This is a genomic window from Kitasatospora sp. NPDC091335 (assembly GCF_044757205.1).
Taxonomy (GTDB): domain Bacteria; phylum Actinomycetota; class Actinomycetes; order Streptomycetales; family Streptomycetaceae; genus Kitasatospora.
Window position 1 is genome coordinate 1 of the sequence record NZ_JBIVUM010000016.1, and the last position, 56,836, is coordinate 56,836.

The 56,836-nt window shown below is 74.0% G+C and carries 48 protein-coding genes and 1 tRNA gene (1 of these 49 cut by a window edge); 20 read left to right on the forward strand and 29 right to left on the reverse strand.

What is annotated here, in order from left to right; all coding sequences use genetic code 11:
- Positions 1–97: 97 nt before the first annotated feature.
- Entirely contained in the window at positions 98–559 is a 462-nt protein-coding gene (locus tag ACIQOW_RS28660; RefSeq protein WP_401089721.1) for a GNAT family N-acetyltransferase, read from the reverse strand.
- 101 nt (positions 560–660) lie between these two features.
- Positions 661–1,452, reverse strand: a complete 792-nt coding sequence (locus ACIQOW_RS28665; protein WP_401089723.1) for a VOC family protein — start codon at positions 1,450–1,452, stop codon at positions 661–663.
- 202 nt (positions 1,453–1,654) lie between these two features.
- Between ACIQOW_RS28665 and ACIQOW_RS28670 the strand changes: the two genes are divergently transcribed.
- From ACIQOW_RS28670 to ACIQOW_RS28680, 3 genes are all read left to right on the forward strand, one after another.
- On the forward strand, positions 1,655–3,892 hold the full coding sequence (locus ACIQOW_RS28670; RefSeq protein ID WP_401089725.1) for an ATP-dependent RecD-like DNA helicase: 2,238 nt from the start codon (positions 1,655–1,657) through the stop codon (positions 3,890–3,892).
- A gap of 225 nt (positions 3,893–4,117) precedes the next feature.
- Positions 4,118–5,407 (forward strand): citrate synthase, encoded by a 1,290-nt coding sequence (locus tag ACIQOW_RS28675; protein WP_401089727.1) that lies wholly within the window; start codon positions 4,118–4,120, stop codon positions 5,405–5,407.
- 558 nt (positions 5,408–5,965) lie between these two features.
- A complete protein-coding gene (locus ACIQOW_RS28680) occupies positions 5,966–6,685 on the forward strand; it encodes an SDR family NAD(P)-dependent oxidoreductase (protein ID WP_188300406.1) in 720 nt (239 codons plus the stop codon).
- A gap of 68 nt (positions 6,686–6,753) precedes the next feature.
- Here ACIQOW_RS28680 and ACIQOW_RS28685 read toward each other — a convergent pair whose 3' ends face one another.
- Together ACIQOW_RS28685 and ACIQOW_RS28690 are read right to left on the reverse strand one after the other, a co-directional pair.
- Positions 6,754–9,081: a heavy metal translocating P-type ATPase gene (locus ACIQOW_RS28685; protein ID WP_401089728.1), complete on the reverse strand. Its 2,328-nt coding sequence runs from the start codon at positions 9,079–9,081 to the stop codon at positions 6,754–6,756.
- Positions 9,082–9,149: 68 nt separating this feature from the next.
- Positions 9,150–9,368, reverse strand: a complete 219-nt coding sequence (locus ACIQOW_RS28690; protein WP_188295516.1) for a heavy-metal-associated domain-containing protein — start codon at positions 9,366–9,368, stop codon at positions 9,150–9,152.
- 178 nt (positions 9,369–9,546) lie between these two features.
- On the opposite strand from ACIQOW_RS28690, the gene ACIQOW_RS28695 reads away from it, so the two are divergent.
- Complete coding sequence (locus ACIQOW_RS28695) at positions 9,547–10,719, forward strand: PP2C family protein-serine/threonine phosphatase (protein WP_401089731.1); 1,173 nt, start codon at positions 9,547–9,549, stop codon at positions 10,717–10,719.
- Positions 10,720–10,803: 84 nt separating this feature from the next.
- On the opposite strand, the gene dhaL is transcribed toward ACIQOW_RS28695, so the two are convergent.
- Positions 10,804–11,454: a dihydroxyacetone kinase subunit DhaL gene (gene dhaL, locus ACIQOW_RS28700; RefSeq protein ID WP_401089733.1), complete on the reverse strand. Its 651-nt coding sequence runs from the start codon at positions 11,452–11,454 to the stop codon at positions 10,804–10,806.
- 15 nt (positions 11,455–11,469) lie between these two features.
- Complete coding sequence (gene dhaK / locus ACIQOW_RS28705; protein WP_401089735.1) at positions 11,470–12,462, reverse strand: dihydroxyacetone kinase subunit DhaK; 993 nt, start codon at positions 12,460–12,462, stop codon at positions 11,470–11,472.
- A 137-nt stretch (positions 12,463–12,599) separates the two neighbouring features.
- Here dhaK and dhaM point away from each other — a divergent pair, with 137 nt between their 5' ends.
- Entirely contained in the window at positions 12,600–12,992 is a 393-nt protein-coding gene (gene dhaM / locus ACIQOW_RS28710; RefSeq protein WP_401089737.1) for a dihydroxyacetone kinase phosphoryl donor subunit DhaM, read from the forward strand.
- A 71-nt stretch (positions 12,993–13,063) separates the two neighbouring features.
- On the opposite strand, the gene ACIQOW_RS28715 is transcribed toward dhaM, so the two are convergent.
- Positions 13,064–14,776, reverse strand: coding sequence for a bifunctional 3'-5' exonuclease/DNA polymerase (locus ACIQOW_RS28715; RefSeq protein ID WP_401089739.1), 1,713 nt, complete (start codon positions 14,774–14,776; stop codon positions 13,064–13,066).
- Positions 14,777–14,984: 208 nt separating this feature from the next.
- Between ACIQOW_RS28715 and ACIQOW_RS28720 the strand changes: the two genes are divergently transcribed.
- Positions 14,985–17,009: a M3 family metallopeptidase gene (locus ACIQOW_RS28720; RefSeq protein ID WP_401089741.1), complete on the forward strand. Its 2,025-nt coding sequence runs from the start codon at positions 14,985–14,987 to the stop codon at positions 17,007–17,009.
- Between the two features lie 6 nt (positions 17,010–17,015).
- On the opposite strand, the gene ACIQOW_RS28725 is transcribed toward ACIQOW_RS28720, so the two are convergent.
- Together ACIQOW_RS28725 and ACIQOW_RS28730 are read right to left on the reverse strand one after the other, a co-directional pair.
- A complete protein-coding gene (locus tag ACIQOW_RS28725; protein WP_401089743.1) occupies positions 17,016–18,491 on the reverse strand; it encodes a cellulase family glycosylhydrolase in 1,476 nt (491 codons plus the stop codon).
- A gap of 154 nt (positions 18,492–18,645) precedes the next feature.
- On the reverse strand, positions 18,646–19,269 hold the full coding sequence (locus tag ACIQOW_RS28730) for a TetR family transcriptional regulator (protein ID WP_401089745.1): 624 nt from the start codon (positions 19,267–19,269) through the stop codon (positions 18,646–18,648).
- A gap of 134 nt (positions 19,270–19,403) precedes the next feature.
- On the opposite strand from ACIQOW_RS28730, the gene ACIQOW_RS28735 reads away from it, so the two are divergent.
- Positions 19,404–20,630, forward strand: coding sequence for an acyl-CoA dehydrogenase family protein (locus ACIQOW_RS28735; protein WP_401089747.1), 1,227 nt, complete (start codon positions 19,404–19,406; stop codon positions 20,628–20,630).
- A 97-nt stretch (positions 20,631–20,727) separates the two neighbouring features.
- Here ACIQOW_RS28735 and ACIQOW_RS28740 read toward each other — a convergent pair whose 3' ends face one another.
- Positions 20,728–21,537: an enoyl-CoA hydratase/isomerase family protein gene (locus ACIQOW_RS28740; protein WP_401089749.1), complete on the reverse strand. Its 810-nt coding sequence runs from the start codon at positions 21,535–21,537 to the stop codon at positions 20,728–20,730.
- Positions 21,538–21,572: 35 nt separating this feature from the next.
- Positions 21,573–22,256, reverse strand: coding sequence for a TetR family transcriptional regulator (locus ACIQOW_RS28745; protein ID WP_401089751.1), 684 nt, complete (start codon positions 22,254–22,256; stop codon positions 21,573–21,575).
- Positions 22,257–22,464: 208 nt separating this feature from the next.
- Here ACIQOW_RS28745 and ACIQOW_RS28750 point away from each other — a divergent pair, with 208 nt between their 5' ends.
- The gene (locus tag ACIQOW_RS28750) at positions 22,465–23,925 is read left to right on the forward strand and encodes an MFS transporter (protein WP_401090012.1); all 1,461 of its coding nucleotides are present in this window, start codon (positions 22,465–22,467) and stop codon (positions 23,923–23,925) included.
- A gap of 109 nt (positions 23,926–24,034) precedes the next feature.
- On the opposite strand, the gene ACIQOW_RS28755 is transcribed toward ACIQOW_RS28750, so the two are convergent.
- Complete coding sequence (locus ACIQOW_RS28755; RefSeq protein ID WP_401089753.1) at positions 24,035–24,583, reverse strand: GNAT family N-acetyltransferase; 549 nt, start codon at positions 24,581–24,583, stop codon at positions 24,035–24,037.
- 75 nt (positions 24,584–24,658) lie between these two features.
- On the opposite strand from ACIQOW_RS28755, the gene ACIQOW_RS28760 reads away from it, so the two are divergent.
- Complete coding sequence (locus ACIQOW_RS28760) at positions 24,659–25,267, forward strand: TetR family transcriptional regulator C-terminal domain-containing protein (protein WP_401089755.1); 609 nt, start codon at positions 24,659–24,661, stop codon at positions 25,265–25,267.
- A gap of 344 nt (positions 25,268–25,611) precedes the next feature.
- On the opposite strand, the gene ACIQOW_RS28765 is transcribed toward ACIQOW_RS28760, so the two are convergent.
- Positions 25,612–25,687 (reverse strand) — tRNA-Arg (locus ACIQOW_RS28765).
- A 668-nt stretch (positions 25,688–26,355) separates the two neighbouring features.
- Here ACIQOW_RS28765 and ACIQOW_RS28770 point away from each other — a divergent pair.
- The 5 genes from ACIQOW_RS28770 (at position 26,356) to ACIQOW_RS28790 (ending at position 32,091) form a co-directional block, all read left to right on the forward strand.
- Positions 26,356–26,985 (forward strand): single-stranded DNA-binding protein, encoded by a 630-nt coding sequence (locus tag ACIQOW_RS28770; RefSeq protein WP_401089756.1) that lies wholly within the window; start codon positions 26,356–26,358, stop codon positions 26,983–26,985.
- A 355-nt stretch (positions 26,986–27,340) separates the two neighbouring features.
- Positions 27,341–28,804 carry a Cys-Gln thioester bond-forming surface protein gene (locus ACIQOW_RS28775; protein WP_401089758.1) on the forward strand — a complete coding sequence of 488 codons (1,464 nt, stop codon included), beginning with the start codon at positions 27,341–27,343 and terminating at the stop codon, positions 28,802–28,804.
- 287 nt (positions 28,805–29,091) lie between these two features.
- Positions 29,092–30,756 (forward strand): energy-dependent translational throttle protein EttA, encoded by a 1,665-nt coding sequence (ettA, locus tag ACIQOW_RS28780; RefSeq protein WP_188297656.1) that lies wholly within the window; start codon positions 29,092–29,094, stop codon positions 30,754–30,756.
- 127 nt (positions 30,757–30,883) lie between these two features.
- Positions 30,884–31,366, forward strand: coding sequence for an acyl-CoA thioesterase (locus ACIQOW_RS28785; protein WP_401089760.1), 483 nt, complete (start codon positions 30,884–30,886; stop codon positions 31,364–31,366).
- A gap of 29 nt (positions 31,367–31,395) precedes the next feature.
- Positions 31,396–32,091: a hypothetical protein gene (locus ACIQOW_RS28790; RefSeq protein WP_401089762.1), complete on the forward strand. Its 696-nt coding sequence runs from the start codon at positions 31,396–31,398 to the stop codon at positions 32,089–32,091.
- A gap of 48 nt (positions 32,092–32,139) precedes the next feature.
- Here the strand turns inward: ACIQOW_RS28790 and ACIQOW_RS28795 are convergent, their stop codons facing one another.
- The 10 genes from ACIQOW_RS28795 to ACIQOW_RS28840 all read right to left on the reverse strand — a co-directional run bounded on the left by ACIQOW_RS28795 (position 32,140) and on the right by ACIQOW_RS28840 (position 45,820).
- Entirely contained in the window at positions 32,140–32,544 is a 405-nt protein-coding gene (locus tag ACIQOW_RS28795; protein ID WP_401089764.1) for a globin, read from the reverse strand.
- Positions 32,545–32,647: 103 nt separating this feature from the next.
- On the reverse strand, positions 32,648–33,784 hold the full coding sequence (locus tag ACIQOW_RS28800; RefSeq protein WP_401089766.1) for an ABC transporter permease: 1,137 nt from the start codon (positions 33,782–33,784) through the stop codon (positions 32,648–32,650).
- A complete protein-coding gene (locus tag ACIQOW_RS28805; RefSeq protein WP_401089767.1) occupies positions 33,781–34,698 on the reverse strand; it encodes an ABC transporter ATP-binding protein in 918 nt (305 codons plus the stop codon). Before ACIQOW_RS28805 ends, ACIQOW_RS28800 begins: the two co-directional genes overlap by 4 nt.
- Positions 34,699–34,896: 198 nt before the next feature.
- On the reverse strand, positions 34,897–35,973 hold the full coding sequence (locus tag ACIQOW_RS28810; protein ID WP_401089769.1) for an FHA domain-containing protein: 1,077 nt from the start codon (positions 35,971–35,973) through the stop codon (positions 34,897–34,899).
- 328 nt (positions 35,974–36,301) lie between these two features.
- Entirely contained in the window at positions 36,302–37,702 is a 1,401-nt protein-coding gene (locus tag ACIQOW_RS28815; RefSeq protein ID WP_401089770.1) for a VWA domain-containing protein, read from the reverse strand.
- A 108-nt stretch (positions 37,703–37,810) separates the two neighbouring features.
- A complete protein-coding gene (locus ACIQOW_RS28820) occupies positions 37,811–39,154 on the reverse strand; it encodes a PP2C family protein-serine/threonine phosphatase (RefSeq protein ID WP_401089772.1) in 1,344 nt (447 codons plus the stop codon).
- Positions 39,155–39,157: 3 nt separating this feature from the next.
- Positions 39,158–41,734 carry a tetratricopeptide repeat protein gene (locus tag ACIQOW_RS28825; RefSeq protein ID WP_401089773.1) on the reverse strand — a complete coding sequence of 859 codons (2,577 nt, stop codon included), beginning with the start codon at positions 41,732–41,734 and terminating at the stop codon, positions 39,158–39,160.
- Between the two features lie 5 nt (positions 41,735–41,739).
- A complete protein-coding gene (locus tag ACIQOW_RS28830) occupies positions 41,740–43,107 on the reverse strand; it encodes a hypothetical protein (protein ID WP_401089774.1) in 1,368 nt (455 codons plus the stop codon).
- A 261-nt stretch (positions 43,108–43,368) separates the two neighbouring features.
- Positions 43,369–44,328: a glutamate ABC transporter substrate-binding protein gene (locus ACIQOW_RS28835; protein ID WP_401089776.1), complete on the reverse strand. Its 960-nt coding sequence runs from the start codon at positions 44,326–44,328 to the stop codon at positions 43,369–43,371.
- 22 nt (positions 44,329–44,350) lie between these two features.
- On the reverse strand, positions 44,351–45,820 hold the full coding sequence (locus ACIQOW_RS28840; RefSeq protein ID WP_401089777.1) for a hypothetical protein: 1,470 nt from the start codon (positions 45,818–45,820) through the stop codon (positions 44,351–44,353).
- Between the two features lie 326 nt (positions 45,821–46,146).
- On the opposite strand from ACIQOW_RS28840, the gene ACIQOW_RS28845 reads away from it, so the two are divergent.
- Complete coding sequence (locus ACIQOW_RS28845; RefSeq protein WP_401089779.1) at positions 46,147–46,722, forward strand: nucleosidase; 576 nt, start codon at positions 46,147–46,149, stop codon at positions 46,720–46,722.
- A gap of 64 nt (positions 46,723–46,786) precedes the next feature.
- Positions 46,787–47,308 carry a DinB family protein gene (locus tag ACIQOW_RS28850; protein WP_401089780.1) on the forward strand — a complete coding sequence of 174 codons (522 nt, stop codon included), beginning with the start codon at positions 46,787–46,789 and terminating at the stop codon, positions 47,306–47,308.
- Between the two features lie 115 nt (positions 47,309–47,423).
- On the opposite strand, the gene ACIQOW_RS28855 is transcribed toward ACIQOW_RS28850, so the two are convergent.
- A complete protein-coding gene (locus ACIQOW_RS28855; protein WP_401089782.1) occupies positions 47,424–48,344 on the reverse strand; it encodes a sigma-70 family RNA polymerase sigma factor in 921 nt (306 codons plus the stop codon).
- Positions 48,345–48,464: 120 nt separating this feature from the next.
- Here ACIQOW_RS28855 and ACIQOW_RS28860 point away from each other — a divergent pair, with 120 nt between their 5' ends.
- Positions 48,465–49,247, forward strand: coding sequence for an SDR family oxidoreductase (locus tag ACIQOW_RS28860; protein WP_401089784.1), 783 nt, complete (start codon positions 48,465–48,467; stop codon positions 49,245–49,247).
- An 86-nt stretch (positions 49,248–49,333) separates the two neighbouring features.
- Positions 49,334–49,855, forward strand: a complete 522-nt coding sequence (locus ACIQOW_RS28865; RefSeq protein ID WP_401089786.1) for a hypothetical protein — start codon at positions 49,334–49,336, stop codon at positions 49,853–49,855.
- Here the strand turns inward: ACIQOW_RS28865 and ACIQOW_RS28870 are convergent.
- Complete coding sequence (locus ACIQOW_RS28870) at positions 49,845–50,441, reverse strand: cysteine hydrolase family protein (RefSeq protein WP_401089788.1); 597 nt, start codon at positions 50,439–50,441, stop codon at positions 49,845–49,847. The genes ACIQOW_RS28865 and ACIQOW_RS28870 overlap by 11 nt on opposite strands.
- 72 nt (positions 50,442–50,513) lie before the next feature.
- Between ACIQOW_RS28870 and ACIQOW_RS28875 the strand changes: the two genes are divergently transcribed.
- Entirely contained in the window at positions 50,514–51,476 is a 963-nt protein-coding gene (locus ACIQOW_RS28875; RefSeq protein ID WP_401089790.1) for a GlxA family transcriptional regulator, read from the forward strand.
- Between the two features lie 49 nt (positions 51,477–51,525).
- On the opposite strand, the gene ACIQOW_RS28880 is transcribed toward ACIQOW_RS28875, so the two are convergent.
- A complete protein-coding gene (locus ACIQOW_RS28880) occupies positions 51,526–52,464 on the reverse strand; it encodes a hypothetical protein (RefSeq protein ID WP_401089792.1) in 939 nt (312 codons plus the stop codon).
- An 88-nt stretch (positions 52,465–52,552) separates the two neighbouring features.
- Between ACIQOW_RS28880 and ACIQOW_RS28885 the strand changes: the two genes are divergently transcribed.
- Complete coding sequence (locus tag ACIQOW_RS28885; RefSeq protein ID WP_401089793.1) at positions 52,553–52,990, forward strand: hypothetical protein; 438 nt, start codon at positions 52,553–52,555, stop codon at positions 52,988–52,990.
- 115 nt (positions 52,991–53,105) lie between these two features.
- On the opposite strand, the gene ACIQOW_RS28890 is transcribed toward ACIQOW_RS28885, so the two are convergent.
- The 3 genes from ACIQOW_RS28890 to ACIQOW_RS28900 form a co-directional block, all read right to left on the reverse strand.
- The gene (locus ACIQOW_RS28890; protein ID WP_401089795.1) at positions 53,106–54,686 is read right to left on the reverse strand and encodes an AMP-binding protein; all 1,581 of its coding nucleotides are present in this window, start codon (positions 54,684–54,686) and stop codon (positions 53,106–53,108) included.
- A gap of 204 nt (positions 54,687–54,890) precedes the next feature.
- Positions 54,891–55,406, reverse strand: coding sequence for a hypothetical protein (locus tag ACIQOW_RS28895; protein WP_401089796.1), 516 nt, complete (start codon positions 55,404–55,406; stop codon positions 54,891–54,893).
- A 222-nt stretch (positions 55,407–55,628) separates the two neighbouring features.
- On the reverse strand, positions 55,629–56,836 hold the 3' portion of the coding sequence (locus tag ACIQOW_RS28900; RefSeq protein ID WP_401089798.1) for an MFS transporter. It continues 148 nt past the right edge of the window; the window shows 1,208 of its 1,356 coding nt (coding positions 149–1,356); its start codon lies off the right edge, out of view; the stop codon is at positions 55,629–55,631.

The following is a 56,836-nucleotide window of genomic DNA, read 5'->3' on the forward strand; positions in this document are numbered from 1 at the left end:
TGGGAGAGTAGGACGCCGCCGAACAATTCTTCTGAAGAACCCCCATCCGGGAATCCCGGATGGGGGTTCTTCGCGTTTCCGGGGCGTTTTCGGGCGGTCAGAGCTGGAGCTTGAACCCGACGTGCGAGGCGACGAACCCGAGGCGCTCGTAGAAGCGGTGCGCGTCTGCTCGCGTCGCGTCGGAGGTCAGCTGGACGAGGACGGCGCCGATGTCGCGGGAGCGGTCGACGGCCCACCGGATCAGCTCGGTGCCCAGTCCGCTGCCGCGTTCGTCGGCGTGGACGCGGACGCCCTCGATGATCGTGCGGGTGGCACCGGCCCGGGAGAGGCCTGGGACGACGGTGAGTTGCAGAGTGCCGACGGTGCGGCCGGCCCGGTCGGCGACGACCAGGTGCTGGTGCGGGTCGCCGTCGATGCGGGCGAACGCGGCGCGGTAGGGGGTGAGGTCGTCGGGGCTCTCGCGGGTGGCGCCCAGCGGGTCGTCGGCGAGCATGGCCACGATCGCCGGCAGGTCGTCGGCGGTGGCTCGTCGGATCGTCAGAACAGCCGTTTCGGTCATGATCGGAGACTAGGAGTGTGCTGTCTGCCGTGCCAAGCCCTGTCTGCGCCCGTAGCACCCCTTCACGGCCCTTCTGAAGGGCCGTGAGACCCCACCCGGCGTCACTCCCCGGCCTTGGCACTGGTGATGACGGCGAGGACGGCCCCGTGCGGGTCGGCCAGCTGGGCCAGGCGGCCGACGCCGTGCACGTCCATGGGCGGGATCCGCACGGTCGCGCCGAGGGTGCCGGCGATGGCGAGGCCGGCGTCGACGTTGGGGACCTCGAAGTAGGGGAGCCAGTGCGAGGTGGTGCCGCGCGCGGTGTGCTCGGGGCCGAGCTGCATGATGCCGCCGTGGGCGTCGTCGGTGCCGCCGCCGGACGGGGTGAGGACGGTGTACATCGCCTCGCCGAGCGGGACGTCCTGCTCCTGCCAGTCGAAGACGGCGCGGTAGAAGGACTTGGCGCGTTCGGCGTCGACGCTGTAGCACTCGGTCCAGCAGAGGCTGCCCTCCTCGGTGACGAGGTCCAGGCCGCGGTTGGCGTGCGGCTGCCAGACCGCGAAGTCGGCGCCGGTCGGGTCGGTGTAGCCGGCCATCCGGCCCGCGGTGAAGACGTCGAAGGGGGCGAACCGGACGCGTCCGCCGGACTGTTCGACCAGTGCGGTGGTGCGGTCGGCGTCGTCGGTGGCGAAGTAGAGCGCCCAGCCGGGAGGGGGGTCCTCCTCGATGAGCGGGCCGAGGGCGGCGACGGTCCGGCCGTCGAGCTTGAAGAAGCCGTACCCGCCGGCCTCGGGACCGGCCGAGTCGAAGGTCCAGCCGAACAGCGCGGTGTAGAAGTCGACGGACGCCCGGGTGTCGGGGCTGCTCAGGTCGAGCCAGACCGGGGAACCGGGGCGGAAGTCGGTGTTGAGCATGGCGGCACTGCTCCTCGGACGGGGCCCGGGCGGGCGCGGTCGACGGCGGGTCCCCCTCGGTCTCTCCCAGCCTGGCACCTCGGCCGGGGCGGTGCACGGCAGGGGCCGGGGGCGGGGAAGGAGGCGGGCCTGCGGGTCTGTCGGCGCGGGGCGGTACGGTGCGTAGCGGAATGTTCCACCCGTACCGGTCGAAGGGGGTCCGGTGAGCAAGCAGGCGGCGCAGTCCGGGCAGCAGGTGCCGCTCCAGCTCGCACAGGTCGAGGGCGTGCTGGAGCGGATCACGTACGCCAACGAGGAGACCGGCTACACGGTCGCCCGGGTGGACACCGGCCGGGGCGCGAACGACCTGCTGACGGTGGTGGGCGCGCTGCTGGGGGCGCAGGTCGGCGAGTCGCTGCGGCTGCACGGCCGGTGGGGCTCGCACCCGCAGTACGGGCGGCAGTTCACGGTGGAGAACTACACGACGGTGCTGCCCGCGACGGTCCAGGGGATCCAGCGCTACCTGGGGTCGGGGCTGATCAAGGGGATCGGGCCGCGGTTCGCCGAGCGGATCGTGGAGCGCTTCGGGGCGGACACCCTGGAGGTGATCGAGAACGAGCCCGGCCGGCTGATCGAGGTGCCGGGGCTGGGGCCGAAGCGGACGAAGAAGATCGCGGCGGCCTGGGAGGAGCAGAAGGCCATCAAGGAGGTGATGGTCTTCCTGCAGGGGGTCGGGGTGTCCACCTCGCTGGCTGTGCGAATCTACAAGCAGTACGGCGACGCCTCGATCGGCGTGGTGCGGAACGAGCCCTACCGGCTGGCGTCGGACGTGTGGGGCATCGGCTTCCTGACGGCGGACCGGATCGCCCAGGCGGTGGGCATCCCGCACGACAGCCCGGAGCGGGTGAAGGCCGGCCTCCAGTACGCGCTGTCGCAGAGCACCGACCAGGGGCACTGCTTCCTGCCGGAGGAACGGCTGATCGCGGACGGCGTGAAGCTGCTCCAGGTGGACGTCGGGCTGGTGATCGACTGCCTGGCGGAGCTGGTGGCGGCCGAGGGGGTGGTGCGCGAGGCGGTGCCCGGGGAGGGCGGCCAGCCGGTCACGGCGGTGTACCTGGTGCCGTTCCACCGGGCGGAGATCTCGCTGGCCAACCAGTTGGCGCGGCTGCTGCGTGCGGACGAGGACCGGATGCCGTGGTTCGGGAACGTGGACTGGCCGGTGGCGCTGGAGTGGCTGGCCGGGCGGACGGGGGCCGAGCTGGCGCCGGAGCAGGAGCAGTCGGTGCGGCTGGCGCTGACCGAGAAGGTCGCGGTGCTGACGGGCGGCCCGGGCTGCGGCAAGTCGTTCACGGTGAAGTCGATCGTGGCGCTGGCGCTGGCGAAGCGGGCGAAGGTGGTGCTGGCGGCGCCGACCGGCCGGGCGGCGAAGCGGCTGGCGGAGCTGACCGGGGTGGAGGCCTCGACGGTGCACCGGCTGCTGGAGCTGAAGCCGGGCGGGGACGCCGCGTACGACCGGGACCGGCCGCTGGACGCGGACCTGGTGGTGGTCGACGAGGCCTCGATGCTGGACCTGATCCTGGCGAACAAGCTGGTCAAGGCCGTGCCGATGGGTGCTCACCTGCTGTTCGTGGGGGACGTGGACCAGCTTCCCTCGGTGGGTGCGGGGGAGGTGCTGCGGGACCTGCTGGCCGAGGGCGGGCCGGTCCCGTCGGTGCGGCTGACCAGGATCTTCCGGCAGGCGCAGCAGTCGGGCGTGGTGACCAACGCGCACCGGATCAACGAGGGCCGGCCGCCGCTGACGGACGGCCTGGCGGACTTCTTCCTGTTCGCCGAGGACGACGCGGAGCGGGCGGCCGGGCTGACGGTGGACGTGGTGGCGCGCCGGATCCCGCAGAAGTTCGGCTTCGACCCGCGCCGGGACGTGCAGGTGCTGGCGCCGATGCACCGCGGCCCGGCGGGCGCGGGGAACCTGAACACCCTGCTCCAGGCGGCCGTGACGCCGGCCAGGGAGGGGCTGGCCGAACGCCGTTTCGGCGGGCGGACGTTCCGGGTCGGGGACAAGGTCACGCAGATCCGCAACAACTACGACAAGGGGCGCAACGGCGTCTTCAACGGCACAGTGGGAGTGGTGACCGCCCTCGCCGTGGACGACCAGCGGCTGACCGTGCTCACCGACGAGGACGAGGAGGTGGAGTACGACTTCGACGAACTGGACGAGCTGGCCCACGCGTACGCGGTGACGATCCACCGCTCGCAGGGCAGCGAGTACCCGGTGGTGGTGATTCCGGTCACCATGTCCGCTTGGACGATGCTCCAGCGGAACCTGCTCTACACCGCCGTGACCAGGGCCAGGAAACTGGTGGTGCTGGTGGGGTCACGCAAGGCGATCGGGCAGGCCGTCCGGGCCGTCAGCGCAGGTCGGAGGCACACCGCGCTCGATCATCGGCTGGCAACTGGATGATTATCCAACGGGATGGTTGCCTCTAATGTTCTCTTGACGTGAAGAGATTTACGGCAGAGCCTAGGGTGGTGCCGATCTTGTCCGGTTCGTACCGGCTGCGGCGGCAGGTTTTGTAGGGGCGGGCCCTTTCGGGCCACCCCGGGTGCGCGACTGTCCTCCGGATGGGGGATGGTAGAGACAGTCAGGGCACCTTGGAAGAGGATTCATTTCGTCGGTGAGGAAGACGTGAGCGACAACTCGGTAGTACTGCGGTACCAGGACGGCGAGTACGAGTACCCCGTCGTCGAGAGCACTGCGGGCAACGCCGGCTTCGACATCTCGAAGCTGCTCCCGCAGACCGGCCTGGTCACCCTGGACAACGGCTTCGGTAACACCGCCGCGTACAAGTCCGCGATCACCTTCGTGGACGGTGACAACGGCATCCTGCGGTACCGCGGCTACCCGATCGAGCAGCTCGCCTCCGATGGCGGCTTCATCGAGACCGCGTACCTCCTGATCAACGGTGAGCTGCCCAACGCCGACCAGCTGGCGGAGTTCAACCGCGAGATCACCCAGCACACCCTGCTGCACGAGGACGTCAAGCGCTTCTTCCAGGGCTTCCCGCGGGACGCCCACCCGATGGCCATGCTGTCCTCGGTGGTCGGCGCGCTGTCCACGTTCTACCCGGAGAGCCACAACCCGTTCGACGCGGCCCAGCGCCACCTGTCGACCGTCCGCCTGCTCGCCAAGCTGCCGACGATCGCCGCGTACGCGTACAAGAAGGCGATGGGCCAGCCCTTCGTCTACCCGCGCAACGACCTGAGCTACGTCGAGAACTTCCTGCGGATGACCTTCGCCGTCCCCGCCGAGGACTACGAGCTCAACCCGGTCGTCGTCAACGCGCTCGACAAGCTGCTCATCCTGCACGCGGACCACGAGCAGAACTGCTCGACCTCCACGGTGCGCCTGGTCGGCTCCAGCCACGCCAACCTGTTCGCGTCGATCTCGGCCGGCATCTCGGCCCTGTGGGGCCCGCTGCACGGTGGCGCCAACCAGGCCGTGCTGGAGATGCTGGAGGGTATCCGCAAGGACGGCGGCGACGTCGACTCGTTCATCACGAAGGTGAAGAACAAGGAGGCCGGCGTCAAGCTGATGGGCTTCGGCCACCGGGTCTACAAGGCCTTCGACCCGCGCGCCGCCCAGGTCAAGATCCTCGCGCACGAGGTCCTCGGCCAGCTCGGCAAGAGCGACGAGCTGCTGGACATCGCGCTCAAGCTGGAGGAGCACGCCCTCAAGGACGACTTCTTCATCTCGCGCAAGCTGTATCCGAACGTGGACTTCTACACCGGCCTGATCTACCGCGCCATGGGCTTCCCGACCAGCATGTTCACCGTGCTGTTCGCCCTCGGCCGGCTGCCCGGCTGGATCGCCCACTGGCACGAGATGATCAACGACCCGACCAGCCGGATCGGCCGTCCGCGCCAGATCTACACCGGCACCGCGATCCGCGACTACGTCCCGCTGGACGCCCGCTGACCGTAGCGGAGCCGTCCACCGGCCCGCGCGGAAGCTGAGAGGGGCCCGGCCGCCTGAGCGGCCGGGCCCCTTCGCGTCCCGGTGCGCGGCCCCCGAGGGGGCCGCGCGGGAACGGAACCGTACGGCGCACGACTCCGGGGTCGGCCGCAGCCCGGGACGGCCGCTCAAAGCGTCCCTGGCCCGCCGGAACCCCGGCGTCGTGCGCGAAGGCCGTCGAACTCGACGACCGTTCCCGGGGCCCGCCGGAGCCCCGTCGGCGACAGTCGGTGGAAGGGCGGGGACACGTTGCCGTTCAGCGTGTCCCCGCCCACCGGAAAACTGCCGCACTACCAACCTAAGACGTATCGGGGTGTGAGAAGTTACGCCCGGGGGGTGTGAGCTGCCTCTCGCCACGCTCCGTGTGCGCGTCGTACCAGGCCCATATCACACGTTCACACGCGCGGGACGTCACCCTCCCCGCAGTCACGGCAACCGAGCGTGATAGGAATCGTGGCATTCCGGTACGGACCGTCGCGCACATTCGCCTCGCGACGGCGGAACTGGGGAGGGAGTGGGCTGATGGCCAGGAACGTCGTCGTCACCGGTGGTGGCACGGGAATCGGGTACGAAGTCGCGCGGCGGTTCGTCGAGGCCGGTGACCACGTGGTGATCGTGGGCCGCCGCCGGGAGGTCCTGGAGAAGGCCGCGGCCGACCTCGGGCCGAGCGTCACCCCGCTGGTGTGCGACCTCGCCGACCCGGACGCCGTCGAGGCCGCGCTCGCCGGACTGCCCGAGCGGATCGACGTCCTGGTCAACAACGCCGGCAGCCGGGAGACCGTGGTCGGCGGCGGGCCGCACGCCCTGCTGGCGCGCTGGCGCGGCGACTTCGAGCGGAACGTGCTGACCGTGGTGCTGCTCACCGAGTCGGTCCGCGACCGGCTCACCCCGGGCTCCGGCCGGGTGGTCACCGTCAGCTCCATCGCCGCCCTGCGCGGGGCCGGCTCGTACGGCGCGGCGAAGGCCTCGCTGCACGCCTGGAACCACTTCCTGGCCGCCCAGTTGGGCACCTCGGGCATCACCGCCAACATCGTCGCGCCGGGCACGGTCGCGGGCACCGAGTTCTTCGGGCCCAGGCTGGACGAGGCCGAGGTCGCCCGCCGGGCCGCCCGCACGCTGCTCGGGCGGATCGGCGAGGCCGGCGAGGTGGCGGCGGCGGTGTACTTCCTGGCCTCGCCCGAGGCCGGGTTCGTCACCGGCGAGATCCTGCACTGCAACGGCGGCGAGCTGCTGGGGCGTTGAGACACCCGAGCCGGTACGTACGGACGGCCCCGGACCGGCCCCGGTCCGGGGCCGTCGTGCGCGCCGGCTCAGGCGGGCCGGAAGCGGCGCAGCCGCAGGCTGTTGGTCACCACGAAGACCGAGGAGAAGGCCATCGCGGCCCCGGCGATCATCGGGTTGAGCAGGCCGGCCGCGGCCAGCGGGATCGCCGCCACGTTGTAACCGAAGGCCCAGAAGAGGTTGCCCCTGATGGTGCCGAGGGTGCGGCGGGAGAGCCGGATGGCGTCCGCCGCGGCCAACAGGTCGCCGCGGACCAGGGTGAGGTCGCCGGCCTCGATCGCGGCGTCGGTGCCGGTGCCCATCGCCAGACCCAGGTCGGCCTGGGCCAGGGCGGCCGCGTCGTTGACGCCGTCGCCGACCATCGCCACCACCCTGCCCTCGGCCTGGAGCCGCCTGACGGTGGCGACCTTCTCCTCGGGGAGCACCTCGGCGATCACGTCCGGTGCGGCGATGCCGACCTCGGCGGCGACCGCCTCGGCCACCGCCCGGTTGTCGCCGGTGAGCAGCACCGGGGTCAGGCCCAGGGCGCGCAGCCGGCCGACGGCCTCGGCGCTGGTCGGCCTGACCGCGTCGGCGACCTCCAGCAGCGCCCGCGCCTCGCCGTCCCAGCCGACCGCGACGGTGGTGCGGCCGGCCGCCTCGGCGGTGGCCTTGGCGCGGGCCAGGGAGGGCGGCAGGTGCTGCGCGCGGTCGGCGAGCAGGGCCTCGCGCCCGGCGACCACCGTGCGGCCCGCCACGACCCCCTGCACGCCCCGCCCGGGGACGTTGCGGAAGTCCTCGACGGCGGGCAGCCCGCCCGCCCCGGCGGCGGCCTCGGTGGCGGCCTCGGCGATCGCCCGGGCGATCGGGTGCTCGGAGGCGTGTTCGACGGCACCGGCCAGGCGCAGCGCCTCGGCCTCGTCCACGCCCTCGGTGGTGTGCACCGCGAGCAGGGCCATCCGGCCGGTGGTGACGGTGCCGGTCTTGTCCAGCACGACGGTGTCCACCGTGCGGGTCGTCTCCAGCACCTCGGGGCCCTTGATCAGGATGCCGAGCTGGGCGCCGCGGCCGGTGCCGACCATCAGCGCGGTCGAGGTGGCCAGGCCGAGGGCGCACGGGCAGGCGATGATCAGCACGGCGACGGAGGCGGTGAAGGCCTCGGTGGGGCTGTCGGTGGCCAGCAGCCAGACCACCAGGGTGGCCAGGGCGATCAGGATGACGACCGGGACGAAGACGGCGGAGATCCGGTCGGCCAGCCGCTGGGCGGCGGCCTTGCCGTTCTGGGCCTCCTCGACCAGCCGGGCCATCCGGGCCAGCCGGGTGTCCGCGCCGACCCTGGTGGCCTCGACCACCAGGCGCCCGCCCGCGTTGACGGTGGCGCCGGTGACGGCGTCGCCGACGGTGACCTCGACCGGGACGGACTCGCCGGTGAGCATCGAGGCGTCCACGGCGGAGCCGCCCTCGACCACCACGCCGTCGGTGGCGATCGTCTCGCCGGGGCGGACCACGAAGCGGGTGCCGACCGTCAGCCGGTCCACCGGCAGCCGTACCTCCCGCCAGGCCGGTCGCCCACCGCCACCCTTGTCCGAGGGCGCTTCGCGCTCACCCCCCTCGTACTGGAGGACCGCGACGTCCTTGGCGCCGAGGTCGAGCAGGGCGTGCAGCGCGGCGCCGGCCCGGCGCTTGGAGCGGGCCTCCAGGTAGCGGCCGAGCAGGATCAGCACGGTGACGGCGGCGGCGGTCTCCAGGTAGAGCGTCGAGGAGGGGTCGGTGTCGCCGACGGACAGCGAGAAGTCGTGGTGCGTTCCCGGCAGGCCGGCGCGGCCCCCGAAGAGCGCCCAGCAGGACCAGCCGAAGGCGGCCAGGGTGCCGAGCGAGACCAGGGTGTCCATGGTGGCGGCGCCGTGCCGGAGGTTGGTCCAGGCCGCGCGGTGGAAGGGCAGGCCGCCGTAGACCACGACCGGGCCGGTGAGCGCGAAGGCCAGCCACTGCCAGTCGGTGAACTGGAGGGCGGGGACCATCGACAGCAGGACCACGGGGACGGCGAGGACGGTGCTGATCAGCAGCCGGTCGCGGTGGGGGTGCCCCGGGCCGGATTCGGGCGGGGCCGTGGCGGAGGCCGGTTCGGGGGCGGCCGGCGGCGGGGGGAGCTCGGCGGTGTAGCCGGTGCGCTCGACCGTGGCGATCAGGTCCTCCACCGTGGTCCCGTGGCCGAAGTCGACCCTGGCCTTCTCGGTGGCGAAGTTGACGGTCGCCTCGACGCCGTCCATCCGGTTGAGCTTCTTCTCGATCCGGGCCGCGCAGGAGGCGCAGGTCATCCCGCCGATCGACAGCTCGACCCGGTCCCGGGCTCCGACGTCCGGGGCGGACGTGCTCATGCGGATCAGCTCCTTGCTGCGGGTGGACGGCGGGGGACGCTCCGGCGGCCCCCGCCGCACCGGGTGGTTCAGGCGCTGCGGCCGACCAGCTCGTAGCCGGCCTCGTCGATCGCGGCGCGCACCTGCTCGTCGTCCAACGGGGCGGCGGAGGAGATCGTCACGGTACCGGCGCCGGAGTCGGCGGCGACCTCGGTGACCCCGGCCAGGGCGGAGACCTCCTCGCTGATCGCCTTCTCGCAGTGGCCGCAGCTCATGCCGGACACGGTGTAGGTGATGGTGCTGGACATCGGGGCCTCCGGGAGGTCTGGGCGTCCGGGCGGTCGCCCGGGGTGCGGTGTCGGCGCTGTCCCTCTGTTCGACACCATACCCATCGGGGGTATTCCCGGGAGTGGTGGGGGGTGCTTCACATCGTAGGGACCCGGGGCCGGTCGGGCCTCGTCCGTGATCGTCCCTTATGTTCGGTATGTGTTTCCGCCCCACCGCGCCCAGTCACCCTCGGCTCCCAAGGCAGCCGGACTGCCGCCGGACCGGCAGCGCGGCGCCCTGCTCGCCGCCGACCTCCAGGACGTCCCGTTCTGGCGGCGGGCCACGCCCGCGCTGGTCGCCGTCCTGCTGGTCTCGCTGGCGGACTTCCTGTCCGGCCAGGACCGCTACCTGGCCCCGCTGATGACCGTGGTGCCGACGGTCGCGGCGCTCACCCTGAAGCCCCGCGAACTGCTCCTGGTCTGCTCGCTCGGGCTGCTCGCGGTGTTCGGGCTCAGCCACCACGACCAGGTCGACAACATCAACGACGCCCGCTTCCTGTACGGGGCGATGATCAGCTACGTCGTGCTGACGCTGTTCTCGGCCTGGGTCGCCAAGGTCCGGATGCGGCGCGCGGCGGCCTTCGCGGCCGTCAGCTCCGTCGCCGAGGCCGCCCAGCGGGCGCTGCTGCGGCTGCCCGGGCCCGCGGTCGGGCCGCTGCGGCTCGCGGTGCGGTACGTGTCGGCGGCGGACGCCTCGCGGATCGGCGGGGACCTGTACTCGGTGCTGGAGACGCCGCACGGCACCCGGGTCGCGGTCGGGGACGTCCGGGGCAAGGGGCTGGCGGCGGTGCAGACCGCGGCCGTGGTGCTGGGCGCGTTCCGCGAGGCGGCGTACGACGAGGCCGGGCTGCGGGGCGTCGCCGCGCGGATCGAGGCCAGTGTCGAACGGCACGTGCCGGACGGGGAGTTCACCACGGCGCTGTTCGCGGAGTTCCGCACCCCGGGGGCGATGGAGCTGCTCCAGTACGGGCACGTGCCGCCGATCCGGGTGGACGGCGAGGGGCGGGCATACGTGCTGCACGCGCCGGACCCGTGGGTGCCGCTCGGGCTCGGCCGGCTGGCGGCGGGGGAGCCGAGCACCTGGGGGCTGCCGTTCGGGGCGGAGGACGTGCTGGTGCTCTGCACGGACGGGGTGATCGAGGCGCGGCACCGGGTGAGTGGGGAGTTCTATCCGCTGGCGGAGCGGGTCGGACCGCTGGTGCGGGGAGCCTCGCGCTCGGCGGGGGAGCTGGAGGCTGCCGTGGGGCGGGTGTACGCGGACCTGCTGGCGCACACGGGTGGGGAGCTACGGGACGACGCGCTGCTGTTGCTGATCGCGCGGACGGACGGGTGAGGGAGACGCTTCCGGGCGGGCGCGCCCCGAACGGTTCGCCGGGCTGCGGCGGGGCCCGGCGAACCGCGTGAGGAGGGGGAGGGCTCAGCCCGCGGTGACGTCCGCGAGGGCGCGGAAGACGAGGGCGGTGGAGGTGGCGCCCGGGTCCTGGTGGCCGACGCTGCGTTCGCCGAGGTAGGAGGCGCGGCCCTTGCGGGCCTGGAGGGGGACGGTGTCACGGGCGCCCTGTTCGGCGGCGTCGGCGGCCGCCGCGGCGGCTCCCGGGAGGCCCGCCCCGGCCGCCGCCGCGGCACGGAAGGCGGCGACGGCCGGGGTCCAGGCGTCCACGATCGTCTTGTCGCCGGTTTCGGCCTTGCCGAGGAGGCGGACGGCGTCCAGCCCGGCCGACAGGGCCTCGGCGAGCGTGGCCGGGTCCGCCGGTTCCGGCAGGGCGGCGCCGATGGCCCGGAAGGCCTTGCCGTAGAGCGGCCCCGAGGCGCCGCCGACCTTGGAGATGAGGGTGGTGCCGGTCTTGGTGAGGACGGCGCCGGGGCCGGCCGGCCGGAGGCCGTCCAGGGCGGCCAGCGCGGCGGTGAAGCCGCGCTGGAGGTTGCTGCCGTGGTCGCCGTCGCCGATCGCGGAGTCCAGCTCGGTGAGCCGGGACTGCTCCTTCTCGACGGCCGCGGCGATCGTGCGGATCCACGCCTCGGCCGCCGGGGCGTCGAACTCGTCGAACTGCCGGATGTCGGGGTCCATCGGGTCTCCTTCGGCTCAGCGCTTGAGGGCGGGGGTGTCGACGGGCGCGTCCCAGAGTTCCAGCAGCTGGGTGTCGGCCTTGGTGAGGGTGAGCGAGAAACCCGCCATGTCGAGGCTGGTGACGTAGTTGCCGACCAGGCTGCGGGCCACCGTGATGCCGTGTTCGGCGAGCTTGGCGGCGACCTCGCCGTAGACCACGTACAGCTCCAGCAGCGGGGTCGCGCCGAGGCCGTTGAGCAGGGCGATCACCTCGTCGCCCGGGGTCAGGTGGTGGTCGGTCAGGATGGTCTCGACCACCTCGGCGGCCAGTTCGCGGGCCGGGCGGAGCTTCTCGCGGCGGCGCCCGGGCTCGCCGTGGATGCCGACGCCGACCTCGATCTCGTCCTCGGGCAGGTCGAAGCCGGGCTTGCCGGCGGCCGGGACGGTGGCCGCGGTGAGCGCGACGGCGAAGCTGCGGGAGGCGGCGTTGACCCGCTCGCCCAGGGCGGCCACCTCGTCCAGCGGGGCGCCGCGCTCGGCCAGCGCGCCGGCGGTCTTCTCGACCAGGACGGTCGCGCCGGTGCCCCGGCGCCCGGCCGTCCAGGTGGAGTCCTCGACCGCGACGTCGTCGTTGACCAGGACGGTGCGGACCTCCAGGCCCTCCTCGGCGGCGAGTTCGGCGGCGAGCTCGAAGTTCATCACGTCGCCGGTGTAGTTCTTCACCACGAACACCACGCCGGCGCCGGTCTCCACGGCCTTGGCGGCGGCCAGCATCTGGTCGGGGACGGGGGAGGTGAACACCTCGCCCGGGCAGGCGGCGTCGAGCATGCCGGGGCCGACGAAGCCGCCGTGCAGCGGCTCGTGGCCGGAGCCGCCGCCGGAGATCACCGCGACCTTGGGCCCGGCCGGGCGGACGGCCCTGGTGATCACCCGGTTGGGGACGTCCACCGCCAGCTCCGGGTGGGCGGCGGCGATGCCGGCCAGCGCGTCCTCCAGGACGCTCTCCGGGGTGTTGATCAGCTTCTTCAACGTTCTTCGCTCCCTCTACCGCGGCGGACGCTGCTGCCCCGACGCTACGCCAGACGGGGGTGCCGGGCACGGGGTGCGACACGCGGGATTCCGATCACCCTCCCGGAGTACCCGGTTCCGGCCTTAGGGTCGGCCGCATGAGTGACAACGTGGGCATTGTTCTGGTCTCGCACAGCGCCCGGCTCGCCGAGGGGCTGCGCGAGCTGCTCGGCGAACTCGCCTCGGACGGCGTACGGGTGGTCGTCGCGGGCGGCACCGAGGACGGCGGGCTCGGCACCAGCTACGACCTGATCGCCGCGGCGGTCGGGCAGGCCGACGCCGGGGCGGGCGTGGTCGTGCTGCCGGACCTCGGCAGCTCGGTGCTGACCGCCGTCACGGTGCTGGAGGACGAGCCGCGCCCGGGCGTGCGGCTGGTGGACGCGCCGTTCGTGGAGGGCGCGGTGGCCGCCGCCGTCACCGCCTCGACCGGGGCGGCGCTGGCCGAGGTGGTCGCGGCGGCCGAGGACGCCCGCTCCTTCCGGAAGCTGTAGCCGCCGCCCGGCAGCCGTGGCTGCGTGGCGTCCGCGGCTGCTCGGCGGCTGCGGTTACCTGGCGGCTGCGGCTATTTGGCGTCCGCGTAGCAGTCCACCACCGCGGTGCTGAGCGGGAAGCGCACCGGGGTGTCGCCGAACACCAGCCGGCTGGCCTCGTCGGCCGCCCCGGCGACGGTGGCGGCCACCTCGTCGGCGAGGTTGGCCGGCGTGTGCACCATCACCTCGTCGTGCTGGAAGAACACCAGGTGCGGGCGGTCCGCCGGGCCGGCCGCCGGAAGTTCGTTCAGCCGCCGGCGCAGTGCCGCGAGCAGGGCCAGGGCCCAGTCGGCGGCGCTGGCCTGGATGACGAAGTTGCGGGTGAACCGGCCGCGGGCGCGGGCGGTGCGGCCGCCGGCCTCGCCCGCGGTGTCGGCCTCGGTGAGGTCGAGGAAGTCGTCGGAGGCCGGCGGGCAGACCCGGCCGAGCCTGGAGGCGACCACGCCGCCGTCCTCGCCGGTGCGGGCGGCGGCCTCGACGTAGCCCATCGCGGCCGGGTAGTTGCGGCGCAGGGTGTTCAGCAGCGGGCCGATGTCGCCGCTGGTCTGCCCGTACATGGCGCCGAGCAGGCCCAGCTTGGCCTTGTCCCTGTCCCCCTGGAAGGCGCTGGCGGCGAGCGCCTCGTACAGGTCGCCGCCGGCGGCGGTGCGGGCCAGTCCGGCGTCCTGGGAGAGCGCGGCGAGCACCCGGGGCTCCAGCTGGGCGGCGTCGGCGACCACCAGCAGCCAGCCGGGGTCGGCGACCACGGCCCGGCGCAGGATGCGCGGGATCTGGAGGGCGCCGCCGCCGCGGCTGGCCCAGCGGCCGGAGACCACGCCGCCGACCACGTACTCGGGCCGGAACCGGCCGCCGCGCGCCCAGGCGTCCTGCCAGGCCCAGCCGTGCGCGACGTGGATCCTGGACAGCTCCTTGTAGCGGACCAGCAGCCGCGCCGCCGGGTGGTCGATGCCCTTGAGCTCCCAGGAGCGGGTGGAGCCGAGCTGGATGCCCGCCTCGGCGAAGGCCCGCAGCACCTGGGTGTGCGAGTCGGGGTTGAACGGCTTGGCGCCGAGGGCCCGGTGGAGTTCGACGGCGAGTTCGGCGAGGACCCTGGGCTGGGTCCCGGCGACGGCAGGGCGGGGGCCGAGCAGCTCGGTCAGCAGCCCGTCGTGGACGTCGGCGCGCCAGGGCAGGCCGTCGTGGGCGATCTCGGCGGCCACCAGGGCGCCGGCCGACTCGGCGGCGGCCAGCAGCCGGAACCGCTGCCGGGCCGCGGGGTCGGCGATGGCGGCGATCCGGCGCTGCTGCTCGGCGTGCACGGCCACCACGGCGGCCAGCGGGTCGGCGCCGGGCGGCAGTTGCAGCCGGTCGGGGGCGAAGAGGGTGTCCTGCCCGTCGTCCGCGTCGGCGAGCCCGGGCTCGGGCAGGTCCTCGGGGACGGGAAGCCCGCGCAGCCTGCACCAGGCGGCGCCGAGCGAGCGCGGTGCGCCGAACCGGCCCTCGTGGCCCAGCAGCAGCGCCTCGACCAGCCGCAGGTCGTGGCAGCGGGCGAGCCGCTCGGGCAGGCGCGGCAGCAGCGGGGCGTACCCGGAGTCGGCGGCGGCCCAGACCCAGCGGGGGCGGTCGGCGGCCTCCCTGGCGCCGACGGCGGCGGCGAGGTCCCGGACGGCCTCCGGCGGGCCGAGCGGGCCGCCCGCGTCGTCCAGCGGCTGGAGCCGGCCGCCGGGGCCGTGCGGATCGGGCGCGAGGGCGGTCCTGGGTGCCACGGGGGCTGCTCCTCTCCGGCGCGCGGTCGGGCGTGCGGGGACGGGGACGGGGGTGCGGGCCCGCGGGCGGGCCGGCCGCGGCCCCGTGACCGACGGGTCCGCGGCGTCGACGTTAGCCGGTGGGTACGACAACGGGGTGCCGGGAGGCTCCGGCAACGGTGGGTAAAGCCCGTGGGCAGGGCCGGGGACACGGCGTATGGTTCGCGAAATGACCGAGAACCCGTTCTTCCAGGCCAGCTCGCTGGTCTACGAGCTCCCGCCGTTCGCCGAGATCCGCGAGGAGCACTACCTGCCCGCGTACGAGCGGGGGATGGCCGACCAGCTGGCCGAGATCGCGGCGATCACCGCGGACCGGAGCCTGCCGACCTTCGAGAACACCCTGGTGGCCCTGGAGCGCTCCGGGGAGCTGCTGCGCCGGGTCGACGCGGTGTTCCGCAACCAGTCGTCCTCGGACACCACCGACGTGCTGGACGAGGTGGAGGCGAAGGTGAGCCCGCTGCTCGCCGCCCACCACGACGCGATCCACCTGGACCGCGCGCTGTTCGCCCGGATCGAGGCGCTGCACGGGGACCGCGCCGGGCTCGGCCTGGACCCGGAGTCGCTGCGGCTGCTGGAGCGCTGGTACACCGCGTTCGTGCGCTCCGGCGCCCGGCTGGGCGCGGCCGAGCAGGCCAGGCTGCGCGAGCTGAACGCCGAACTCGCCGCGCTCGGCACCACCTTCCAGCAGAACGTGAACGCCGCCACCCGGGCCGCCGCGCTGGTCCTGGACTCCGCCGAGGAGCTGGCCGGGCTGTCCGAGGGCGCGATCGCCGGGGCGGCGGAGAACGCCCGGGTGCTCGGCCGCCCGGGCAGGTACGTGCTGAGCCTGCGGAACACCTCAGGCCAGTCCGAGCTGGCGCAGCTCACCGACCGCTCGGTGCGTGAGCGGCTGCTGGCCGCCTCGCTCGGCCGGGGCGTCGAGGCGAACGGCCCGCTGGCGATCCGCACCGCCGCGCTGCGCGCCGAGCGGGCCGCGCTGCTCGGGTACCCGAGCCACGCCGCGTACGTGGTGGCGGACGAGACGGCCGGCACCGTCGAGGCGGTCTCCGCCCTGCTGTCCAGGCTGGTCGGCCCGGCGGTGGCGATGGCCCGCAGGGAGGCCGGGGAGCTGGCCGCGGCGGCGGCCGCGGACGGGATCGACGAGATCGCCGCGCACGACTGGGCGTACTACTCGGAGAAGGTGCGGCAGAGCTCCTACCAGGTGGACGCGGCGGGGCTGCGCCCGTACTTCGAACTGGAGCGGGTGCTGCGGGACGGCGTGTTCTTCGCCGCGAACCTGGCGTACGGGCTGAGCTTCACCGAGCGGCCGGACCTGACGGCCCACCACCCGGACGCCCGGGTCTTCGAGGTGTCCGAGGAGGACGGCAACGCGCTGGGCCTGTTCATCGGCGACTTCCACGCCAGGGCGTCCAAGCGCGGCGGCGCCTGGATGGACGCGCTGGTGGCCCAGTCCGGGCTGACCGGGCAGCGGTCGGTGGTACTGAACAACCTCAACATCCCGCACCCGGCGCCCGGCGAGCCGGCGCTGATGGACTGGGACGAGGTGCGCACGCTGTTCCACGAGTTCGGGCACGCGCTGCACGGGCTGTTCTCGGACGTCCGCTACCCGCTGTTCTCGGGCACCTCGGTGCCCCGGGACTTCGTCGAGTTCCCCTCGCAGGTCAACGAGATGTGGATGGTCAGGCCCGAGGTGCTGGCGAACTACGCCCGCCACCACGAGACCGGGGAGCCGCTGCCGGCCGAGCTGGTCGAGCGGATGACGGCGGCCGAGGGCTTCGGGCAGGGCTTCCGGACGGTGGAGTACCTGGCGGCCACGCTGCTGGACTGGGCCTGGCACACCGTGCCGGCGGACGAGCTGGGCACGGACGCCGAGGCGTTCGAGGCGCGGGCGCTCGCGGCGGCCGGGATCGCGGTGGACGCGATCCCGCCGCGCTACCGGACGGCGTACTTCCAGCACGTCTTCGCCAGCGGCTACAGCGCCGCGTACTACGCGTACATCTGGTCGGAGGTGCTGGACGCCGACACCGTGCAGTGGTTCGAGGGCAACGGGCGGCCGGTGCGGGAGAGCGGCGAGCTGTTCCGGCGCGAGCTGCTGGCGCGCGGGTTCAGCCGGGACCCGCTGGAGTCCTTCCGCGCGGTGGTCGGCCGGGCTCCGGAGACCGGGCCGCTGCTGGTCCGCCGGGGGCTGGCGTAGGCGGCGTCACCGCGTCGTGAGGGTGACCGTCACGGCCGTGCCCGGGCGGGTGCGCGGGAGCCGGACGCGTACGGTTCCCGCGCGCCCGTCCGCCGGCTGCTCGACCTCGGCCCGGGCGCCGGCGGGGGAGACGGCGACGTCGGCGCCGTGCGGGAACGCGGCCGGGGGGAGCAGGAGTTCGCCGGCGCGTCCGGTGCCGTCGGAGCGCCAGCGCACGGTGGCGCCGTCGGCGCGGACCTCGGTGCGGACGTCCGTTCCCGCGACGGCCACCGGGTACGGGCCGAAGACGGGCCCGTCGCCGGGCGCGGGGTGTCCGGCCGGGTCGAGCGCGCAGTAGCCGCCGTCGCCCCGGCACCAGTACCACATCGTCCAGCCCTCGGCGAAGCCGTCCATCGCGGCGACCTGACGGCGGACCAGCTCGGTGTTGCCGGGCCTGCGGGAGTCCGGCGGGCCCCACTCGCCGACCAGGACGGGCAGCCGGTGGGCGGCGGGGTAGCCGGTGACCGCGGCGGTGTACCGCTCCACGAAGCCGCCGGCCGGGTCCCAGTCGGCGCCGTTCTCGACCGCCGTGTCGTAGAAGTGCGGCGCGTAGCCGAGCCTGGCGGCGCCGGGGCGCGGGTCGGTGAAGCCGGGCAGGTGGGTGGGCACGCCCTGGCCGACCAGGACGGTCGGCTCCACGAACAGCCAGGCGCGGGAGTCGGAGCGGCGCACGGCGTCGATCAGCCGGCGGTACATGCCGGCGAGCCTGCCCTCCTCCAGGGCGGCGGAGGCGGCGGCCAGCACGGCCGGGTCGCCCGGGTCGCCGTCCACCGGTCCGAACGGCTCGTTGAACAGGTCGTAGCCCAGCAGTGAGCGGTGGCCGCGCAGTTCGCGGGCCAGCCGGGTGTAGAAGTCGGCCTGCCAGGCGCGCAGGTCGGGGTCGTCGTAGAGGTGGCGGAAGGCGGCCTGAACGGCGGGCTGGAAGTAGCCGGCGAACCAGTCGTCCGGGTCCGGGGTGAAGGGCAGCCCGTCGTCCCGGGTGGCCCAGGCGGGGATGCCGTTGCTGCCGCCGAGGAACTTCGGCCCGTAGACGTCCTGGTGGAAGTCGATCAGGACCAGCAGGCCCAGGCGGTCGGCCCGGTCGAGGAGCCGCTGGATCCGGCGCAGTTCGGCGGGGTCGAGGCGGCCGCGCCCGGGCTCCAGCCTGGTCCAGGAGACCGGCAGCCGGACCAGGGTGAAGCCCTGGGCGGCGACGGAGTCGAGGTCGGCGGGGGTGGCCTCGGCGTACTTGTCGAGGTTGAAGCCGCGCAGGCCGAGGCGGCGGCCCTGGGCGTCGGTGAGCGCGGTGCGGCCTTCGGCGGCGGTGACCGTGCCGGTGGGGAAGCGGTCCGCCGGCCCGCCGTGGGCGGAGGCCTGGGCCGAGGCCTCGGCGGAGGCGGGGACGGCGGTGAAGACGGCGGTGGCGGCGAGCAGCAGGGCGACGGCGGTGCGGCGCAGGCGCATCGGGGACCTCGCACGGCGGGGGGTGGGGTGGGCCCGATGATGCCCGGACTGCCGCGCACGGCACAAGAGTTCGGTCGGCGCGGGTCGGCGCGGGTCGGCGCGGGTCGGCCTGGTGGCCGGTTCGGTCGGGGGCCGGTTCGGCCTGGCGGCCGGTTCAGTCGGCGGACGGTTCGGGCGCGGGCGGCAGGACGGCGGTCGGCAGTTCGGCGGCGGCGGCCAGCCGGCCCCAGAGCAGGTCGGCCAGCGCCTGCACCATCCGGGTGCGCGAGCAGGGCCTGGCCTCCAGCCACCAGTCCCCGGCGGCCAGCACCATGCCGGTGATGCCCCGGCCCCAGGCCTCGGCGAGCAGGTCGCGGTCGGCGCCGAGGTCGACCTGGCTCTGCACGGCCCGGGTGATCTCCTCGGCGATCTGCCTGAGCGCGGGGGCGAGCGCGTTGCCGGCGCCGCTCGGGTCGCCCGGCTCGGGGTGGGTGAGCAGCCGGTAGACCTGGGGGCGGGCCTCGATCCCGGCGAGATAGGTGTCCAGCACGTGCTCGACCCGGTCGCGGCGCTCCAGCGGCTCGGCGAGGGCGGCCCTGACGGCGGCCAGCAGACCGCCGGTGTGACGTTCGGTCAGGGCTCTGATCAGGCCGTTCCGGTCGCCGAAGTGGCGGTAGAGGATCGGCTTGGTGATGCCGGCCTCGGCGGCGATGGCGTTCATGCTCGCGCCTGGACCCTCCCGCTGGATGACCCGGTCGGCGGCGTTGAGCAGCTGCTCGCGGCGGGGCTCTCGGGACATGCGGTGCTCCTCGGGATCGGGTTCTGCGGGGTCTGCCAGGGCGTTGACACCGGTTACCAATCAGTAGCAGACTCCGACGATGTTACCGGCGGTAACACCACGGTCGGCCGCACACGTCTTCGGAGGCAAGCACCATGAGCAGCACGTTCTCGATGGACCCGGGCGCGGACCAGCTGGCCGTACGCGACTGGCTGCACGGCTTCGCCGCCGACGTGATGCGACCGGCCGCGGCCGAGTGGGACGAGCGCGAGGAGACCCCCTGGCCGGTCATCCAGGAGGCCGCCAAACTGGGCATCTACTCGCTGGACTTCTACGCCCAGCAGTACTTCGACCCCTCCGGTGTCGGCATCCCGATCGCGATGGAGGAGCTGTTCTGGGGCGACGCGGGCATCGGGCTGTCCATCGTCGGCACCACCCTGGCCGCCGTCGCGGTGCTGGCCAACGGCACCGACGAGCAGATCGGCACCTGGACCCCGCAGATGTTCGGCACCCCGGAGGACGTCAGGGTCGCCGCCTTCTGCTCCTCCGAGCCGGACGCCGGCTCCGACGTCTCCGCGCTGCGCACCCGGGCGGTGTACGACGAGGCGAGGGACGAGTGGGTGCTCGACGGCGCCAAGACCTGGGCCACCAACGGCGGGATCGCCGCCGTCCACGTGGTGGTCGCCACCGTCGACCCGGAGCTCGGCGCGAAGGGCCAGGCCTCCTTCGTCGTCCCGCCGGGCACCCCGGGGCTGAGCCAGGGCCAGAAGTTCAAGAAGCACGGCATCCGCGCCTCGCACACCGCCGAGGTGGTGCTGGACGGCGTCCGGGTGCCCGGCGGCTGCCTGCTCGGCGGCAAGGAGAAGCTGGACGAGCGGCTGGCCCGGGCCCGCGAGGGGGTCAGCCGGCAGGGCGGCAGGGGCAACGCGGCGATGGCCACCTTCGAGGCCTCGCGTCCGGCCGTCGGCGCGCAGGCGATCGGCATCGCCAGGGCCGCGTACGAGGTGGCGCTGGACTACGCGAAGACCCGCGAGCAGTTCGGCCGGCCGATCATCGACAACCAGGGCGTGGCCTTCCAGCTCGCCGACATGAGGACCAGGATCGACGCGGCCAGGCTGCTGGTGTGGCGGGCCTCCTGGATGGCGGTCGGCAACCGGCCGTTCACCGCGGCCGAGGGCTCGATGTCCAAGCTCTACGCGGGCGAGACCGCGAAGTACGTGACGGCGCAGGCGATGCAGATCCTCGGCGGCAACGGCTTCACCCGGGAGTACCCGGTGGAGCGGATGCACCGGGACAGCGCGATCTACTCGATCTTCGAGGGGACCAGCGAGATCCAGCGGCTGGTGATCGCCCGGGCGATCTCGGGGATGCCGATCCGCTAGCCGGGGCGGTCGGGCGGTCGGGCGGTCGGGCGGGCGCCGGTTCGGGCCGGTCCGCCGAGCCCGGGCCCCCGCCGTGCCGCCCGGAGCCGGGCCCGGCTCAGAACCGGGCGGGGCGGCCCTCCATGAAGGCGGCCAGGCCCTCGCGGACGTCCGAGCCCTCCCGGGAGCGGAGCAGCCAGGGTGCCAGGGCCTCGGCCGCGTGCTCGGGCGGGGCGTTCAGGACGGCCTTGGCCCCGCCGATGGTGTGGGTCGAACGGCGGGTCAGCAGCCGGGCGAAGTCCAGCGCGGCGGCGTCCAGTTCGGCGTCCGGCAGGACGCGCTCGGCCAGACCCAGCGGCAGCGCCTCCCGGCCGCTCACCAACTCGCCGGAGAACAGCAGGTACTTGGCCCTGGCCGGGCCGACCAGGCGGCCCAGCCGTACGGTCGGCACCTCCCAGTAGACCACCCCGAGCTTGGCCGGGGTGATCCCGATCCGGGCGTCCTCGGCGACGAACCGCAGGTCGCAGGCGACGGCCAGCTGGCAGCCGCCGCCGACGCAGGCGCCGTGCACCACGGCGAGGGTCGGGCGGGGGAAGGCCGCCAGTGCCTCCTCGGCGGCGACGTTGACCGCGTGGTAGGCCTGCGCGCTGTCCGGATCGCCGTAGGCCTCGGCGAGTTCGGCGATGTCCGCGCCCGCGCTGAAGGTGTTGTCCGCGCCGGTGAGCAGCAGGACGCGCACCCCCTCGTGCTCGGCCAGCTGCCGCAGCACCTTGGGCAGTGCCTGCCAGATGGCCAGGGTCACCGCGTTGCGGCGGTGCGGGCGGGCGAACTCCAGCACCGCGACGCCGTCGTCGCCGACGTACGCGTTGAGGCCCTCGGCCTGTGCGGGCAGGGCGGAGCGGTCCCGCGTGAGCAGCGGCTGGTCCATGCGCACCTCCGGTCGGTCGTGGTGCGCCAACTCTCTCAGGCGGTGCGGGTGCAGTAGTCACCGAGGCCCTGTTCGACCAGGGCGAAGGCGCGGTGGGCCTGGTCGAGGGCGACGGGCAGGGCGTCCGCGGCGCGCCCGCCGGCCAGCATCCGGCGCTGGTTGTCGGCGGTCAGGGTCAGCTGGGCGGCGAGCAGTTGGGCGGCGGCGACCCTGGCGGTGAGCTCGTCGTGGGCCGGATCCTGGGCGAGCAGTTCGGTGGCCAGCAGGGTCTGGGTCTGCTGGCCGAAGCCGGCGGTGGCGCGCATGAGCAGGGCCGGGGTCTGGTGGATCACCCGGACCACGTCGAGGACGATCGGGTCGTCGCTGAGCCCGGTGGAGGGGTCGAACCTCCGCAGTGCGGCCAGGTAGTGGGTGCGCAGGGCCGCGACCGCCGAGGTGCCGGGGGCGCGCTCGCGCACCACCCGGGCCGGCTCGTCGAGGTGCTGCTCCATCGGGCCCATGACCAGGTCTTCCTTGCTGGGGAAGTAGTTGAAGACGGTCATCTTGGACACCTCGGCGGCGGCCGCGATCTCGGCCACCGGGACCTGGTCGAAGCCGCGTTCGGCGAACAGCCCGATGGCGGTGCGCCAGAGCCGGAGGCCGGTCTGGATCTTCTTGCGCTCCCGCAGCGGGAGCGCGTCGAGGTCGTGGCCGGCGTCGAATCCAGGGTGGGTCGCCATGGTGGGACTGTATCAGGAACAATGATTGACCAAGCTTAAGGATTGACCAGGTATAAAAATCCTGCCATGGTGGTGCCGGGCCCGCCGGATCCCACCGGTCCGGCCCGAACTCCACGGACCCAGGGGGGACTTGACCATGGCGATCGCCGAACCGAGGACAGCGGACCGGCCACCGTCCGGCACGAAGCCGGCCGGACCGGCGGCGCTGATGACGCCGGCCCAGCGCGGGCTGGGCATGCTGCTCTGCCTGGTCACGATCGTGCTGGCGGTGCTGGACATGAACATCGTGTCGGCGGCCACCGTGCCGATCGTCCGGGACCTCGACCCCGTCCACGGCGTCGACCGACTGCCCTGGCTGGTCAGCGCGTTCGCCCTGGCCGCCACCGCGCTGCTGCCGCTGTACGGCAGGCTCTGCGACGTCTACGGCGCCAAGCGCGTACTGCTGGGGGCGGTCGGCACCTTCCTGCTCGGCTCGGCGCTCTGCGGGGCGGCGCAGTCGATGGACCAGCTGATCGCCTTCCGGGCGGTGCAGGGCGTCGGCGGCGGCGGACTGATGAGCGTCACCATGGTGGTCATCGCCCAGTTCAAGGAGCCGGAGGAGGGCGGCGGAGGCAGGGGCGGCGCGATGGGCGGGATCGTCGCGGGCCTCGGCATGGCGGTCGGGCCGCTGGTCGGCGCGCTGTTCACCGACCACCTCGGCTGGCGCTGGATCTTCTACCTCAACCTGCCGCTCGGGCTGCTGGTCCTGGTCGGCGTCGCCCTGGTGGTCAAGCTGCCCCCGACGACCGACCGCCGGGGCCTGGACTTCGTCGGCGCGGCCCTCGCGGCGGCCTTCGCGACCGGGCTGCTGCTGGTCACCGAGTGGGGCGGCCAGGAGTACGCCTGGACGTCCCCGGTGATCCTCGGCCTGTCCGCCGCCACCCTGGGCGCGTTCGGCCTCTTCCTGTGGCGGCAGGCCACCGCAGCCGAGCCGGTGCTGCCGCTGTCGCTGTTCCGGATCCGCGCGGTGCGGCTGGGCTTCGCGATCCAGGGCCTGGTCGGGATGGGCATGATCGGCTCGATCATGTACGTGATGCTCTACCTACAGATCGCCCGGGGCGTCGCCCCGACCTCGGCCAGCCTCTACCTGATCCCGATGGCGGCCGGGATGACCGGGGCCGGTCTGCTGGCCGGCCGGCTGATCGGGCGCGGCCACCCGGGCCGGACCTTCCTGGCGCTCGGCGCCGGGTGTGCGACGCTCGCCCTCGTGCTGCTCGGCCTCAGCGGGCCGGACACCGGACTGTGGCTGGTGATGGCCGAACTCGCCCTGCTGGGCGGCGGGCTGGGGCAGCTGATCGGCCAGCTGATCACGGTGGTGCAGGAGGCCGCGCCCCGGCACCAGCTGGGGGTGGCGACCGCCGGCATCCGGTTCTTCCAGACCCTCGGCAACGCGCTCGGCGCGGCGCTGTTCGGCAGCGTGCTGGCCCGGGTCTTCGAGGCGGGCGAGCCGGGGCGGCCGCTCGGCGCGGTCCGGGCGCTGACCGGGGCGGCGCACGAGCACGCGGTGCGCAGCTTCACGGACGCGGTGGACGTGGTGTTCCTGTCGGCGGGCGGGGCGCTGGCGCTGGCGCTGGTGTGCGTGCTGCGGCTGGGACCGGCCGGGACTGCTCCGGCGGCTCGGGAGGCCTGACGGGCCTGACGGGCCTGACGGGCCTGACGGGCCTGACGGGCCGGCGGGTACGGGGGAGGGCGCGGGGCCCGGTGGACGGGGAGTCCACCGGGCCCCGCGTCGTCCGGGTTCAGGCCCGGCCGGTCCACTCCGAGGCGAGGACGGCCCAGATCTCCTTGTCGTACCGGACCCCGTTGTACGGGTACCACTCGCGCAGCACGCCGTCGCGGGTCATCCCGAGCCGCTCGGCGACGGCCCGGCTGCGGTCGTTGACGGAGGAGCACCACCACTCGGCGCGGTGCAGGCCGCGGGTGACGAAGGCGTAGTCGAGCAACTGCTTGGCGGCGGCGGTGATCAGCCCGTGGCCCTCGCCGGCCGGCTCGGTCCAGGCGCCGATCTCGCAGACGCCGGACCGGGCGTCGAAGCTCACGAACATCACGCCGCCGACCAGCGTGCCGTCCAGCCAGATGCCGTGGATCCGCTTCTGGTCGGCGGCCTGGCCGTCGGCGTAGCGCTGGAGGGTGGCGCGGGCGGAGTCCAGGTCGACCGAGAAGGTCGCCCAGGGGATCCACGGGTCGGTGTGGGCGCGGGCGCGGTCGATGTGGGTCAGGAACTCAGGGGCCTGCCAGGGCTCCAGCGGGCGCAGTTCGGCGTTCTCGGCGAGCGGTACGGCAAACACGGGCGGCCTTTCACGGGGGTGCTGAGGTTGGCTGAGACCATTCATAACAAACGTTTGGTATGTACGATAGCCCCCATGACGCCCGCCCGTGGAGACCATGACGCCCGCCGCTCGGAAGTCTCCGAGGGGGTGTGGCGGGTGCTCTCCAGCCGGGGCTTCGAAGGGCTGACCCTGCGCGCGGTGGCCGCCGAACTGGGCGCCACCACCGGACTGTTGACGCACTACTTCCCGAACAAGCGGGCGCTGCTGAGCCATGCGCTGGAGGAACTGGACCGGCGCTCGCTGGCCCGGCCCCGGCGCACCGCCCCCGCCGACGGCAGCCCGCCGCCGGCCGGGCTGGCCAGGGTGCGGGCGTCGCTGCTGGACGTGCTGCCGCTGGACGGCGAGTCCGCGGCCGACAACCGGATCTGGGTCGGCTCCTGGGACCACGCGCTGGCCGATCCCGACCTGGCGGCCGCGCACGCGGGCCGCTACGCGCGCTCGCGGACGGCGCTCACGGCGCACGTCGCGGACGCCCAGCGGCTCGGGGAGCTCCCGGCGCGGGCCGACCCGGCCGCGCTCGCGGCGGGGGCGCAGGCCTTCGCGCTGGGTCTGGTGGTGCAGGCGCTGTTCGCCCCCGGGGAGTTTCCGGCGGAGCGGCAGGAGGCGTTGCTGGACGCCTATCTGGCCGGGCTCGCGGAGTAGCCGGGCCGGGCCCCGGGGTTGGCGCGGGACCGGCTTCAGGCCGGAGCGGGTCCGTACGGGGCCCCGGGGCCGGGCGGCTGAGGCCGGCCCGTTCCGGGCGTTTCCGGGGGCTCCCGGGCGTTCCGGGTGATACCGGGTGGGGATTCGCCCGGGATTTGCGCCGCACGAAGACGCGGCGGGAATGCCCGGGGCACAGGCATTGGCCACCGGGTGTTTTCACGGCGGACGCGACACGCATTGTCACGGGTTATGCGCGGTGGGTGTGCGCGGGCTGTCGGGGATTGCCGGGAGGCCCGGCGCGGCCACGCATGGTCGCGACCGTGCGTGGCCCGCGGAATGGCAGGTGGTGCCCCCAGCAGGATTCGAACCTGCGACCTACCGCTTAGAAGGCGGGTGCTCTATCCGCTGAGCTATGGGGGCGGGACGGGCGGCGCCCGGGCGGGCGCGACCGTGGCCGGGATCGGGGCGGCGAGCGCCGGGGCGCGCGCCGTCCGGCCCCGTTCCTGAGTGCAGGGGTGGGGGTGGTGGGCCCTCGCCCTGTCGGGGACAGGATAAGGGTGTCCAGTTCCCAGGCCGGGTGTGACGACACCGTCGTTGGTGTGTCGGTTCGGTGGAGCGGTCCGATAATCGCAGGTGAAGGCCGTGAGTGCAGCGGTCTGGGAGTGTTCCGAGCCGGACGTTGTGCAGTCGTTACGGGGCTGCCTCCTCACCCGTTATGGATTCGGCACGGAGAATGTGCCGCCGCCGGCGCGGGGTGGGGGCCTTATTCGCGGTTGCGCCGGTCGGATGACGTGCGCGGACGGACGACGGGGCGCGTTCCGAGACCCGTTCCGCGGTCCGTTCGCGGCGGGTTCCACGGTGTGCCGGCGGGGCGGCGAGCAGCGGTTTTGTTGTCATGACCGCGAAGAGGCGGAGGCTGTGGTGGTGCCGGAAGGCCGAAATTCACCCCTGCGAGTGACAAACAGTTCCTGAGGCCCGAGTTATCCACAGGATTTCGGAAGTCGGTGGCCGGGATTTCTTTCGGAGTGCACGCTCGGGGCGCACCGGTCGATTCCGTACGGTGCATCGGCGGGAACGGAGGGTGTGCCGTGAGCGAGACGCACGTGACGGTGACCGGCAATGTCGCGACGGAGGTGAGCTACGGGGAAACCACCGGCGGGGTGCCGATGGCCAACTTCCGGCTCGGCTGCACCGAGCGGCGGTACGACCGGCAGCGCGAGTGCTGGGTGGACGGCGAGACGCAGTGGGTGACGGTGACGGCCTGGCGGGCGCTGGCGGTCAACCTGATCGGTTCGCTGGCCAAGGGCGATCCGGTGCTGGTCAGCGGCCGGTTGCGGGTGCGGGAGTGGACGGAGGGGGAGGCGAAGCGGAGCCGGGTCGAGATCGACGCCAGATCGGTCGGGCACGACCTCACTCGCGGCACCACGGCATTCCGGTGGGCGACGGGGGTGCGCGGGCAGTCGCCGGGTGGCGCCGGGCCGGCCGGGGCGGAGCCCGGGGGCGGGGTGGTGCCGCCGTGGATCGCCGGCGCACTGGAGGCGCGCAGGGCCTCCGCGGCGGCGGTCGGGGCCCCGGGTGTGGCGGCCCCGGCCGCCCCGGTGGCCGTCGCGGCGTCCGTCGTGCGGGCGCTGCCGCCGGGTGGGAGGCCGGCCGACGGGGAGCCGGACGAGGCGGCCGGGAGGGAGCGGGGAGGTGACACCGCGGGAGCGCTGACCTGACGGGGCGATGACCTTCCCTGTCGACAAATATGTTGGTCGAGAAGGTCGTTGTACCCGTGCGCGCAATCCGAACGGATAACGGAAAGGCGTCGGCGATTTTCTGGTCCCCCGTCAGTTTGTGTGGGACCTGAGGGGATTGATAACGATACAGATACGGAATCGTCCTGATTTCGCATGGGGGTTTCGGGACCTCCGGGGCTCAATAGGATTCGTCTGGTTCATATCCGCAGCGGAGCCACAGGGGGCACGCGCGGCACGGCAAGTCGGCAGGCCTCCCACTCGGTGCGGCCTCGCCCGGAGGGATCCCAAGATGTTCCAGAGGCAGGGGCGGAGTCTGTCCCGGATAACCACTGTCATGCTCACGACCAGCTTGGCGCTGGGCGGAGGCCTGTTCGCGGCCGGTGCGGCGGTCGCGGCGGACACCCCGGGCGCGGGTGTGACCGCTGTGGTGCAGCCCACCATGCTCGGCGGGAAGCTCGACGTCGAGGGCGAGGGCACCGTCGACGGCGGTCTGTTCACGCTGAAGACCGCCGACGGCGAGCTCCAGACGTACTGCATCGACTTCGGCTTCCCGGTGGACATCAGGAAGAAGATCCAGTACCAGGAGTCCGACTGGGCTTCGAGCTCCCTCGGTGACAAGAACAAGGTCGAGGCCGCGGCCAAGATCCGCTGGATCCTGGAGAACTCCTACCCGCAGGTCAAGGACCTGACGGCGCTGGCCAAGGCGGCCGGCGCGGACAGCCTGACCCCGGAGGCCGCCGCCGCCGGCACCCAGGCCGCGATCTGGAAGTACTCGGACAAGAAGAACGCCGTCCCGCGCGACGCCGGCGCCAAGAAGCTGCGCGACTACCTGGTCGGCGACGCCAACAAGGGCATCGCGGCCGAGCCCAAGCCCTCGCTGGCGCTCAACCCGGACTCGGTCTCCGGCAAGTCCGGCGGCAAGCTCGGCCCGTTCACCCTCAACTCCAGCGCGGCCGAGGTGAAGCTGGCCGTCTCCGGTGACGGGGCCGACAAGGTCAAGCTGCTCAAGGACGACAAGCCGGTCGCCGGCGGCCTGACCGGCCCGATCGCCAAGGACACCCAGCTGTTCCTGGAGGTGCCGGCCGGCACCTCCGACGGCTCGGTCACGCTGAACGCCACCGCCTCCACCGTGGTGCCCAGCGGCCGCGTCTTCCTCAGCAAGGGCTACACCCGCGAGGAGCACAGCCAGACCATGATCCTGGCCGGCTCCAGCAAGCTCAGCGTCGCCGCGGCGGCCAAGGGCACCTGGAAGCAGGCCAAGGGCGCGCTGATCGACAGCACCGCCAAGGTCGAGTGCGCGAACAACGGCGTGCGGGTCTCCGTCACCAACGGCGGCGACGAGGCCGGCACCGTCACGGTCGGCAAGCAGCAGCTGACCGTCCAGCCCGGCAAGACCGAGAGCGTGCTCGTCCCGGTCGCTGAGAAGACCGGTTACAAGATCACCGTCACCGGCCCGAACGGCTACAGCCGCGACTTCCAGGGCGTCCTGGACTGCAAGACCGGCACCGGCACCACTCCGACCTCGGCTCCGACCACCCCGGCCGCGCCCGGGACGCCGTCCGGCGCCCCGACCACCCCGGCCGCGACCGGGACGCCCTCGGCCACCCCGAGCAGCGGCGCCGGCCAGCCGACCCCGGCGACCACCAGCGCCGCCCCGGGCACCGGTGGCCTGGCCCAGACCGGTGCCAATGACTCCACCCCGATCCTCGCCGCCGTCGCCGGTGGCCTGGTGGTGGCCGGTGGCGCCGCCGTCTTCGTCCTGCGCCGCCGCGGCCGCCACGGTCGCAGCGCCGCCTGAACCGACTGAACCGCCCCGGTGGGCCGGGAGGCGCTGACCTTCCGAGGCCCTGAGAGCGGCAACCGGCCCGGCTCCCCGCACCCGTTGCGGGGGGCCGGGCCGTCGCGTCGGCCGGGTGGGCGGGAGCCGGGGGAGGCCGCGGTCCGAGCCGCCGCGTTCCCGGGACGGCGCGAGCGGCTCCGGATACCCCGGTGGGGGTCACCTGGGCGATTCGGGCCTCCGGGCCGGGTGCGGCACAATGGAAGGCTGCAAGCCGAATACTCCCGACGACGCCGGAGCGATCTCACGTGGCGGAATACATCTACACGATGCGCAAGGTGCGCAAGGCTCACGGAGACAAGGTCATCCTTGACGACGTGACGCTCAGCTTCCTCCCCGGAGCGAAGATCGGCGTCGTGGGCCCCAACGGCGCCGGTAAGTCGACCGTGCTGAAGATGATGGCCGGCCTGGAGCACCCCTCCAACGGCGACGCCTTCCTCTCGCCCGGTTTCACCGTCGGCATGCTGCTCCAGGAGCCGCCGCTGGACGAGACCAAGACGGTCCTGGAGAACGTCCAGGACGGCGTCAAGGAGATCAAGGGCAAGCTCGACCGCTTCAACGAGATCGCCGAGCTGATGGCGACCGACTACTCGGACGCGCTGCTCGACGAGATGGGCAAGCTCCAGGAGGAGCTGGACCACGCCGAGGCCTGGGACCTGGACGCCCAGCTGGAGCAGGCCATGGACGCCCTGGGCTGCCCGCCCGGGGACTGGGCGGTCACCAAGCTCTCCGGTGGCGAGAAGCGCCGCGTCGCGCTCTGCAAGCTGCTGCTGGAGGCCCCCGACCTGCTGCTGCTCGACGAGCCCACCAACCACCTGGACGCCGAGTCGGTGAACTGGCTGGAGCAGCACCTGGCCAAGTACAAGGGCACCGTCGTGGCCGTCACCCACGACCGGTACTTCCTGGACAACGTGGCCGGCTGGATCCTGGAGCTCGACCGCGGCCGCGCCATCGGCTACGAGGGCAACTACTCCACGTACCTGGAGAGCAAGCAGTCCCGGCTCAAGGTCGAGGGCCAGAAGGACGCCAAGCGCGCCAAGCGGCTCCGGGAAGAGCTGGAGTGGGTCCGCTCCAACGCCAAGGGCCGCCAGGCCAAGTCGAAGGCGCGTCTGGCCCGCTACGAGGAGATGGCGGCCGAGGCCGACAAGATGCGGAAGCTGGACTTCGAGGAGATCCAGATCCCGCCGGGCCCGCGTCTGGGCAGCGTCGTCATCGAGGTCGAGAACCTCAACAAGGCCTTCGGCGAGAAGATCCTGATCGACGACCTGAGCTTCACCCTGCCGCGCAACGGCATCGTCGGCATCATCGGCCCGAACGGCGCCGGCAAGACCACCCTGTTCAAGATGCTCCAGGACCTGGAGACCCCGGACAGTGGCACGGTCAAGGTCGGCGACACCGTCAAGATCAGCTACGTCGACCAGTCCCGCGCCAACATCGACCCGAAGAAGACCCTCTGGGAGGTCGTCTCCGACGGTCTGGACTGGATCAACGTCGGCCAGGTCGAGATGCCGTCCCGCGCCTACGTGTCGGCGTTCGGCTTCAAGGGCCCGGACCAGCAGAAGCCGGCCGGCGTGCTCTCCGGCGGTGAGCGCAACCGCCTGAACCTGGCGCTCACCCTCAAGCAGGGCGGCAACCTGCTGCTCCTCGACGAGCCCACCAACGACCTGGACGTCGAGACGCTCTCCTCGCTGGAGAACGCGCTGCTGGAGTTCCCCGGCTGCGCCGTGGTCATCTCCCACGACCGCTGGTTCCTGGACCGAGTGGCCACCCACATCCTCGCCTACGAGGGCGAGAGCAAGTGGTTCTGGTTCGAGGGCAACTTCGAGTCCTACGAGAAGAACAAGATCGAGCGGCTCGGCGCCGACGCCGCCCGTCCGCACCGGGCCACGTACAAGAAGCTGACCCGAGGCTGACATCCAGCCGTCACAACGGCCCGGCAGACTGCCCTCCGGGGCGGCCTGCCGGGCCGCGGCCCGTCGCCGACCGCCGCCGCACCGGCGGTGGACGGCGGCGGGAGACCGGACACCGAGGAGAACTGCCGTGGCTCGCCACATCTACGCCTGCCCGCTGCGCTGGTCCGACATGGACGCCTTCGGGCACGTCAACAACGTGGTCTTCCTGCGCTACCTGGAGGAGGCCCGGATCGACTTCATGTTCACCCAGGCCGCCGAGGCCGGCGCCGGGGAGTTCGCGGGCGGCTCGGTGGTGGCGCGCCACGAGATCGACTACAAGCGTCCGCTGGTGCACCGGCCGACGCCGGTCACCATCGAGACCTGGGTGACGAAGATCGGCGTCGCCTCGCTGACCGTCTCCTACGAGATCAAGGACGTCGCCGAGGACGGCAGCGACGTCGTGTACGTCCGGGCGTCCACCGTGGTCGTCCCGTACGACCTGGCCGAGGGCCGGCCGCGCCGGATCTCGCCGGTGGAGCGGGAGTTCCTCAGCCGCTTCACGGACGAGGCCGCCGCCACGGGCCGGGCCACCGCCGACGAGAAGGGCGCCGTGGCAGTCGCCACCGTCTGACCGCACCTGACGATTCGAGCTGAAACGCCGTGACCATCACCGCCCGTCTCGCCCTGACCGACGCCGGGGAGGCCGCCGACCTCTCCGCCTTCCTGCTGCGCCTGCTGCGCTTCGACCGGGCGGCGGCCGTCCGGCTCCAGGCGGTGGACCGGAGCGGCGGCGGGGACGGCGTGCTGGCGGTCTTCGGACGGCTGCCGCTGGGCGGTTCCGGTGCGCTGGCGATCCGCACCGTCCGGCTGAGCGGCCTGGACGAGCCGGTGGATCTGACCGTCTCGGCCGGTCAGCTGCTGGACGGCGTGGACACCGAGGCGGGCCGCCTCGCGCTGCCCGCGCCGGTGACCGGACCGGCCTGGGCCGGGCTGCTGCCGCCGCGCACCGGCTGGCGGCCGGCCGGCACCCCGTCGGTGGCCGAGGTGTACCCCGAACTCATGGCCGGGGTGCGGGAGTTCCGTGAGCGCAGCGAGGCCGTCCCGGCGCACCACCGCACCCGCGCGGTGCTGGACGCGCTGGCCGACGAGATCTGGTCCCGCCCGGTCGGCGTGCTGCCCGAGCTGCCGCTGCGCGCACCGCACGCCGCGTACGTGATCGGCTTCCTGAAGCCGGGTGTCCCGCTCACCGTGCACCGGGCGGGCGGCTGGCTGCGGTTGAGCGCCCCGGCGGGCTCGGTGGCGGTGCGCACCGCGGCCGCGCCGGGCGCGGGGCTGGGGCTCAGCCCGGTCCGGTAGGCCCGCCCGGCAGCCCCGTGGAGCTGCTCGGGGACGGCTCGGGGCGGCTCAGCCCGGGGTGTTGATCATCGAGGCGGCGGCGTAGGTCAGGTAGTCGAGCAGCTGCCGCTCGTGCTCGGCCGGCAGCTCCAGGCTCGCCACCGCCGCCCGCATGTGGGTGAGCCAGGCGTCGTGCGCGGCCTTGTCGACCTTGAACGGCGCGTGCCGCATCCGCAGCCGCGGGTGGCCGCGCCGGTCGCTGTAGGTGCGCGGGCCGCCCCAGTACTGCATCAGGAAGAGCGCCATCCGCTCCTCGGCCGGCCCGAGGTCGTCCTCGGGGTACATCGGCCGCAGCAACTCGTCCTCGGCGATGCCTTCGTAGAACCGGTGGGCCAGCCGCCGGAAGGTCGGCTCACCGCCGACCTGGTCGTAGAAGGTCTCCTCGCTCAACGTGCCTCGCCGGATCTCTCTCACCCGACCATGGTCGCAGACGCCGACGGGGTCGTACACCGGGACCAAAGGCGTACGACCCCGTCGGGACCGGATCGGGCGGACGTCGGCGGATGTCAGGGGACGGTCAGTCCTCCCAGCGGAACAGCTTCCAGGAGATGCCGGTCAGCACGGCCGCGAACAGCAGCAGCCCGCCCATGGTGGGCAGGGCGTCCATGACGCCGCCGCCGCGGGTGAGCACCGACTGGGCGGAGTCGACCAGGTAGTGCAGCGGCATGACCTGGGAGACGCCCCTCAGCCAGCCCGGGGCGTTGTCCATCGGGATGAACGCGCCGGACAGGAAGGACATCGGCAGCACGATGAGCTGCGAGATGCCGTTGGCCGCCTCCTCGGTCTTGGCGACCGAGCCGGCCAGCAGGCCGATCGACATGAAGGCGAGCGTCGCGCAGGCCACCAGCGGGATGACCAGCCACCAGTTGCCGGTGAGCTTCAGTCCGAAGAAGCCCACCGCGACCGCCAGGAAGACGGCGGTCTGGAGGAACGAGGTCAGCAGCGAGACCAGGATCCGGGAGCTGACCACGGTGCCGGCGCTGATCGGCGCCAGCCGCAGCCGGCGCAGCACCTTGGACTTGCGCCAGTTGACCAGGGTCAGCGCCGCCCCGAACACCGCGCCGGTGGCGATGGCCCAGCCGAGCAGGCCGGGGGTGAGGAACTGGATCGGCTTGAGCGACTTGTCCTCGACCTGCTGGGAGTCCAGCACGAAGGCCGGCTTCTGGCCGGTGGCCGCCTGGTTGGCGTTCTGGACCACCGAGTTGAGGATGCCCTGGACGGTGCCCGCGCGGACCTGGTCGGCGGCGGTGTAGCGCAGCTCGACCCTGCCGTCCGGGCCCTGCGTGATCAGCGCGTGGTAGTCGCCCTTGCGGACCTTCTCCAGCGTGGCGGCCTCGTCGTCGGTCCTCGTGATGGTGAGGACCTGCTCCAGCGCGGCCCGGTCCTCGCCCTGGATCGAGTCGAACAGCTTCACCGCGCCGACCTGCGCGACCTTGGCGTGCGGGCTGCCGGCGCTCTGCGTCACGGCGCCGAAGAACACCAGGAACACCAGCGGGAACAGCAGGATGAAGAAGCTCGCGGTGCGGTCGCGCTTCAGCCCGAGCAGCATCGCGCGGGACAGGCTCCAGAACGCGCTGACCCGCTCCCGCTCGCCGGCGGCCGGGCCGCCGCGCCGGGCGCCGTCCCGCGGCTCGGTGGGGGTGGTGGCGGTCATGCGCGGAACTCCCGTCCGGTCAGCTGGAGGAAGACGTCCTCCAGGGTGGCGCCGCGCACTTCCAGGCCGCGCAGGGCGTTCTGCTCGGCCAGGACGGTGAGCACCGGCGCCGGGAGCCGGGTGGAGACGGAGAGCGAGACGGTGTCGTCCTCCAGGGTGGCGATGTCCGCACCGGCGGCGGTCAGCAGTTCGCGGGCCCGGTCGAGCGGGAGCTGGCCGGAGGCGACGCTGATCCGGACGGTGTCGTCGATCTCGCGGATCAGCGCCGTCGGGGCGCCGGTGTGCAGGACCTTCCCGTGGTCCATGATCGAGACCCGGTCGCAGAGCACCTCGGCCTCGTCCAGGTAGTGGGTGGTCAGCACGACCGTGCGGCCCTCGGCGTTGATGTCCCGCAGCAGGTCCCAGAGGTTGCGCCGGGACTGCGGGTCGAGGCCGGTGGTGGGCTCGTCCAGGAAGACGAGCTCCGGGTCGTGGGCCAGCGCGCAGGCGATCGACAGGCGCTGGGCCTGGCCGCCGGACATCTGGTCGGTCAGGGTCTCGGCCTTGTCGACGAGGCCGACCCGCTCCAGCATCGCGTCGGCCCGCCTGGGGCCGGTCCCGTAGAACGACGCGAAGGTGCGGATGGTCTCCCGGGCGGTCAGTTTCCGGAAGAAGGCGGTCGCCTGGAACTGCACGCCGATGCGCGGCAGCAGTTTCGGATTGCGCGGCCAGGGTCGCATCCCCAGCAACTCGATCCGGCCCTCGTCCGGTTTCCGGACGCCCTCCAGGATCTCCATCGTGGTGGTCTTCCCGGCCCCGTTGGGGCCCAGGATCCCGTAGAACTCGCCGGCCTCGACGGTGAGGGACACCCCGTCGACGGCCTGCACATCCCCGTACCGCTGGCGGATGCCGTCAGCGGATATAGCAGCAGTCATGCGCCCTGAGCCTAGGGCTTGTGAAGGCTCTTGTGCAGGCCGGAGCCGGGGAATTCGCGGACACTTCGAGGTGGGGGGAAACGGGGCCGGGCCGGGCGGATGTCGAATTCCGCCCGGCCCGGCCGGAGTTGGCGACGGCGAATCGCCGGGAAATCGTCCGGCCCGCCTTTCCGTGACGATTCGTCAGTCGACGGCCTTTCAGCCGCGGTGCACGGTGATGGTGGTCCAGGCGCCGATGTGGATCCGGTCGCCGTCGTTCAGCGGCACCGCGGTGTGCGGGGCGATCGGCTCCGCGCCGCCGTTCACGGTGGTGCCGTTGGTCGAGTCCTGGTCCACCAGCACCCAGCTGCCGTCCGCCTGTTCGGCGAGCAGCGCGTGCTGGTGCGAGGCGCCCGGGTCCTCCGGCGGGACGGACAGGTCGATCTCCGGCACCGTGCCGCGGTGCTGGCTGCGCCGCCCGATCCGCAGCTGGCCGCGGCCGGTCAGCGGGATCCGGCGCTCCGGGCAGTACGGCGGGAAGAACAGGCCGGCCGCCTCGGGGCCGCTGCGGGCCATCATGTCGGTGAAGTAGTCCCGGTCGGCCGAGACCACGGCGATCCAGTTGGCCCGCACCGGCTCGGCGGGCTGGGCGGGTTCCTGGGGCTGCTGCGGGTGCGGCTGCTGCGGCTGCTGCTGCGCTTGCTGCCGGCCTTGTTGCTGCGGCGGGGCGAGGTGGAAGGAGGTGCCGAAGTCGCCGCCGCGGCTGTTCGGTCCGGGGCCGGCCGGGTGGGCGTACACCGGGCCGGAGTCCTCGCGCACCGAGGGGTCGGGGAACTGCCCCTCCGGCCCGTTGGCGGGCGGGTAGCCGTAGGTGTGGGGCTGCGCCGGGGCCTGCGGCTGTGCCGGGACGGGCGGGGCGACGGCCTGCTGCGCCGCGGGCGGCTGCCCGAACGGCGGCCGCTCGAACGGGGGCTGCTCGAACGGCGGCCGGCCGAACGGGGGCTGTCCGAACTGCGCGTGACCGGCCGGGCCCTGGGGCTGCTGCGGGGGGCCGCCGTAGGTCTCCGGGATGTTCAGCGGCGGCTGGGGGGCACCGGGCCCGCCGGCACCTGGCACCTGGCGGCGCGAGGGCGTGGAGAGCTCGTAGTCGTAGCCGCACTCCTCGCAGAACCGTCCGGTCTGCGGGCTGCGGCAGATCGGGCAGACCGTCAGGCCCTCGGTGAGGCCGTGCGGCCCGGCCTGCGGCGGGACGGCCCCGTACGGCGGCAGGGTCCCGTGCGGGGGCGGGGTCGACATGCCGGGGGGCGGCAGGGGCGCCCCGGGCGGCGGGACGGCCCCCGGGGGCATCGGCGGAGGCAGCGGGGGCGCGCCGAAGGACGCGCCGGAGTGCCCCGGGTACCCGACGGGTGCGCCGGGCGCGGGCTCGGTCCCGGGCGCCCCCGGGTAGCCTCCGTGCGCCCCCGGTGTGGGGGCCGGCGGAGTCATCGGGAAGCCGCAGAAGTCGCACCAGTCCTCGGCCTGCGACTCGTGGCCCCTCGGGCAGATCGGCATCAGGTCCCCCTCGTTTCGGGCCGGCTCGGTGCGGCGTCGCGCCGGGGCGCCGGCCCGGTCACGTCTTCAGCGGTCACTTCTTCACACGTACCGTCTTGGTCGACCGGGTCTCAAGGGTCATCGAGTCGGCCTCGCTCACGTTCTTACGGAACCGAACCGTACCCTCCTTCGGGTCCACCACGTCCACCACCTTCTGGAGCAGCTTGTAGGTGCCCTCGTTCCCGGTCGCGTGGGCGATCCGGACGGCGGCGCCCAGCTTGGCGGTCGCGCGGTCGACGTCCCCGGCCCGGTGGGCCTCCAGGCCCTCCTGGATGGAGGAGGCCAGCTCCGCCTGCCCGGTGTAGTGGGCGACCTGCGGGCTGATCCGGGTGGAGGAGGCCAGGTCGTCGGTCCAGACCGCCTTGACCAGGCCCTGGGTGAGCACCTCGGGGGTGCCGCCGGCGAGCCGGTCGGGCAGCACCAGGCTGATCCGGGCGGCCAGCATCTCGTTGCCGACCGAGGCGGCCGGCACCTCGACGCAGACGTGGTAGTCGCGGCTCTCGTCGCCCCAGGAGCCGGTCGGGTAGTCGCCGGCCCGGGGGCCGGTCTCGGTGCGGCGGCCGGTCAGGTCCTCGACCGCGGGGGCGACCTGCTTGACGAACCTGACCGTGGCGTTGGCCGGGGTCCAGATCCGCAGCGCGACGTCGGCGACCTGCTTGCCCATCGCGCCCGCCATCATCGAGCGGAAGTCCTCGGCCAGGCCGGAGGGTTCGGCGACGATGTCGGTGGTGCCGAGCAGGGCCGAGGAGATCTTGCGCAGCTCGTCGATCCGCCAGTCGGTGCCGACGCCGCGGCAGTCGGCGGTGAAGTGGCCGGTCACCCGCTCGACGGTGCGGGCCAGGTCCTCGGCCGACTCGTGCTCGTTGTTGCCGTCGGTGAGCAGGACGGCGTGCCGGATGGCGATGTCGCGGCGGGTGAGGAAGAGCTTGTCGGCCTTGCCCAGCCAGGTGCCCATCGCGGTGCCGCCGGCCGCGGTGAGCCGGCGCAGCGACTCCTTGGCCTGCGCGCGGGTGGCGGCGGAGGCGGTGGCGAGGGTGCCGTCGCCGGGGTAGATGTCGCGGGCCTCGTGGGTGCCGGCGACCACGGCGAAGGCGGTGCCGTCGCGCAGCGCGTCGATGGCGGCGGCGGTGGCCTCGCGGGCTCCGTTGATCTTGGACTTGGGGTAGTCCATCGAGCCCGAGCAGTCCACCAGGATGACCACGGCCGCCGCCGTGTTGGAGCCCGCGGTGACGGAGCCCGCAGCGCCGGAGCCCACGGCACCGGAGCCCGCCGGGGCGGCGTCGGCGTAGCCGAGCGGACGGCCGCCCGAGGTCCCGCCGCCGGTCGCGGTGACGGTGACGATGGCGTTGACCTCGCGGGCGCCGTCGGCCAGGTACTCGTTCTGGAAGATCTCCACGTTGAACCTGGGCAGGTTCGGCTTCGCCAGTGTTGCCATGGGGCGGTCGGCTCCCGTCGGGTGAGGGGTGGACGTGCTCAGGACGGTCGGGCGGCCCGCCGGACGGGCCGGCGGGCCGTGGCGCCGGGGCCTCCGGCGGTGGGTCGGTCAGGCCGTCGGCGGGTGCGGCGGCTGCGGGGGGACGGGCGGGACGGGCGGCGCGGCGGGAGCGGCCGGCGCCGGGGGGACCTCCGGGGGCGCGGGCGGGGCCGGGGGCAGCGGGGCGGCGGGGGAGCCGATCACCGGGAGGTCCGGCAGGGTCGGCTCGTAGTCCTCGTCCTCCTCGGCGACCGGCTGACCGACCGGCTGACCGACCGGCTGACCGGCCGTGCGGTCGCCCGACCGCGGGGCGATGATCGGCAGGTCCAGCGCGGTGGGGGTCTGCTCGGCCTCCTCGGCGGCGGCCGGCGGGTCGATCGGCAGCACGGCGACGGTGATGTTGTCGTGGCCGCCGGCCGCGACCGCGAACTTCACCAGGGTCTGCGCGGTGGCGAGCGGCTCGGTGCGGGCGTCCGGGCGCACGTAGTACGCCAGGTCGGTGGCCGCCTCGGCGTAGTTCCACAGCCCGTCGGTGCAGATCAGCACCACCCCGGGGACGTGCGGGGTGAAGTCGAGGGTGTGCGGCACGACCTCCTCGGCGTCGGCGCCCAGCCAGCCGGTGATCGCGTGCGCGCGCGGGTCGGCGTAGGCCTCGGCCTCGCCCATCAGCCCGGCCTCGACCATCCTGGCCGCCCAGGAGTCGTCCTGGGTGAGCCGGAACGGCTCGGCGGCGGCGCGGTCGTCCGGGATCCAGTACGCCCGGGTGTCGCCGACCCACCCGATGGTGACCCGTCCGCCCGCGGCTATCGCGCTGACGAAGGTGCAGGCGGGCGCGTTGAGGTCGGGCCGGGTGGGGCCCGCGCCGTCGGTGGCGAGGTCGGCGACGGCCTTGGCGGCGTCCGCGACGGCTTGGCGCATCGCCTGGTCAGGGTCCCGGCCGGCCTCCAGGGAGGTCAGCAGCGACTCGGAGGCGGAGTCCACCGCGGTCTCAGAGGCCTCGTCCGGGCGGTCGGAGGAGGAGACCCCGTCGCACACCACGGCGACCACGACCGGCTCGCCGCCGGGCAGGGAGGTCGCGGCGACGGTGAAGGAGTCCTCGTTGCGGTGGTGGCGCACGCCGCGGTCGCTGACCCCGGCGACGCCCCCGAGCGCCTTCTCCATGTGGTCGCGCGGGCGCGGCTGGGCGCCGCCGCAGCCCTCGCAGTAGCCGTCCGGGGTGACCCGCGGCTGCGCACAGTGCACGCAGACCGGCCCGCGCTGCGACGGTACGGCCTCGCCGCGGGCGGCGGCCCAGCCGGCCGGCATCGCGCCGGGGGCCGCCCGGCCGTCCCGGCCCGTCCCGCAGGAGCCGCAGTAGGCGTCCTCCGGGTCCATCGGCTCCGAACAGCTCGGGCACTCGGTCTGCTGCGGCATCTGCTACACCCACGTCCTGGGACGGGCACGGTTGGCCCGTTCCACCATCTCGATCCTGGTCTCCGCCCGGTCGGCCAACCGGGCGAGTACCCGGTAGGACTGTTCCAGGGCGAAGCGCAGTTCCCGCTCCTGTGCGGGACGTCCCAGTACCACCAGGTCGGCGGAGCGCCGTCCGGCGGCCGTCTCGGCGCCGACCCAGCCCAGGGCCGCGCCGAGCACCTCGACGGCCAGCTCCTCGCGGCGGCGGGCGTCCAGCCGCAGCGCGGTCAGCTGCGCGGAGCTCGCGCCGAGGTCGCCGGCCAGGTCGTCGGTGACCCGGCGTTCGCGCAGCCGGGCCCGGACGGCGGCGATCCGGGCGGCGGTGTAGTGGCTGGAGGCGGCCGGGACGGACTCCAGGACGCGGACCGCGCCGACCCGGTCCTCCTCGGCCAGCCGGACCCTGGCCAGCCCGAAGGCGGCGCTCAGGTAGGCGTGGTCGGTGGCCCACACCAGCCGGTAGAACTCGGCCGCGTCACCTCCGTTGCCGAGCAGTTCGGCGCAGATGCCGAGGGCCAGCTTGGGGGCGGCCTCGCCGGGGAAGGCGTCGTAGACCGCGTCGAAGGCCTCGGCGGCGGCCCGCAGGCCGGTGATCCGCGCGTCCGGTCCGGCACCGGCGCTTCCGGCCAGGGCGGTCAGGCCGCGGTACCAGACCACCCGCCAGTCGTCCGGCTGGTCCCGTTCCAGCTCGCCGAGGCGGCTCACGGTGTCCTGGTGGCGGCCGAGTTCGAGCAGGGCGCGCAGTTCGCGCAGCCGGCTCTCGACCGAGGCGACGGGCGCGGCGGCCAGCGCGGCGAGCGCCTCCTCGGGGTCGGGGTTGATCAGGACGGCCAGGAAGCCCGCGTTGGGGTCGCCGGGGTCGACCCGCGGGACGGGCAGCGCGAGGGCGGCGGCGGCCGGGTCCAGCGGGGCCACCCGGAGCAGGCCGGCCTGCTCGGTGGGCAGCACCAGCTCGGTGTCCACGACGCGCAGTTCGGGGCCGAACAGGGTGGACGGCGCGGGCCGGGGCCGGTCGTCCTGGAGGGCCAGGACCTCCCGCAGCACGCCGGTGAGCTGGTCGGCCATCTCCTCGGCGGAGGCGAAGCGGCGGGCCGGGTCGGGGTCGGTGGCGCGGACCAGGAAGCGGTAGTACGACTCGTACCTGGCGAAGGCCTCGACCTGCTCGGGGCCCGGCAGCGAGTCGCGGTAGGTGCCGCTGTAGCCCTGGAAGTCGAAGGAGAGGACCGCGAGGGTGCGGGCCACGGTGTACAGGTCGGAGGCGACGGAGGGGCCCTCGGTGGCGATCTCCGGGGCCTGGTAGCCGACGGTGCCGTAGATCGGTCCCTCGTCGTCGAACCGGCGGACCGCGCCCATGTCTATGAGCTTGAGCGCGTCGCCGCTCTGTATCACGTTGTCGATCTTGAAGTCGCAGTACACCAGGCCCCGGCCGTGCAGGTAGCCCAGGGCCGGCAGCGCCTCCAGCGCGTACGCGATCGCCTGCTCGACCGGCAGCGGCTCGCGCCGGCCGTCCGGGGTGCGGCGCTCGTTGGCGATGTCCTTGAGCGACTTGCCGCCGACGTACTCCATCACGATGTAGCCGTCGGTGGCGCCGGTGCGCAGGTCGGGGTGCTCGGCGAAGTTGATGATCCGCACGATGTTCGGGTGGTCCACCTCGGCCAGGAAGCGCCGCTCGGCGACGGCCACCGCGAGGGCGTCCTCGTCCCCGGTGTCCAGCAGGCCCTTGAGCACCACCCACTTGTCGTTGACCCGTCGGTCGATCGCCAGGTAGATCCAGCCGAGCCCGCCGTGCGCCAGGCAGCCGACCACCTCGTACTGCCCGCCGACCAGGTCGCCGCGGCGCAGCTTGGGCGTGAACGAGTACGGCGTGCCGCACTTGGTGCAGAAGCCCTCGGGGCGGCCGGGCAGGCCGTTCTTCTCCCGGCCCACCGGGGTCTCGCACTTGGAGCAGAACCGCTTGCGCTCGGGCACCTCGGGATCGACCAGGACCGCCGCGGCCGGGTCGGCCGCCTCGACGGTCGGCACGGTGACCAGGCCGGCGCCCAGCCGGTTGCGGGTGCCCGCGGTGGCGGTGCCCCGGGTGGAGCGCACCGAGAGCGAGCGGCTGCTGCCGGTGCGGGTCGAGCGGTGTGAGCGGGAGCGGCCTGACATCGAGCGGGCCGAGCCGGTGCGGCCGGAGCCGATGTGACCGGAGCCGTCGTGGCCGGAGGCACCGTGGCCCGAACCGCCGCGGCCGGAGCCCGGCGAGACCCGGGCGGAGGGGACGTAGGGCTGGGTGACGCCGGTGTCGCCGGCGGGCGGGGTCAGGCCGCACTCGTCGCAGTAGTTGTCCGGATCGACGGTGCCCGAGCAGTCGCGCGGGCAGGGCGAGCCGGGGCCGGCCGCCGTCGCCGGGGGAGCCTTCGCCGCGGGCGCCGCGGGCGCCGCGGGCGCCGAGGCGGTCCCGCCGGTCCCGCCCGCCGGGGCCAGCCCGCACTCGTCGCAGTAGCCGTCGGCGTCGATCCTGCCGTCGCCGGAGCACTCCGGCCGTTCGCACCTCTCGCCCATCACCCTCAGCCCCCCTGGACCTGTCCGTCGGCCGGCGCCTGGCCGGCCGCCTCCTGAGCCTGCCCGGCCTCGGCCTCGGTGTGGGCCGGCCGCAGCGACTGCTGGAACCGGGCCACCGCGGCGGCCGCCGCCCGCAGGTCGCAGGGCGCGCTCCACAGCAGCCAGCGCGCCTTCTCGTACCGTTCGATCACTTCCGGGTCCTCGGAGACCCGCAGCCGGGCCGCCATCGCCTTGTAGGCGTCCAGCCGGCCGCGCAGCTCGGCCCGGACGGCCAGCGGCTGGGTCACCTCGGTGAGCGACTGCCTGGCCCGGGTCAGCTCCTTGGCGGCGGCGTCCTCCAGGGTGTCCAGCAGCGGCGCCAGCCGGCCCCACTGCCCGGCCTGGCGCAGGTCCAGCGCCGCGACGATCCGCTCGCGCAGCGCCGAGGCGGGGCCGGGCACCGCGGGGACGTCGCTGGAGGCTATCTTCGCCAGCACCTCGCCGCGCGCCCGGCGGGCCTCGGCCAGGGTGGCGTCGGCCCGCTGGAGCAGGTCGCCGACGCCCTGGAGGCGCTCCTCGGCCTCGTCGCGCAGCCGCAGCAGGTCCTCCAGCTCCAGCCGGACGCCGTCCAGCGCCCGCCCGGCCCGGTCGAACCGCTCGGTGTCCACCATCCCGGCCGGTCCGGCGAAGGCCGAGCCCTCGGGGACGGTGCCGCGCTGGGCGGGCACCCGGGCCGGACGCCACAGCGCCAGCGGGTCCCCGTGCACCTCGGTGCGCAGCCCGGTGAGGTCCTTCTCGATCCCGGACAGGTCGTCGCCCAGCGGGTGGCTGCCGGTGCGCACGCCGAGCGAGGCACCCAGGGTGCGCACCCGCTGGAGCTCGGCCAGCAGCAGGTCGATCCGGGCCGGCAGCGCCGACCAGACCGCGTCGGCGGCGCTGACCACCTCCAGCACGGTGGCGTACCAGGAGTTCATCCGGGTCATCAGCGCGTCCAGGCTGATCCGCTCGACCAGCCTGGCGGGCGCGCCGAGCACCTGCGGGCCGTCCGGCACCACCCCGCCGGGGACGGTCACCGCGTCGCCGGTCAGCAGTTCGCTCAGCTCGGCGAGTTCGGGCGAGCCCGGCTTGGCCTTGCGGGCCCGGACGGCGCGCGCCGAGGCCAGCGCCTCGGAGTAGCGGTCGAACAGGGCCCACAGCAGCGGCAGGCCCTTGCCGGCGACGGACCAGCGCTCCAGGGTGCGCCCGGACAGCTCGGCGCCGTCCAGCAGCCGCAGGCCGGGGTGGTCCTGGAGGGCGAGCAGCGCGGACTCGACCGCGTCCCGCTCCGCTCCGAGGCGGGCGAGCGCGCGGTCCACCTCCTCCCGGTTCAGTACCGGGCCAGCCGATGCCGCCACCGCGGTGCCCTTCCTTCCTCGGGTGCGTTCCCGACGTTCCCGACCGTTCCGACGTGCCTGACGATCCCGGTGTTCCCGGCCTGCGGTCCCACGACAACCCCCCCATGTCCACCACCGGTCTCCCCGGGGTGATCGTCCCGAACCCTAACCGGTGGCCGTCCGGGCGGAGCGGGCGCGGGGCGTCCGGAGGCCGTCAACGCCCCGCTGACGGCCCGTGCGCTACCTCCTCCGCGCCGCCCCGCGCGTCACTCCCCGGCCGGCTCAGTGGGTGCCCGGCCAGTAGCGGTCGGCCTCGTTGAGCATGTACGGCTTGAGCCAGCGGTCGTACGAACGGGCCCAGTCGCCGCGCGCGTAGTAGTCGGCCAGCACCTGGTTCACCCGGGCGGTCAGGTCGGTGCTGTCCTTCAGCATGGCGACGCCGGTCACCTCCGGCTGCGCCTCGCCGTCCACGATCCGCACGGTCTGGTCCTGTGCGGCCTGACCGGCCGCCAGACCGTTGTCGGTCATGACGGCGTCGACCTTGCCGAGCTGCATCAGGACCAGGCAGTCCAGCTGGTTCTCCACCGTGACGACCTGCCGGGCGGTGTTCTTCTCCTTGACCACGTTCAGCGCGGTGGACCCGTCGGCGGCGCAGACCGCCTTGTCCCTGATCGCCTCGTCGATGTTCTTCGCCTGCGACGACTTCGGCACCAGGACGCGCTGGCTGATGTTGAAGTACGGCTTGGAGAACGCGACGTCCTCCATCCGCTTGCAGTTGATCGTCATGGTGCGGACGATCAGGTCGACCCGGCCCTTCTTGATGGCCTCGACCCGGTCGGCCGTGGCCACCGGCTTGAGCACCACCTTGTCCGGGTCGCCCATGACGGCGGCGCCGATCGCCCGGGCGAGGTCGATGTCGAAGCCCTCGATCCGGCCGGTGTTCGGGTTGCGGGCGCCCCAGCGGTAGCTGTTCTGGTCCACGCCGATCACCAGGCTGCGCTTGGCCTTGATGGCCCTCACGGCCGGGCCGTCCTCGGTGCTCGGCGGCACGCTCTTGTAGATGTCGCAGCCGTCGGCCTGGGCCTGCTGGTCCTGCTGCCCGTCCCGTACGGCCAGGGGCGCGGCGGTGCCGGCCGGTGCGGCGCCGACCGGGCCGCCGCCGGCCAGCACGGTGGCGCCGGCCGCCAGCAGGGCCAGCGCGACGGCGGGCCTGGTCCTTCTCCTGAAGCTTCTCTCGCTCATCGGTCCGTCTCCCCCTTGCCCGTTACCGGTACTCGGCCAGTCGCCGGCCCAGGCCGCGCAGCGCGGCGGCCGCGGCCACCAGGCCGAGCAGCGCGGTGGCGACGGCGGCGGTGCGCAGGTCCCCGCGGGTGCCCTCGGCGGCCTGCGTGAAGCGCTTCTGTTCGATGTCGGCGGCCCGCGCGAGCGCCTTGTCGGTGGCGTCGAAGATGACATCGGCGGTGGCCGTGTCGCCCTTGGCCGTCACGGTGGCCTCCAGGGCGCCCTGGTAGTCGGCGTGCTCGACCTCCAGGTTGCGGGCGGCGTCGTGCTGCACGCGCCACTGGTCGAACTGCTTCGCGGCCTCCTGGACGTCCGGTTTCGCGGCCTCCGGCGCCAGCCGGACGGCCTCCGGCAGCGAGCCGCCGGACCGCTCCGGCGGCGGGTTCCCGGCTCCGGCGAGGTGCTCGGTGGCCTTCGCCCACTGGTCGGCGTACCTGGTGGTCGAGCCGCGGGCGACGAAGTGCAGGTTCTCCGCCAGCCGGGCGGTCAGCACGTCCACCCGGGCGGAGTTGAGCGCCCGCAGCGGGGTCGCGCCCTCGCGGTCGCTCTGCTTGAGCCCCGCGCTGGTGGTCAGGCCGGTGACGGTCAGCCACAGGGCGCCGGACAGGACGGCGGCGGTGGCGCCCAGCAGTCCGATGTTGAACACCCGGTTGGTGCGGCGGAACAGCGTCAGCTGCACCCAGACCAGCGCGGCCAGGGCGACCAGCGCCAGCCCGTACGCCCCCCACGGCACCGCCTTGGCGGCGGCGTAGTCGTCGGCCAGCTCCCGGTTCTCGGCGGCGGCCAGTTCGGCTGCGGCCGGCAGCAGCACGGTCTGCATCTGCTCGGAGGCGTACCGCAGGTAGGCGCCGCCGAGCGGGATGCCCTGCCGGTTGTCGGCCCGCGCGGTCTCCACCAGGCCCGAGTACACCGGGAGTTGCTGGTTCAGCCGGGCGAGCGAGTCCTGCGCGGGGGAGGTCGCCGTGGTGCGGGCGGCGGCCTGGGCGATCAGTTTGGCGGCGGTGGCGATGTCCTGCTCGTAGCGGCTGCGGACGCTGTCGGGCTCGGCGCCGGCCAGCAGGAAGCCGCTCGCCGCGGTGGTGGCGGCGTCGGCCAGGCTGCGGTGGATCTCGGCGGCGTCCCGGCTGAGCGGCTGACTGTACGAGACCACCCGGTCGGCGGCCTGCGCCCTGGTCTCCAACTGCCAGGCGGTGAGGCCGCCGAAGGCCACGGTCAGCACCGCGAGCACCACCCCGGCCAGCCGCAGGCGGCCGGGCGGCGTGCGGGTGGCCTGCGCGAGCCGGGCGCGCACGCCGGTGGCGACGGCCTTCGGGGGGCGCTTCGCGGGCGCCCCGCCCGGTCTGGGCGCCGGGGGAGCACCGCCGGGCGTCGCGAGCGGGGCCGCTCCGCGGACGGCCGGTGTTCCGGGCGCAGCCGTCGTCACCGGCGCGCCGTTGCCTACTGGTGTCGCCACCCGCCTCATCCTCCCCTGGGGCCCGGCCCGCTCCCCGGGGCCCGACCGATGGCAGCAGTATGGCCGCGAGTCCCTCCGGCCACACCCGACTTGCGCCGGACTTGAGCATGTCGTGCACGTTCTCCCGGACGGCTCGTGCCCGCTCGTGCCCGTGCGTGTCCGGCGGTGCTCGCCCGCCCGTGCACGTGCCGCCCGCCCCGAGAAGTGGCGAACCGTCCGACGCGCGCCGCACCCTACGCGGTTCCCGCGACCGGGCGGAGCGCGGGGGTCCGGTTACGGGCGCGCGTTCCCGGGTGCGGCGCCCCCTCCCTCCGTACGATGGAGACATGCGCCTGCTTGGAACGATCTCGCCCGACCGTCCGCTGCTCGTCGTCGCCGTGCGCGAGGAGGCCGCCCACCTGGACGACCGCCTGCCCGTGCTGCTCACCGGGATCGGGAAGGTCAACGCCACCGCCGCGCTGGCCACCGTCCTCGCGCAGGGCGAGCGGCCCTCCGAGGTGATCAACCTCGGCACGGCCGGTGCCCTGCGCCCCGGCTGGGAGGGCACCCACCACGTGGTCCAGGTGATCCAGCACGACCTCGACACCGCGTCCCTGCACGCGCTCACCGGGCGTGAGTACGGCGCCCCGCTGGTGATCGGCAAGGGCGAGGGGCCGGTGCTGGCCACCGGCGACCTCTTCGTCTCCGACACGGACGCCCGCGACCGGCTCGCCGAGCACGCCGACCTGGTGGACATGGAGGGCTACGCCGTCGCCACCGTCGCGCACCGGGCCGGGGTGCCGGTGCGGCTGGTCAAGCACGTCAGCGACGAGGCCGGGGACGGTGCGGGGCACACCTGGAAGGAGTCGGTGGACGACTGCGCCCGGCACCTCGCGGACTGGGTGACCGCGCAGGGCTGGTGACGGCGCAGGGTTGGTGACGGAAAAGGCCGGTGACGGTGAACCAGCGGCTGGCTAGGGTGGCGCGGTGACCGAAACGAACACCGACGCGCCCACGTTCTCCGACGTCCGTCCGCCGAGCCTGAACGCGGACGAGCCGACCACCCTGCTGGCCTTCCTGGGCTACCTGCGCACGGCGGTGATCGCCAAGCTCGACGGAGTCTCCGACGAGGACGCCCGGCGTCCCGGCACCGCCTCCGGCACCAGCCTGCTGTGGCTGGTGCGACACCTCGCGGTGGTCGAGGACAACTGGTTCACCTGGGCCTACCAGGGCGTGGGCGATGAGCCGGGCTCGACGGACGAGGTGCCGCTGGACGGCGCGACCGTGGCCGCGGAGGTGGCCGCCTACCGGGCGGCGATCGAGCGGTCCGACGCGGTGGCCGCGGCCGCCCCGGGCCTGGACCGTCCCGGCGTGCGCTCGCTGCGGCCGGACGACGCCGAGGGGCCGTCGCTGCGGTGGGTGCTGGTCCACATGATCGAGGAGACCGGGCGGCACGCCGGGCACGCGGACATCATCCGGGAGCAGCTGGACGGCGCGACCGGGCGCTGAGGGGGCAGGTCGGGCCGCCGGGGGTGGCGGGCGTGGAACGGGGGGAAGGGCCGAGCCCTGCCACCCCCGTTCCGTCGCCCCGACGACTCCACCGGTCCTGCCGGTCCTGCCGGCTCTACCGGTCCCGGAAGGCCGTGAGGTCCAGCGCCGCCAGCCGCTCCGGATCGGTGAGCACGTCGATCGCGACGATCGCGCCGTCCACGACGGTGAACGCCATGACCGACAGCGCCCGTCCGTTGTCGCCGATGACCACCGCGCCCGCGGTGCCGTTGACCAGCGCCCGGCGGGCGAACGGCGACAGCGTGCCCCACAGGACGGCCTGGCCGGCCACCGTGCCGGCGCCGGAGAGCACCACCGTGTGCCGGGCCATCGTCGCGCCGCCGTCCGAGCGCAGCACCACGTCCGGGTCGAGCACGGCGAGCAGCGCGCCCAGGTCGCCGTTGCGGGCGGCGGCGAAGAACGCGTCCACCGCCAGCCGCTGCCGGCCGAGGTCGGGGTCGGGCGCGGGCGCCTGCCCCCGCACCCTGCGGCGGGCCCGGCTGGCCAGCTGGCGGGTGGCGGCGGCGGTCCTCTCGATCAGCGGGGCGATCTCCTCGAACGGCACCGCGAACAGGTCGTGCAGCACGAAGGCGACCCGCTCGGCCGGCGACAGCGACTCCATCACCACCATCAGCGCCAGCCCGACCGAGTCCGCGAGCATCACCTCCTGCTCCGGGTCCACCACCCCCTCGCGCCGCAGCAGCGGGTCGGGGATGCGCGGCGGGCCCGGCTCGCCGTCAGGTCCGGCGGGCTCCAGCGGCTCCTCGCGGCGCTGGGCACGGGTGCGCAGCAGGTTCAGGCAGACCCGGGAGACCACCGTGGTCAGCCAGCCGCCGAGGCTGGCCACGTCGCCGGTGTCGGTGCGGTCGTAGCGGAGCCAGGCCTCCTGGACGGCGTCCTCGGCCTCGCTGACCGAGCCGAGCATCCGGTAGGCGACCGCGCGCAGGTGCGGGCGGTGCTCCTCGAAGAACACGGCCCGGGCAGATTTCTCATCCACCGTCTCGTCCACGTGTCACATTCCTTCGTCGCCGGGGGTCAGGGCAGCAGGAGCCACCCAACAACGGCCGCGGCGGGGAGATCAACTCCCCTCCCGGCCGAGGACGAATCGGAGACGGTCATGACGAAGAACACCGTGCTGGTCACCGGCGGCACCGGCACCCTCGGCCGGCAGGTGGTCCCGCTGCTGCGCGCGGCCGGGCTGCCGGTGCGCGTGCTCAGCCGGCGGGAGCGCCCGGCCGCCGACGGCGTGACGTACGCGCGCGGCGACCTGCTCGGCGATCCGGCGGCGGTGGCCGGGCAACTGGACGCGGCGCTGACGGGCGTGGACATCGTGCTGCACCTGGCGGGCGGCCCCAAGGGCGACGACGTCGCGACCCGGCTGCTGGTCGACGCCGCGCGGCGGGCCGGGGTGCGGCACCTGGTGTACATCTCGGTGATCGGCGCGGACCGGCTGCCGCTCGGCTACTTCAGGGCCAAGCACGCCGCCGAGCGGGCGGTGGCCGGCTCGGGCCTGCCGTACACCATCCTGCGGGCCGCGCAGTTCCACGACCTGGCGTTCACGGTGGCCGAGAAGATGGCGAAGCTGCCGCTCGTCCCCGCGCCCGGCGGCATCCGCTGGCAGCCGGTGGACGCGCGGGAGGTCGCCGCCCGGCTGGTGGTGCTGGCGCTGGGCGAGCCGGCCGGGACGGTGCCCGACCTGGCCGGTCCGGCCGTGTACGAGATGGGCGAGCTGACCACGGCCTACCTCGCGGCGCGCGGCCGCAGCCGCCGGCAGCTGCCGGTCCGGGTGCCGGGCAAGGTCGGGCGGGCGTACCGGGCGGGGGAGAACCTGGCTGCGGCGGGGGCCGAGCACGGGCGGCGGACCTGGGAGGAGTACCTGGCGGAGCGGCTGGCGGCCTGAGCCCGGCTGGGCTGTCCCGAGGGGCCGGCCTGAGGGCTGTCCCGAGGGCGGCCGTGCTGTCGGAGGCCGGTCGTAGGGTGGCCGCCATGTCCCTCCTCGATGCGATCCGCGCCGACTCCGCCGCCGCCGGCTTCCTGGCCTGGCCGGGCGACTTCTCCCTCGACGCCTACGAGCACGGGGAGGAGGTGGTGCTCGCCTCGGGTGAGGCCCTGGAGCCGGTGGCCAAGGACGGCGCGGGCGGCACCTTCTTCCTCTGCGGCGGGGGCGGCGAGGAGCGCCCGGTGCTGTACGCCGACTTGGAGGGCAGCGCTGCGCTGCTGGCCGTCGGGGTGCCGGAGCTGGTCCGGCTGCTGCTGGCGGTGCCGTGGTGGCGGGACTGCCCGCGGCTGACGGTCGAGGAGAGCGGCGAGGCGGCCGAGGAGTACCTGGAGGACCAGCCCGGGCTCTACGCCGAGCGGGACGCGGCGGCGGCCGCACTCGGGCTCGACGTCCCCTCGGCGGCCGAGGCCCTGGCGCGGCTGCGGGAGCTCACGCTGGGCCCCGGGGCCTCGTACGTGCTGCTCAACGCGGAGGAACGCCTCGCGTACGAGCCGCTGTTCAGGCCTTAGCGGCCCGGAGCACGTCCTCCGTGGTCACCACCTTGGCGAAGCGCATCGCGTGCAGGGTCGTCGCGGTGGCGCGGGCGAGTTCGGCGGCGGGGACGGTGGTGCCGTCGGGGCCGGTCATGTCGAAGGCGTGCACGGCGTCGGTGGGGAAGACCGCGTCGTAGCCGAGGTTGCCGGCCATCCGGGCGGTGGTCTCGGCACACACGTTGGTGATGATCCCGGTGACCACCACCTGCCGGGCGCCGCGCTCCCCGAGCCAGGCGTGCAGGTCGGGGGTGCCGTAGAAGGCGCTGTTGACGGTCTTGGTGACGTGCAGCGCGGGAGTGAGCCCGGCGACGAAGTCCTTCAGCTCGTACCCCGGGGTGCCCACGGCCAGCGGGCCGGCCGGGGAGGTGTGCTGCACGGTGACGATCGGGCGGCCGGTGGCCTGCCAGGCGGCGATCAGCTCGGCCATCCGCTGCTCGGCCTGCGGGTTGTCACGGGGGCCCCAGTAGGAGGTGTCCTCGAAGCCCTTCTGGACGTCGATGAGCAGCAGGACGGCGTCGGGGTCGAGGGTGAGCGGGGCGTCGAGGGCGTCGGTGTTCGTCATGCCGTCCATGGTGGTCGGCGTCACCGGGGAGGTGTGATGGGCGGAGGGGCCACCCGTCGATAGATTCCTGCCATGCGAACCGTGGGCTGCCTGATCTTCGACGGTGTCCGGGCCTTCGACTACGCGGTGATCGGCGAGGTCTGGGCGAACCGGACCACCCGGCCCGGCCTGCCCGCCTTCGACCTGAGGGTCTGCGGGCCGCAGGGCGTCCGGGTACGGCTGGGCGGCGGGCTGGAGCGGGTCCCCGACCACGGGCCGGCGGCACTGGCCGACTGCGACCTGGTCGTGGTGCCGGGCGTCGAGGACCCGGACGCCCGGCGGAGCCCGGAGATCCTGGAAGCCCTGCGGGCCGTCGCCGCCGCCGGAATCCCGATCGCCTCGCTCTGCGCGGGCGCCTTCGTCCTCGCCGAGGCCGGTCTGCTGGACGGCCGCGAGGCCACCACCCACTGGTCGCTCGCCCCCGAACTCGCCCGTCGCTTCCCGGCGGTGACGGTCCGGCCGGAGGTGCTCTTCACCGGCGGCGAGGGCCTGTGGACCTCGGCCGGGGTCGCGGCGGGCATCGACCTCTGCCTGCACCTGGTGCGCACCGCCCACGGCCAGCAGGCCGCCGCCACCATCGCCCGCGGCATGGTCACCGCCCCCTTCCGGGCGGGCGGCCAGGCCCAGTTCATCCCCACCCCCGTCCCGGACGCCACCGCCGACGGCGACCCGCTCGCCCGCCTCCGCGCCGAGATCCTGGCCACCCTCGGCACCCCCTGGACGGTGCGCCGGATGGCCGCCGCCGCGCTGATGTCCGAACGCACCCTGGCCCGCCGCTTCACCGCCTCCACCGGCACCACCCCGATGCGCTGGCTCCTCGACCAGCGAGTCCTCACCGCCCAGCGCCTGCTGGAGGAGACCGACCTGCCCGTCGACACCGTCGCCACCCGCTGCGGCTTCACCTCCGCGGTCTCGCTGCGCCCGGTCTTCACGGACCGGGTCGGCGTCGCTCCCCGGGAGTACCGTCGGGCCTTCCGGGGCCGGGCGGAGGGTTAGGGAGTGGGTGTAGGGGCCTCCGAGGGCGCGGCCGATTCGGACGGTGGCATCAGGCAGGGGGTCCGGACGACGAGGGACAGGCGGTTGTGGCCCGCCGTGCTGTCGACGTCGATGACGTACCGGCTCTCGGGGTGACGGGCGGAGAAGGCGGCGATGGGCAGGGCCGAAGGATCCCCGGTGGGAACCTCCCGGTACTCGGTGACCTTGAGGCCTTCGCGGGTGAGCAGGTCCCGGGCCTTCCTGAGGACTTCGTTGTGCTGGTCGTCGGGGACGTCGGCGTGCAGGCCGCCCGCGTCCTGGGCGGCCTCGCCGACGGCGTAGGTCCCTTGTCCGGGTTCCCGGTGGCGACGATGGCGCGTCCGTCGCCGTCGAACCTCTCCGGGCCGATGGCGAGGAGGAACATTCGCTTCGATTCCTCCTTCTCGTTCGCTCCCTCCTCCAGTTTCTTCCTGATCTCCATCAGCGCGTTCTTGCGCTTGTCGTAGTCCTTCTGGTCCAGGCCGAACACGGAGGCCGAACCAGCCTCCAGCGCGTCGATCTTCTGGTCCAGTACGAGCCGGTTGGCCCTGTCGCGGGCCTCGGCCGGGATGCCGTCGAGATCGCCCACCTGTGCGGCGTTCAGCGTGAGGTAGGTTTCCTGCTGGTCGAGGGTGAGGCTGTTCCACCAGGCGGCGTTCTTCGCGGGGTCCTTGCCGTCCGGGATGTAGGGATCGACCAGATGGAGGTCCCGCATGATGCCATCGACGGCGTACTTCGCCGTGAGGAGCGATCCGTTCGCGCGGGACGGGTCCAGTGTGTTGGCGCTGAGCCGCACGAGGGCGTTGTGGCCTTGGTCGCTCGCCTCCTGAGCCGCCTTCAGCGCGGCGTTGATACGGTCCTGGAAGCCCTTCGTCTCCGAGCCGAGTTGCTGGCGGGCCTTCTGGGCCTCCGGGTCGTTCGCTTCGCCCTTCCCCTGTGCCGGGAGACTGAGGGTGCCTTCGGCGGACACGGTCAGGCCTCGGGAATCTGGTGGCCGCACCCGCGCGAGCTCGCGCGGGTGCGGCCAACCCGGGAGGGCGCAGTCGGGAGGCGGAGTGGTGGCGGAGCGGGTGCCGGGGTGGTTCTGGGAGGTCCTGGAGGCGGCGCGGCCGCGGGTGGCCGCGCTGGAGGCGTGGCTGGGGGGTCGACCGCGGGAGGTGCTGGAGGAGTTCGCGTGGGCGTACGCGACGGCGGCGGAGGAGCTGGCGGACTTCGCGGAGGGGGTGAGCGTCGACGGGGAGGTGTGGTCGGAGGACAGCACCGAGGACCTCTGCCTGTGGGTGGTCGGGCAGGGGTACGGGCTGTGGCGGGCGGTGGTGGAGGGGGAGCGGGCGCTGGAGGAGGCCGCGCGGGTGTACCTCGGAGGGGAGGCGGCCTGGGACGGGGACGTCGCGGATCCGGCGCACCGGGGCTACCAGTCGCCGGATGCCATCGTCCACGGCGTCCACCGGTCGCGGTTCGGCGAGGAGTTGCGCGAGCGGCCGGAGGACTACTGAGGACGCCTGAGGGCCGGCGGCGTGCGGGGTGGCGGTTCTCGGTGTCGCCACCCCACCCGCCGCCGGCCTCCCGGCACGCGGCCGTGGTCCGTCGAGCCGGACGGTCCGTCAGCCGTCAGCCGGTGTGGGAGTCGCGCAGGAGCTTCTTGTCCGGCTTGCCGACGGGCGTCAGCGGGATCTCGTCCACGAGGTGCAGCACCTCGGGGGCGAAGATCCGTCCCTTGCGCTCGGTGACGAACGCGCGGAGTTCCGCCAGCGTCGGCCGCTGCCCGGGGGCGGGGACGACGGCGACGTGGACGTGTTCCGTCTCCTGGTCGTCGCGCACGCCGAAGACCGCGCAGCGGGCGACCGCCGGGTGGGTGACGAGGAGGTCCTCCACCTCGGACGGGTAGACGTGCCCGCCGACCACGATGATCAGGTCCTTGGCCCGGTCGGCGAGGTAGAGGTAGCCGTCCTCGTCGAAGTAGCCGACGTCGCCGGTGTTCAGCCAGCCGTCCCGCAGCACGGCGGCGGTGAGGTCGGGCCGCTTCCAGTACCCGGCCATGACGGTGTCGGAGCGCAGGTGGACCTCCCCCTGCTCGCCGGTCGGCAGGTCGGTGCCGTCGAGCGCGCGGATCGCCACCTCGACGCCCGGGACGGGCCGGCCGACCGAGACCTGGCCGCCGTGGCCGATCCGGTCGTGCTCCTGCGGGGTGAGCATGGAGATCAGCTGCGCCTCCGACATCCCGTAGACGCCGAACAGGACCGGCCCGAACACCTTGAACGCCTCGCGGATCCGGGTCGGCGAGGCGGCGCTGCCCCCGTACGGGATGGTCCGCAGGCTGGACAGGTCGGTGCGGCCGACCGTCGGGTGGTCGAGCAGCTGGTGGAGCAGCGGAGGCAGCAGCCAGAGGTCGGTGATGCGTTCGCGCTCGATGGCGGCGAGGACCGCGCCGGGCTCGAAGGAGCGCTGGAGGACCACCGTGCCGCCGCGCTGGAGGGTCAGGTCGGAGAGGATGCCGGAGAGGTGGGCGAGCGGGGTGGGGGCGAGGAGGCGGGGCGCGCCGGCGGTGGGGTCGCTGCCGACCGGGGTGTCGAAGACGCGGCGGTAGGGCCCGTGCAGGCTGAGGATGCCCTTCGGGATTCCGGTGGTGCCGCCGGTGTGGCGGATGCCGAGGTCGTCGTCGGGCCCGACCCGGACGGCCGGCGGCTCGGCGGGGCGGTGGGCGGAGGCGGCGATCACGTCCTCGCCGACGGCCCCGTCGGCGGCCACCGGTCCCGGGCCGAGGGTGAGGACGGCCGGGACGTCGACCAGCGGGAGCAACTCGGGTGCGGTGGCGTACCGTTCGGCGTCCAGGAGCAGGAGGGTGGTGTCGACGCTCGCGGTGATCTCGGCCAGGACCGGCGCGCTCATGCCGTCGTACAGGTTGACCACCCGGGCGCCCGCGAGGCCCGCGGCGTAGCGGGCGCTCAGGGCCTCGGGGGTGTTGCCGGTCAGCAGGGTCACGGTGCTGCCGACGGTCACTCCCCGGGCGATCAGCTCGTGGGCGAGGCGGTAGGTGGTGGCGGCGAAGTCGCCGGCGGTGATCTCGGCGCCGTCGGCGGTGACGAAGGCCTGACGGCCGGGGTCGGATGCGAGGGCTCGGAGGATCAGCGCGGGGCCGCTGACGAACTCGGAGTCCCGCGTGGCCACTTCGTGCTTGTAGTTTGCAACCATGGCCACAGGCTAACCCCAACCCCGGTGCCGTACCGGGGGCGCCCGGAGGGTAATTGGCGTGAACCTTGCGCTGACGGCGCAATCATGACGATGCATCAGGAAACGGTTGCTGCCCGCGCAGCCCCGTCCGGGTGAACCGTGCGGGTGAAGCACGGGTGAAACGTGGGCGACGTGCGGGTGGGTCGCGGGGCCCGGCGGCCCCGCTCAGAACGCCGTCGGAGACCGGAGGGCGAGGTCGGTGGCGGTGGCCCAGTGGTCGGCGGTGGCGGTCACGATCACGTAGCCCTGCTGGGAGGGGAGCCGGGGGACCGTGGCGCTGAGGCAGCCGTGGCTGCGGTGGACCTCGACGGGGACGGGGACGCCGTGGAGCAGCACCTCGCCCGGGGTGGGCGGCCCGTCGAGCGGGGCGAGCTGGGTGCGGGGGTCGAGACGGCTGGAATTGGCGAGGAAGGTGGAGAGTTGGGACTGCGGGGTGGTGAGGGAGCCCACCCGGTGGCCGGGCGGAACGGGGCGCGAGGTCTGGACGACGGCGACGAGTTCGCCGTCCAGGTGGTAGTTGAGGTCGAGGTGGCAGAGGTAGCCGTCCGAGGAGAGCCGCCCCAGCAGGAAGAACCACCCGGGCGGGGCGGCGCGGAGTACGGCGATCTGCTCGCCCCACTCGTCGGCCGTCTCGCGGTGGGTCGGTATGTGGATGCTGCGCGGGCGGGTGTCGCGGAACAAGGGCTTCCCCCAACGGTCGGCTGACAGACGGTCGTTGGGACGAGTATGCGGTTTCGCCCGGAGGTTCGGGGGCGGTTCGGGGACGGATCGGCGGCGGATCGACTGTTGGGGCCGGCCGGATGGTGTGGCCGAGGGCGTTCTTCGTCGGCTGGAGCGCGTGAGAAGTCGGCGGGTCCGACTTCCGGTGCGGGGCCCGGCGGCGCGGGGCCGGACGGTGCGGGGTCAGCCGGCGCGGGGGCAGCCGGGCCGGCGGTGGGTGCGGGCGGCGTGGAGGGCCAGGGGGGTGACGAGCGCGGCCGTCAGGGCGCAGGCGAGGGCCAGGGTGCCGTAGCCGCCCGCCGCGGCGAGCGGGGCGGAGAGCAGGCCGCCGGTGCTGCCGGCGACGGCGAGGCCGACGTCGGCCAGGCCCTGGGTGGAGGCCCCGCGGGCGGACGGCGCCGCGGCGGTGACGACGGCCGTCCCGCTGACCAGGCCGAGGTTCCAGCCGGCGCCCGCCAGGGTCAGGGCCACGGCCAGGACCGGGACCGAGTCCGCCGGTGCGAGGGCGGCGAGGAGGGCGGCCGCGGAGAGGAGGGCGCCGCAGGCCGCGGCGACCGGCAGAGCTCCCCAGCGGTCGACCAGCAGGCCGCTGAGCGGGGACGGGAGGAACATCGCGGCGATGTGGAGGGAGACGACGAGGCCGATCGTGCCCGTGCCGTGGCCGTTGGCGGCCAGGTGCACGGGCGTCATCGTCATGATGGCGACCTTGGGCAGCTGGGCGAGCAGCATGATCCACAGACCGGTCGCCACCCCGGGCCCGCGGCCCGGCTGCCCGGCCGGGGCGTCCGCGATCGGGACGTCGCCAGGGACGTCGTCCGGGACATCGCCAGGGACATGGCCAGGGACGTCGCCAGGGACATCGTCCGGCGCGGCCCCGGGAGCCCGGGTGCGTGCCAGGCGGAGGGGATCGGGACGCAGGGCGGTGGTGAGGACGACGGCCGCCACCGTGTAGCCGAGGGCGGCGAGCAGGAACGGCCCGGCCAGCGGGGGGATGCCCCAGGCCTGGGCGAGCCGGCCGGTGAGGGGCACCAGGTTGGGCCCGGCGACCGCCCCGAGCGTGGCGGCGAGCAGGACCCGGCTCAGGGCGCGGGCCCGCCGCCGGGGGGACGCGAGGTCGGCGCCGGCGTAGCGGGCGAGCAGGTTGGTGGCGGTGCCGGCGCCGTAGACCAGGAGGGAGGGCAGGAGCAGCGCGACCTGGTCGGCGGCCACCGCGGCGACCACCCCGACGCTGCCCAGGGCGCCGGCGGCGTAGCCGAGGCCGAGCCCGGGGCGGCGGCCCCTGGACTGGCACAGCCGGCCGATGGCCAGGGCGCCGAGCATCGATCCGCCGGTGAACAGGGCGGTGGGGATGCCGGCGAGGCCCCTGGAGCCGAGCATGTCCTCGGCCAGCA

Excerpts from the sequence above, each read along its gene's own strand:
- ACIQOW_RS28835 (WP_401089776.1), bottom strand. The coding sequence starts at position 44,328 with ATGAGCGAGAGAAGCTTCAGGAGAAGGACCAGGCCCGCCGTCGCGCTG.
- ACIQOW_RS28730 (WP_401089745.1), bottom strand. The coding sequence starts at position 19,269 with ATGTCCCGAGAGCCCCGCCGCGAGCAGCTGCTCAACGCCGCCGACCGG.
- ACIQOW_RS28685 (WP_401089728.1), bottom strand. The coding sequence starts at position 9,081 with ATGAGCACGTCCGCCCCGGACGTCGGAGCCCGGGACCGGGTCGAGCTG.
- ACIQOW_RS28760 (WP_401089755.1), top strand. The coding sequence starts at position 24,659 with ATGACGCCCGCCCGTGGAGACCATGACGCCCGCCGCTCGGAAGTCTCC.
- ACIQOW_RS28690 (WP_188295516.1), bottom strand. The coding sequence starts at position 9,368 with ATGTCCAGCACCATCACCTACACCGTGTCCGGCATGAGCTGCGGCCAC.
- ACIQOW_RS28845 (WP_401089779.1), top strand. The coding sequence starts at position 46,147 with ATGCGCCTGCTTGGAACGATCTCGCCCGACCGTCCGCTGCTCGTCGTC.
- ACIQOW_RS28805 (WP_401089767.1), bottom strand. The coding sequence starts at position 34,698 with ATGACTGCTGCTATATCCGCTGACGGCATCCGCCAGCGGTACGGGGAT.
- ACIQOW_RS28875 (WP_401089790.1), top strand. The coding sequence starts at position 50,514 with ATGCGAACCGTGGGCTGCCTGATCTTCGACGGTGTCCGGGCCTTCGAC.
- ACIQOW_RS28720 (WP_401089741.1), top strand. The coding sequence starts at position 14,985 with ATGACCGAGAACCCGTTCTTCCAGGCCAGCTCGCTGGTCTACGAGCTC.
- ACIQOW_RS28735 (WP_401089747.1), top strand. The coding sequence starts at position 19,404 with ATGAGCAGCACGTTCTCGATGGACCCGGGCGCGGACCAGCTGGCCGTA.
- ACIQOW_RS28820 (WP_401089772.1), bottom strand. The coding sequence starts at position 39,154 with ATGCCGCAGCAGACCGAGTGCCCGAGCTGTTCGGAGCCGATGGACCCG.
- ACIQOW_RS28865 (WP_401089786.1), top strand. The coding sequence starts at position 49,334 with ATGTCCCTCCTCGATGCGATCCGCGCCGACTCCGCCGCCGCCGGCTTC.
- ACIQOW_RS28660 (WP_401089721.1), bottom strand. The coding sequence starts at position 559 with ATGACCGAAACGGCTGTTCTGACGATCCGACGAGCCACCGCCGACGAC.
- ACIQOW_RS28725 (WP_401089743.1), bottom strand. The coding sequence starts at position 18,491 with ATGCGCCTGCGCCGCACCGCCGTCGCCCTGCTGCTCGCCGCCACCGCC.
- ACIQOW_RS28870 (WP_401089788.1), bottom strand. The coding sequence starts at position 50,441 with ATGACGAACACCGACGCCCTCGACGCCCCGCTCACCCTCGACCCCGAC.
- ACIQOW_RS28775 (WP_401089758.1), top strand. The coding sequence starts at position 27,341 with ATGCTCACGACCAGCTTGGCGCTGGGCGGAGGCCTGTTCGCGGCCGGT.
- ACIQOW_RS28750 (WP_401090012.1), top strand. The coding sequence starts at position 22,465 with ATGACGCCGGCCCAGCGCGGGCTGGGCATGCTGCTCTGCCTGGTCACG.
- ACIQOW_RS28825 (WP_401089773.1), bottom strand. The coding sequence starts at position 41,734 with ATGGGCGAGAGGTGCGAACGGCCGGAGTGCTCCGGCGACGGCAGGATC.
- ACIQOW_RS28680 (WP_188300406.1), top strand. The coding sequence starts at position 5,966 with ATGGCCAGGAACGTCGTCGTCACCGGTGGTGGCACGGGAATCGGGTAC.
- ACIQOW_RS28800 (WP_401089766.1), bottom strand. The coding sequence starts at position 33,784 with ATGACCGCCACCACCCCCACCGAGCCGCGGGACGGCGCCCGGCGCGGC.
- ACIQOW_RS28745 (WP_401089751.1), bottom strand. The coding sequence starts at position 22,256 with ATGGCGACCCACCCTGGATTCGACGCCGGCCACGACCTCGACGCGCTC.
- ACIQOW_RS28860 (WP_401089784.1), top strand. The coding sequence starts at position 48,465 with ATGACGAAGAACACCGTGCTGGTCACCGGCGGCACCGGCACCCTCGGC.
- ACIQOW_RS28740 (WP_401089749.1), bottom strand. The coding sequence starts at position 21,537 with ATGGACCAGCCGCTGCTCACGCGGGACCGCTCCGCCCTGCCCGCACAG.
- dhaM (WP_401089737.1), top strand. The coding sequence starts at position 12,600 with ATGAGTGACAACGTGGGCATTGTTCTGGTCTCGCACAGCGCCCGGCTC.
- dhaL (WP_401089733.1), bottom strand. The coding sequence starts at position 11,454 with ATGGACCCCGACATCCGGCAGTTCGACGAGTTCGACGCCCCGGCGGCC.
- ACIQOW_RS28665 (WP_401089723.1), bottom strand. The coding sequence starts at position 1,452 with ATGCTCAACACCGACTTCCGCCCCGGTTCCCCGGTCTGGCTCGACCTG.
- ACIQOW_RS28815 (WP_401089770.1), bottom strand. The coding sequence starts at position 37,702 with ATGGCAACACTGGCGAAGCCGAACCTGCCCAGGTTCAACGTGGAGATC.
- ACIQOW_RS28890 (WP_401089795.1), bottom strand. The coding sequence starts at position 54,686 with ATGGTTGCAAACTACAAGCACGAAGTGGCCACGCGGGACTCCGAGTTC.
- ACIQOW_RS28810 (WP_401089769.1), bottom strand. The coding sequence starts at position 35,973 with ATGTCGACCCCGCCCCCGCACGGGACCCTGCCGCCGTACGGGGCCGTC.